General features: G+C 68.9%; 50 protein-coding genes and 1 pseudogene (1 of these 51 running past the window's edge). 30 read left to right on the forward strand and 21 right to left on the reverse strand.

Annotated elements, in window-relative coordinates; translation table 11 throughout:
• The 4 genes from BLW84_RS23525 to BLW84_RS23545 form a co-directional block, all read left to right on the forward strand.
• Nucleotides 1–330 (forward strand): transposase (locus BLW84_RS23525; RefSeq protein WP_143061066.1); only part of this gene is annotated, 330 nt, incomplete at its 5' end.
• Nucleotides 331–1,620: 1,290 nt separating this feature from the next.
• The gene (locus tag BLW84_RS23535; protein ID WP_093269023.1) at nt 1,621–1,839 is read left to right on the forward strand and encodes a hypothetical protein; all 219 of its coding nucleotides are present in this window, start codon (nt 1,621–1,623) and stop codon (nt 1,837–1,839) included.
• Nucleotides 1,840–2,061: 222 nt separating this feature from the next.
• Entirely contained in the window at nt 2,062–2,697 is a 636-nt protein-coding gene (locus BLW84_RS23540; protein WP_093268853.1) for a hypothetical protein, read from the forward strand.
• A gap of 236 nt (nt 2,698–2,933) precedes the next feature.
• Nucleotides 2,934–3,617, forward strand: a complete 684-nt coding sequence (locus BLW84_RS23545) for a hypothetical protein (protein ID WP_093268856.1) — start codon at nt 2,934–2,936, stop codon at nt 3,615–3,617.
• A gap of 38 nt (nt 3,618–3,655) precedes the next feature.
• Here the strand turns inward: BLW84_RS23545 and BLW84_RS23550 are convergent, their stop codons facing one another.
• Complete coding sequence (locus BLW84_RS23550; RefSeq protein ID WP_093269025.1) at nt 3,656–4,198, reverse strand: cysteine hydrolase family protein; 543 nt, start codon at nt 4,196–4,198, stop codon at nt 3,656–3,658.
• A gap of 217 nt (nt 4,199–4,415) precedes the next feature.
• Between BLW84_RS23550 and BLW84_RS23555 the strand changes: the two genes are divergently transcribed.
• Nucleotides 4,416–5,492 carry a hypothetical protein gene (locus BLW84_RS23555; protein WP_093268860.1) on the forward strand — a complete coding sequence of 359 codons (1,077 nt, stop codon included), beginning with the start codon at nt 4,416–4,418 and terminating at the stop codon, nt 5,490–5,492.
• Nucleotides 5,493–5,581: 89 nt separating this feature from the next.
• Here BLW84_RS23555 and BLW84_RS23560 read toward each other — a convergent pair whose 3' ends face one another.
• From BLW84_RS23560 to BLW84_RS23570, 3 genes are all read right to left on the reverse strand, one after another.
• Nucleotides 5,582–6,316 carry an SDR family oxidoreductase gene (locus BLW84_RS23560; RefSeq protein WP_093268864.1) on the reverse strand — a complete coding sequence of 245 codons (735 nt, stop codon included), beginning with the start codon at nt 6,314–6,316 and terminating at the stop codon, nt 5,582–5,584.
• A gap of 58 nt (nt 6,317–6,374) precedes the next feature.
• Nucleotides 6,375–6,812 (reverse strand): cupin domain-containing protein, encoded by a 438-nt coding sequence (locus BLW84_RS23565; RefSeq protein WP_093268867.1) that lies wholly within the window; start codon nt 6,810–6,812, stop codon nt 6,375–6,377.
• Between the two features lie 353 nt (nt 6,813–7,165).
• Nucleotides 7,166–8,116, reverse strand: a complete 951-nt coding sequence (locus BLW84_RS23570) for a helix-turn-helix transcriptional regulator (RefSeq protein ID WP_093268870.1) — start codon at nt 8,114–8,116, stop codon at nt 7,166–7,168.
• 63 nt (nt 8,117–8,179) lie between these two features.
• On the opposite strand from BLW84_RS23570, the gene BLW84_RS23575 reads away from it, so the two are divergent.
• Complete coding sequence (locus BLW84_RS23575) at nt 8,180–9,334, forward strand: epoxide hydrolase family protein (RefSeq protein WP_093268872.1); 1,155 nt, start codon at nt 8,180–8,182, stop codon at nt 9,332–9,334.
• 416 nt (nt 9,335–9,750) lie between these two features.
• Here BLW84_RS23575 and BLW84_RS49950 read toward each other — a convergent pair whose 3' ends face one another.
• On the reverse strand, nt 9,751–10,191 hold the full coding sequence (locus tag BLW84_RS49950; protein ID WP_281247437.1) for a helix-turn-helix transcriptional regulator: 441 nt from the start codon (nt 10,189–10,191) through the stop codon (nt 9,751–9,753).
• Nucleotides 10,192–10,403: 212 nt separating this feature from the next.
• Between BLW84_RS49950 and gad the strand changes: the two genes are divergently transcribed.
• Both gad and BLW84_RS23590 read left to right on the forward strand, forming a co-directional pair.
• A complete protein-coding gene (gad, locus tag BLW84_RS23585; protein ID WP_093268875.1) occupies nt 10,404–11,687 on the forward strand; it encodes a glutamate decarboxylase in 1,284 nt (427 codons plus the stop codon).
• A gap of 16 nt (nt 11,688–11,703) precedes the next feature.
• Complete coding sequence (locus BLW84_RS23590; RefSeq protein WP_093268878.1) at nt 11,704–12,636, forward strand: nitrilase-related carbon-nitrogen hydrolase; 933 nt, start codon at nt 11,704–11,706, stop codon at nt 12,634–12,636.
• A gap of 1 nt (nt 12,637) precedes the next feature.
• Here the strand turns inward: BLW84_RS23590 and BLW84_RS23595 are convergent, their stop codons facing one another.
• On the reverse strand, nt 12,638–13,408 hold the full coding sequence (locus BLW84_RS23595) for a LamB/YcsF family protein (RefSeq protein ID WP_093268881.1): 771 nt from the start codon (nt 13,406–13,408) through the stop codon (nt 12,638–12,640).
• A 176-nt stretch (nt 13,409–13,584) separates the two neighbouring features.
• Here BLW84_RS23595 and BLW84_RS23600 point away from each other — a divergent pair, with 176 nt between their 5' ends.
• From BLW84_RS23600 to BLW84_RS23615, 4 genes are read left to right on the forward strand one after another with little or no spacing between them, the layout of a single operon-like run.
• On the forward strand, nt 13,585–14,478 hold the full coding sequence (locus tag BLW84_RS23600) for a 5-oxoprolinase subunit B family protein (RefSeq protein ID WP_245761335.1): 894 nt from the start codon (nt 13,585–13,587) through the stop codon (nt 14,476–14,478).
• Nucleotides 14,475–15,455 (forward strand): 5-oxoprolinase subunit C family protein, encoded by a 981-nt coding sequence (locus tag BLW84_RS23605; RefSeq protein ID WP_093268886.1) that lies wholly within the window; start codon nt 14,475–14,477, stop codon nt 15,453–15,455. The genes BLW84_RS23600 and BLW84_RS23605 overlap by 4 nt, the downstream gene beginning before the upstream one ends.
• A 21-nt stretch (nt 15,456–15,476) precedes the next feature.
• Nucleotides 15,477–15,716 (forward strand): acetyl-CoA carboxylase, encoded by a 240-nt coding sequence (locus BLW84_RS23610; RefSeq protein ID WP_093268888.1) that lies wholly within the window; start codon nt 15,477–15,479, stop codon nt 15,714–15,716.
• Nucleotides 15,713–17,062, forward strand: a complete 1,350-nt coding sequence (locus BLW84_RS23615) for an acetyl-CoA carboxylase biotin carboxylase subunit (RefSeq protein WP_093268891.1) — start codon at nt 15,713–15,715, stop codon at nt 17,060–17,062. The genes BLW84_RS23610 and BLW84_RS23615 overlap by 4 nt, the downstream gene beginning before the upstream one ends.
• A 179-nt stretch (nt 17,063–17,241) precedes the next feature.
• Here BLW84_RS23615 and BLW84_RS23620 read toward each other — a convergent pair whose 3' ends face one another.
• Nucleotides 17,242–18,552 carry a cytosine permease gene (locus tag BLW84_RS23620; protein ID WP_093268895.1) on the reverse strand — a complete coding sequence of 437 codons (1,311 nt, stop codon included), beginning with the start codon at nt 18,550–18,552 and terminating at the stop codon, nt 17,242–17,244.
• A 10-nt stretch (nt 18,553–18,562) separates the two neighbouring features.
• Nucleotides 18,563–19,546 carry a YlbE family protein gene (locus tag BLW84_RS23625; protein ID WP_218157439.1) on the reverse strand — a complete coding sequence of 328 codons (984 nt, stop codon included), beginning with the start codon at nt 19,544–19,546 and terminating at the stop codon, nt 18,563–18,565.
• Between the two features lie 41 nt (nt 19,547–19,587).
• Between BLW84_RS23625 and BLW84_RS49255 the strand changes: the two genes are divergently transcribed.
• On the forward strand, nt 19,588–19,797 hold the full coding sequence (locus BLW84_RS49255; RefSeq protein ID WP_245761333.1) for a hypothetical protein: 210 nt from the start codon (nt 19,588–19,590) through the stop codon (nt 19,795–19,797).
• Between the two features lie 449 nt (nt 19,798–20,246).
• Here BLW84_RS49255 and tnpA read toward each other — a convergent pair whose 3' ends face one another.
• Together tnpA and BLW84_RS48450 are read right to left on the reverse strand one after the other, a co-directional pair.
• Entirely contained in the window at nt 20,247–20,675 is a 429-nt protein-coding gene (tnpA, locus tag BLW84_RS23635) for an IS200/IS605 family transposase (RefSeq protein ID WP_093268899.1), read from the reverse strand.
• A 250-nt stretch (nt 20,676–20,925) separates the two neighbouring features.
• Complete coding sequence (locus BLW84_RS48450) at nt 20,926–21,792, reverse strand: GntR family transcriptional regulator (protein WP_218157440.1); 867 nt, start codon at nt 21,790–21,792, stop codon at nt 20,926–20,928.
• A 199-nt stretch (nt 21,793–21,991) separates the two neighbouring features.
• On the opposite strand from BLW84_RS48450, the gene BLW84_RS23655 reads away from it, so the two are divergent.
• Together BLW84_RS23655 and BLW84_RS23660 are read left to right on the forward strand one after the other, a co-directional pair.
• The gene (locus BLW84_RS23655; protein ID WP_093268901.1) at nt 21,992–24,715 is read left to right on the forward strand and encodes an eIF2A-related protein; all 2,724 of its coding nucleotides are present in this window, start codon (nt 21,992–21,994) and stop codon (nt 24,713–24,715) included.
• Nucleotides 24,716–25,001: 286 nt separating this feature from the next.
• A complete protein-coding gene (locus tag BLW84_RS23660; RefSeq protein WP_093268905.1) occupies nt 25,002–25,586 on the forward strand; it encodes an O-methyltransferase in 585 nt (194 codons plus the stop codon).
• A gap of 339 nt (nt 25,587–25,925) precedes the next feature.
• Here BLW84_RS23660 and BLW84_RS23665 read toward each other — a convergent pair whose 3' ends face one another.
• Both BLW84_RS23665 and BLW84_RS23670 read right to left on the reverse strand, forming a co-directional pair.
• The gene (locus BLW84_RS23665; RefSeq protein WP_093268908.1) at nt 25,926–27,335 is read right to left on the reverse strand and encodes an endoglycoceramidase I; all 1,410 of its coding nucleotides are present in this window, start codon (nt 27,333–27,335) and stop codon (nt 25,926–25,928) included.
• A 162-nt stretch (nt 27,336–27,497) separates the two neighbouring features.
• The gene (locus tag BLW84_RS23670) at nt 27,498–28,004 is read right to left on the reverse strand and encodes an Lrp/AsnC family transcriptional regulator (protein WP_093269030.1); all 507 of its coding nucleotides are present in this window, start codon (nt 28,002–28,004) and stop codon (nt 27,498–27,500) included.
• 96 nt (nt 28,005–28,100) lie between these two features.
• Here BLW84_RS23670 and BLW84_RS23675 point away from each other — a divergent pair, with 96 nt between their 5' ends.
• The gene (locus BLW84_RS23675) at nt 28,101–29,330 is read left to right on the forward strand and encodes a trans-sulfuration enzyme family protein (RefSeq protein ID WP_177226651.1); all 1,230 of its coding nucleotides are present in this window, start codon (nt 28,101–28,103) and stop codon (nt 29,328–29,330) included.
• 132 nt (nt 29,331–29,462) lie between these two features.
• Here the strand turns inward: BLW84_RS23675 and BLW84_RS23680 are convergent, their stop codons facing one another.
• Together BLW84_RS23680 and BLW84_RS23685 are read right to left on the reverse strand one after the other, a co-directional pair.
• Nucleotides 29,463–30,623, reverse strand: a complete 1,161-nt coding sequence (locus BLW84_RS23680; protein WP_093268914.1) for an aminotransferase class I/II-fold pyridoxal phosphate-dependent enzyme — start codon at nt 30,621–30,623, stop codon at nt 29,463–29,465.
• Nucleotides 30,623–32,197 carry an APC family permease gene (locus tag BLW84_RS23685; protein WP_177226652.1) on the reverse strand — a complete coding sequence of 525 codons (1,575 nt, stop codon included), beginning with the start codon at nt 32,195–32,197 and terminating at the stop codon, nt 30,623–30,625. Before BLW84_RS23685 ends, BLW84_RS23680 begins: the two co-directional genes overlap by 1 nt.
• A 136-nt stretch (nt 32,198–32,333) precedes the next feature.
• On the opposite strand from BLW84_RS23685, the gene BLW84_RS46435 reads away from it, so the two are divergent.
• A complete protein-coding gene (locus tag BLW84_RS46435) occupies nt 32,334–33,275 on the forward strand; it encodes a LysR family transcriptional regulator (RefSeq protein ID WP_143061068.1) in 942 nt (313 codons plus the stop codon).
• 17 nt (nt 33,276–33,292) lie between these two features.
• Here the strand turns inward: BLW84_RS46435 and sigJ are convergent, their stop codons facing one another.
• Entirely contained in the window at nt 33,293–34,231 is a 939-nt protein-coding gene (gene sigJ / locus BLW84_RS23700) for an RNA polymerase sigma factor SigJ (RefSeq protein ID WP_093268923.1), read from the reverse strand.
• A 207-nt stretch (nt 34,232–34,438) separates the two neighbouring features.
• Here sigJ and BLW84_RS23705 point away from each other — a divergent pair, with 207 nt between their 5' ends.
• Together BLW84_RS23705 and BLW84_RS23710 are read left to right on the forward strand one after the other, a co-directional pair.
• Nucleotides 34,439–34,942 carry a carboxymuconolactone decarboxylase family protein gene (locus BLW84_RS23705; RefSeq protein WP_093268926.1) on the forward strand — a complete coding sequence of 168 codons (504 nt, stop codon included), beginning with the start codon at nt 34,439–34,441 and terminating at the stop codon, nt 34,940–34,942.
• A gap of 81 nt (nt 34,943–35,023) precedes the next feature.
• Nucleotides 35,024–35,464, forward strand: a complete 441-nt coding sequence (locus BLW84_RS23710; RefSeq protein ID WP_093268928.1) for an ester cyclase — start codon at nt 35,024–35,026, stop codon at nt 35,462–35,464.
• Between the two features lie 161 nt (nt 35,465–35,625).
• Here the strand turns inward: BLW84_RS23710 and BLW84_RS23715 are convergent, their stop codons facing one another.
• The 6 genes and pseudogenes from BLW84_RS23715 to BLW84_RS49265 all read right to left on the reverse strand — a co-directional run.
• Nucleotides 35,626–36,465 (reverse strand): urease accessory protein UreD, encoded by an 840-nt coding sequence (locus BLW84_RS23715; protein WP_218157441.1) that lies wholly within the window; start codon nt 36,463–36,465, stop codon nt 35,626–35,628.
• The gene (gene ureG / locus BLW84_RS23720) at nt 36,462–37,151 is read right to left on the reverse strand and encodes an urease accessory protein UreG (RefSeq protein ID WP_093268935.1); all 690 of its coding nucleotides are present in this window, start codon (nt 37,149–37,151) and stop codon (nt 36,462–36,464) included. Before ureG ends, BLW84_RS23715 begins: the two co-directional genes overlap by 4 nt.
• 25 nt (nt 37,152–37,176) lie before the next feature.
• Nucleotides 37,177–37,851, reverse strand: coding sequence for an urease accessory protein UreF (locus BLW84_RS23725; protein WP_093268937.1), 675 nt, complete (start codon nt 37,849–37,851; stop codon nt 37,177–37,179).
• A gap of 82 nt (nt 37,852–37,933) precedes the next feature.
• Nucleotides 37,934–40,165: an urease subunit alpha gene (locus BLW84_RS23730; protein ID WP_093268940.1), complete on the reverse strand. Its 2,232-nt coding sequence runs from the start codon at nt 40,163–40,165 to the stop codon at nt 37,934–37,936.
• A gap of 43 nt (nt 40,166–40,208) precedes the next feature.
• Complete coding sequence (locus tag BLW84_RS49260) at nt 40,209–40,676, reverse strand: urease subunit beta (RefSeq protein ID WP_245761336.1); 468 nt, start codon at nt 40,674–40,676, stop codon at nt 40,209–40,211.
• Nucleotides 40,653–40,949, reverse strand: a pseudogene (locus tag BLW84_RS49265) (urease subunit gamma); the annotation flags it as partial. The pseudogene BLW84_RS49265 and the gene BLW84_RS49260, both read right to left, overlap by 24 nt.
• Before the next feature lie 424 nt (nt 40,950–41,373).
• On the opposite strand from BLW84_RS49265, the gene BLW84_RS23740 reads away from it, so the two are divergent.
• The 11 genes from BLW84_RS23740 to BLW84_RS23805 form a co-directional block, all read left to right on the forward strand.
• Nucleotides 41,374–42,120, forward strand: a complete 747-nt coding sequence (locus BLW84_RS23740) for a FadR/GntR family transcriptional regulator (protein WP_093268946.1) — start codon at nt 41,374–41,376, stop codon at nt 42,118–42,120.
• A 575-nt stretch (nt 42,121–42,695) separates the two neighbouring features.
• On the forward strand, nt 42,696–43,049 hold the full coding sequence (locus BLW84_RS23750; protein WP_093268952.1) for a hypothetical protein: 354 nt from the start codon (nt 42,696–42,698) through the stop codon (nt 43,047–43,049).
• Between the two features lie 336 nt (nt 43,050–43,385).
• Complete coding sequence (locus BLW84_RS23755) at nt 43,386–44,624, forward strand: PLL family lectin (RefSeq protein ID WP_143061069.1); 1,239 nt, start codon at nt 43,386–43,388, stop codon at nt 44,622–44,624.
• Nucleotides 44,625–45,373: 749 nt separating this feature from the next.
• On the forward strand, nt 45,374–45,697 hold the full coding sequence (locus BLW84_RS23760) for a WXG100 family type VII secretion target (RefSeq protein ID WP_093268957.1): 324 nt from the start codon (nt 45,374–45,376) through the stop codon (nt 45,695–45,697).
• Nucleotides 45,698–45,730: 33 nt separating this feature from the next.
• Entirely contained in the window at nt 45,731–46,027 is a 297-nt protein-coding gene (locus BLW84_RS23765) for a WXG100 family type VII secretion target (RefSeq protein WP_093268960.1), read from the forward strand.
• 103 nt (nt 46,028–46,130) lie between these two features.
• Nucleotides 46,131–46,925, forward strand: a complete 795-nt coding sequence (locus tag BLW84_RS23770) for a hypothetical protein (protein WP_093268962.1) — start codon at nt 46,131–46,133, stop codon at nt 46,923–46,925.
• Nucleotides 46,926–47,010: 85 nt separating this feature from the next.
• Nucleotides 47,011–49,995 (forward strand): WXG100 family type VII secretion target, encoded by a 2,985-nt coding sequence (locus tag BLW84_RS46440; protein ID WP_143061070.1) that lies wholly within the window; start codon nt 47,011–47,013, stop codon nt 49,993–49,995.
• Between the two features lie 40 nt (nt 49,996–50,035).
• Nucleotides 50,036–54,031, forward strand: a complete 3,996-nt coding sequence (eccCa, locus tag BLW84_RS23790) for a type VII secretion protein EccCa (protein ID WP_093268970.1) — start codon at nt 50,036–50,038, stop codon at nt 54,029–54,031.
• Between the two features lie 86 nt (nt 54,032–54,117).
• A complete protein-coding gene (gene eccD, locus BLW84_RS23795; RefSeq protein ID WP_093268973.1) occupies nt 54,118–55,509 on the forward strand; it encodes a type VII secretion integral membrane protein EccD in 1,392 nt (463 codons plus the stop codon).
• 10 nt (nt 55,510–55,519) lie between these two features.
• Nucleotides 55,520–56,872: a type VII secretion protein EccB gene (gene eccB, locus BLW84_RS23800; protein WP_093268975.1), complete on the forward strand. Its 1,353-nt coding sequence runs from the start codon at nt 55,520–55,522 to the stop codon at nt 56,870–56,872.
• Between the two features lie 5 nt (nt 56,873–56,877).
• On the forward strand, nt 56,878–56,891 hold the 5' end (the start) of the coding sequence (locus tag BLW84_RS23805; protein WP_093269033.1) for a hypothetical protein. It continues 2,680 nt past the right edge of the window; the window shows 14 of its 2,694 coding nt (coding positions 1–14); its start codon is at nt 56,878–56,880; its stop codon lies off the right edge, out of view.

Genomic DNA, 56,891 nt, shown 5'->3' on the forward strand with positions numbered 1-56,891 from the left:
CCGCTTGTCGAAGCCCTGCCCACGATCCGCGGCAAACGCGGACGGCCCTGGCAGCGGCCGCGCTGGCTCTACGGCGACCGCGGCTACGACTACGACCACCACCGGAAAGCCCTGCGTGATCGGGGAATCGTCCCGCGTATCGCCCGCAAGAACACCGACCACGGCTCCGGACTCGGCACCGTCCGGTGGGTCGTAGAACGCACTTTCGCCTGGCTGCACCAGTTCAAACGACTCCGCACCCGCTACGAACGACGAGCCGACATCCATCTCGGACTCCTCCAACTCGGATGCGTCCTGATCTGCTACCGCCAACTACCAACGTCATTCTGAAACGAGCTGTAAGCGGGAACAGCGACGACGAGCTGCAGCAGGTGACCGTTGGCGAGTCGGAGCAGCACGACGACACCATCGTAGGGCGAGCGATGTGCTCGCACGAGGCCGTCACACCCTTATCGCTACCGGGCGTTGCGAACGGTTCCACTCACCCTGCACCTCATCCTCGTCGGTGGCCTCGTCGGATCCATCCCGGTCGCGCCGCAACCGCGAGTCCCAGGTGGACACGTCAGCGCAAATCCTCTTGAACCCGATGGAAAGCCGGCCGGCCAAGCGGCGGGCGACACGATGGTGCCGCCCATCCCGGTCGCCCCGATCCTGGCGGCGCGGCGCTCACGGCGTGCAGGTGAATCGCACCGAATGCCAGCCGGTTGCGCCGTCGGGCACGACCGGTTGGCGTTGCGGGATCCGCTGATGTCCCGCCCGGTCGGTGGCGCGGCACTCCACCACGTGCTCGCCGGGCGGTAGGTCCCGGGTGGCGCGCCACATCCGCCAGGTGTCGTGGCTGACGTCGGCGGCGAGCTCGGCGGGTTGCCAGGCGCCGCCGTCGGCGCGGACCTCGACCCGGTCGATGCCGGTGTGCTGCGCCCAGGGGATCCCGGTGATGGTGACCGGCCCGGCCGGCGCGGTGGTCGCCGCGCGCGGTCGGTCGATGCGGGACTCGGTCTTGATCGGTGCCTGCCGGACCCAGCCGCGCTGCTCCCAGTGGTGCTACGACTTCGACCGGCGCGACGACCTCGGCATCTTCTACGATTCCGCGGTTCGCAGCGCCCGAAGACGGACGTGCGGCACCGGCCTTCGGGACGGGCAGAGGAGTGCCGTACTTCATCTACGAGGCCGGGGACCGGCTGTTCGGCGTAATCGCCCTGGCCCGCAGTTGAGTTCCGGGCGAGCCGTGCCCGATGCCGCATCCCGGGCCCGTCTTCGTCGCCGTTCAGTGCGTTCGTATGGCCGTCGGCCGATCCGGGCGCGTGCGACGGTCGGTCGGCCGCACGAACGGGTCAAGAAGGATGGATGTTCGGGCAGGGCTCCGTGCTGCGAATGGCTTTCGTCCCGGTGCACGTGAAATTTTCACCGCCAGTTGCGGTCGCCGGGCAGTGCGGGCCTGCGCATCCGTCAAGCCATGGGGGAGTCGAAGCCGGTGCTGTTGCGTCATCGTCATCGGCACCGATCAATCCCAGTCGGCACAACGGTTGGTGCGGCGCTCCCGCTTTGCCCGATGAGAGCGCGTCGAACGTCTCGATTCGGCTGGAGCGCAACTGCATGATGGTCAACGGGAGGATTCTGGTGAAGAAGTTCGCAATCGGCGCCGTTCTCGGGCTCAGTGTGCTGGCGGCCACCGCAACGCCCGCAGCAGCGGAAGGTTGGACCTACACGGGGCATTGGTACTACACCGCGGCCCAGTGCGAGAAGGCCTGGGAAGACATGACCGGAGGGGGCCCGAACCTGCCGCACGAGTGCCGGCACAACAACGGCGTGTACGAGTTGTGGGCGTACAGCCTGTGACGACCCGGCAGTGATCGTGCGATTCGGCGAGGCCCTCTTCGACGACGAACCGAGGGACTCGCCGAATGCCGTCCACGTTGCTCGCGTTACCGCGCGGGTTCGCAGCGGACGGGGCCGCAGCATGCGCAGGGCGTCGACAACCACCGGGGGCCCGAGCGCGGCTGGCTCGGTCAGTGGGGTCACAAGCGCGGCAACGACCGCACCCCCGACGGATGGCTGGAAATGGGACGCGAGGGCTGGTTCGAGGAGACGATCTCCTTCTACGACCAGTACCTCAAGGGCACCGAACCGACGGTCGACTACCCGAACTTCGCCATCCAGGACAGCACCGGCACCTGGCGTGCCCAGGACACCTGGCCGGTCGTGGAGCGCTCGGCCACCATCTCGCTCGGCGGTGGTTCCTATGTGGACGACGGGGCCGAAGGCGGCCCCACGGCCGAGAACACGTTCACCGCGTGGTCCCAGCCGCTCGAACAGGACATCCGGCTCACCGGCACGCCGCGGATCTCCCTGAACGCCGTGGGGCGCGGCAACACCATGATCCAGCTCTACGACGTCGCCCCCGACGGCACCGCCGTCATGTTCGACGAGCACGCCGCCGTGCTGGGCTCGGGTACCACGGCCCTCGACCTCAAGTCGACCGACTGGACGCTGAAGGCCGGCCACCACCTGGCCGTCGGGATCGGCACCGTCCGGCCCAGCGGCGCCATCGCGCCCTTCCGGACTGGATCGACACGCCCTCCCGCGAAACGATCGAGGTCGATGGCGTCCAGCTCGAACTGGCCCTGGACGACCCGGCCGATGACACCGCCACCGACGGCGACCGGGCACCGTACCTGGACATCTACCTGCTGCTGAACACGAAGAAGCTGCCCATCGGTCGCCCGTCGTTCACGGTGCCGACCAGCAACCGCTGACCGGCACGCGCAGGCTTGCCCCGTCACTCCCGTCGAGTGGCGGGACAGTCCGACGCCTGCCCCGCGGGTACAGCTCGTTGCGCGGAAGGGCAAGACAGCCGGTTGCGATGGGTTGTTCGCGAGCCGTGCGCATAACGTGTCGTCGGGTTGTCCGACCGCAGGAACGGGGGAGCCGAAATGCCGCGGTTGCTGAGCCAGTTGGAAACGTTGGGTGCCCCGGTCACGTCACCGTCCGGTGTGTGGGCTCTGCGCTACGACGCCGAAGGCCGTGCGGTGATCCGCGATGACAACGGTGCGACGGCGTGGGCGGCGGGCGCCGTGGGCGCGCTCCGCCTCGAAGACAACGGGGCCTTCGCGGTGTACGACGGCGACCAGGTCGTCTGGCGCGGCGATCTGCCCAAGCTCGAGTACTCGTCGTTGAGCGTCACCGATGACGGGGACGGGATCATCCACGACCACGGGCTGCCCGTGCACAGCCTGCTGAACGGTCCGATCGAGCCGGTGTCGCTCGGCGACAAGGCGCCGGTGGCGGAGATCGTCGGCAACCGGTTCCTGGAATCGGACGACGGCAAGCGAACGGTCAACCGCACCCCCGACGGCGACGCCCTGGTGCACAAGTGGAAGCTCGGCATGGGCGCGTACACGGCGATCGTCGTGCAGCCCACGCATACCGCGGCGCTCGACGCGCCGGGCACCTGGCTGACGTGGCGGTTCCTCAGGCACGACGGGCTCGGCAACTGGGAGCTGGTGCTGGTCGACGACGAGGACGAGGTGCGCTGGGTGTTCGGCAGGGGCTACGTCGCGGCGTTCGAAGCGGAGCCGGTCGCCGCCGAGTCCACGACCGCCGACCCGGAAGCCTAGCCGCCCCGGCGGGTGGCTTCCCGGCCCAGAGCGGAGTTCTAGGACCAGTCGGCGCAGGGCACGACCTCGAATCCCCGGCTGGGGAAGACGGCGTCCATGAAGAAGTTGTGCATTGCCGGATCGCCGTCGGCGCAACCGTCCCGCAGCACGGTCACTTGGTAGCCGCGGTCCGCCGCGTCGTAGCACGTCGCAGCCACCATCGCGCTGGTCGCGACTCCGGCGATCGCGAGGGAGTCGACGCCGCCGGCGCGGAGCACGAGGTCCAGATCTGTGCCGGCGAAGGCGCTGGCGCGGCGTTTCAGCACGACGACGTCCTCGTCGGTGACCGGCAGATCGATCTCGGTGCCGGCCGATCCCTCGTGGAAGGTGTCCCCGGCTTCGTGGAACGTCCTGAACATCGCGTTGCCCGGCGGCAAATCGGCTCCGTTGCCGCGGACGGCGAAGCGCACGAACACGACGAGAGCACCGGCCGCGCGGGCGCGTGGGAGCAGTTCGGTGAGCGGCGGTAGGACTTGCCTGGCGAACGGGTAGTTGCTCGTGATGCCCTGCTGGAGGTCGCCGATGATCAGTGCGGTGGTCACGAAAGGCTCCCGTCCAGCCGCTGCGTCCGGCGCCCGCGGTGAACGGACAGCCGGCCCGGCGGCCGTGGTGATCGCGATGGCCAACAGTGCGTGGATGAAGCTACCGGTCGCGATGGTCCCGGCGAAGCAGGGGCCGCCGAGGCCGCCGGCAGCCGGGCTGCCCGCTCCGGCTCGCTCGACGTACCGGTCGCCCAGCGGCTCAGGTATAGATACCGGCATGCCTACAGATTCCGTCCGAGCGAGTGCTGGGCAGTACGCCGCTCGCCTCGTCGCCACCGTCGATGCTCCGCTGGATCCGGCGTCCGCGGACGCGCCAGAGGTGCGGCACTGGCCCGGGCGCGAACTGCTGGTGCAGCGCGGGGACGCCGAACTGGTCGTCCGCGACCTGGACGATCCGGCAGCAGTGGTTCGCTTCCCGGCACCGTGGCCGCGCCGTTTCGGCTCGGTGGCGGTCTCTCCCGAGGCCGATCTCGCCGTGTTCGCCGGGGTGCACGCGCTGCAAGCGGTGGATCCGACCGGCGCCGTGCGGTGGGAGCTTCGGCACGGCTGCTGGTCGGCCGCGGTGTGCACCGACGCTCACGCGTCGTTCGCCGAGTACGCCGACGACTACTACCACGGCCATGCCGACAGCGGATCGGCCGCCTTTTCCTCGGACGGCAAGCTCGTGTGGGCGCACGTCCGCAACTACGCGGGAGAGGACGTCGAGGAGGAGTGGCTGATCCTCGACCCCGCCGACGGCAGGGTGCTGGCCCGTGCCGAAACGATGACCGTGGGATCGGGCTCATTCCACTCCCCGCACCCGAATCCCGCGTACATGGGGCTGACCGTCGGTGAGGGCGACGAGGAGTCGCCCGTGCTGTGGGGACACTGGGACGGCGCGAAGTTCAGCATCCAGCGGTTCGTCGAGGAGGTCTTCCTCGCGGTGAGCCCATCCGGGGAGCATCTCGTCGCAACGGACCCGGGGCAGTGGTCCCTCTACTTGCGCCGCGCGGAGGATGGCGTGGAACTGCGGCGGCTCAACGCCGCGGACGCGGTGCCGCAGAGCGGCGACGACCGTCCCTGCTGGGACTACGAGGCGGCGTTCCCGGACGACGACACCATCGTGGCCGGGATCGAGAGCGCCGCGGATCCCCGCCATTGGCTCGTCGACGTGCGCACGATGACCGTGCGTGGCCGGATCGACTATCCCTTCGCCATCTCGGGTTCTCCCCGCTCGGCGGGCCGCGGCACCTGGTACACGGCGGCCGAGGACGGGACCGCACTTCACTTGTGGACCCTCCAGCACGACGGATGAGCTGACCGCCTCAGGCCGCAGGCAGGAGTGCGGCATTGACCACGACGCAGCTCACCGAGCCGTCGGCGGCCGCCGGAAAGATCACGGCGTCAGCGCGTGAGCCAGTCCCGGTAGGAGGTTTTGGTGATGACGGCGTCGTTCTTGGCGATGAGGGCGTCGCCCGGGGCGGCGGCGAACATGCCGGCGCTGTTGTCGGTGATGACGGTTCGGTGGTCACCACGGGCGGCGAGGGCGATCTTGCCCAGTTCGTCGAGCGTGAAGACCTCGGGCCCGGCGACGTCGCGGGTGCCCTGCAGCGGAGTGCCCACGGCGACGTCGGCCACGGCCCGGGCGACTTCGGCCGCGGCCATGGGCTGGACGCGCGTGGCGGGCAGGCGGACGGTCTTCTCGTCGGCGGTCCAGGACAGCACCGCGTCGATGAACTCGAAGAACTGCGTGGCGCGGACGATCGAGTAAGGCACGGAGCCGGCCTTGAGGATGTCCTCCTGCAGCACCTTGGCGCGGTAGTAGACCAGGCCCGGCACCTGGTCGGCGCCCACGATCGAGAGGACGACCGCGTGGCCGACGCCGGCTGCCTCGGCGGCCGCCAGCAGGTTGTCCATGGTCTTCTGGAAGAACTCGAGCGAGGCTTCGTCGAAGGTCGGCGAGTTCGTCAAGTTGACGACGACGTCGGCCTTGTCCAGCGCCTCGGGCAGGCCTTGCCCGCTCAGCAGGTCCAGACCGGTGGACGGCGAGTGCGGCACCGCCTCGTGCCCACTGGCGTTCAGGATCTTGACCACCTGCGAGCCGATGAGCCCGGTCCCGCCGATGACAGCGATCTTCATTTCGTCGACCTCCGTGTTCTCGGAGATGTCCGGGCCTTGAACACGACGGGTCTCGCGGTCAGCTCGTGCGCGGGGCCCGGCGGTTCTCGCGCCGGACGAGCTCTTCCTCGTCCACCAAGGTGAGCATCGGTTTGCCCGGTTCGCAGAGCATGGTGACGGTGAAGCGCACCGGGACGTCGTCGCGGTTGTTGCCGTCCTGGTAGTGGATGAGGTCGCCACCTGGCTCCCAGAACGCCTCGCCGGCCCGGACGACACGCGCCGGCTCGCCCTCGAGTTCGAACACCATCTCGCCGTCCAGCACGTAGCCGAAGGCCGGTCCGGGGTGCCGATGCGCAGGGGTGCCAGGGTCGCCCGGCGGGAACTCGACGACGACGGTCATCGCGTGCGCACCCTCCGGGATGAAGGGAGGCTCCGCCTCCTGCACCACGGTGAGCGCCGACTGCCACGCGTCCGATCGCGGCTTCTGCCCGGCGGTCGTCGACTCGATGTCCGACATGGAAAGACCTCCCCGATGGGATGTGGCGGGTCCGAGATCAGCGCCCGAGAACTCCCGGCCACACGACCGCGACACCAAGATCGCTCAGGTGGCCAAGACCGGGGCAGACCTCCAGATCCGCCCCGTGCGGCGTGTGCCATCGTCACGGCCTCCTGCGCAGTGAAGGTGTCGTGGTCGAAGTCCAGCACCGGGCCCGGCGGCGGCGGTAGAGGCGGAGGTCGTCGCGCGCCCTTCCAGCAGCGCCGGCGAGGGCCGGGCGCGTTTCGTCGGCGACGTCCCCGCCGCTACGCGCACGAACGGCATCCCGCGGGCGAAGCGGTGCTGCGCAACGGACACCAGCGCACCTGCCCCCGCTAATCCGTCGCGTTGGCGAGTCGGGCTGCCAGCCCCCTGACGTGCTCGACGAGTTCCGGGGGTTCGTGCACCTGGAAGTCGAATCCTTTGGACGCCACGTAGATCGCCAGTTCGTCCAGCGAGTTGGATCCGGTCCGCAGGGTGCAGCTGTGCTCGTCGATCGGCTCCAGCGCTCCGGTGGTGGGGGCGATTCGCTCCGCCGCGGTCTCGGCGCTGACGTGCAGGGTGAAGCGGGCTTGGTAGCGGTAGGCCGATGTGGAGATCGCTCGTGAGGTGTAGCCGCTGATGTCGGGATCTGGCGGGGTGCGCGGGGTGAACCGGGGACCGGTGGGCGTGCGCGGGCTGAGGCGGTCCACGCGGTAGGTGCGCCAGTCCTGGCGGTCGACGTCCCAGCCGATGAGGTACCAGCGCCGGCCCGTGTGCACCAGGCGGTGCGGCTCGGTGGTGCGGATGCTGCTGGTTCCGTCGTGGGTGCGGTAGTCGAAGCGCAGGCGCAGCGAATCGCGGCAGGCGGCGGCGATGGCGGTGAGGGTGTCCGGGTCGGCGGTGGGGCCGGTGTTGGCCATCGGCACCGTCACCGACTGCAGGGCGTTGATCCGGTGGCGAAGCCGTGACGGCAGCACCTGTTCGAGCTTGGCCAGGGCGCGTACCGAGGTCTCCTCGATGCCGGTGATCGAACCGCCGGCGGCCGTGCGCAGGCCCATCGCGACCGCGACCGCTTCGTCGTCGTCGAGCAGCAGCGGCGGCAGGTCCGCGCCGGCGCCCAGCCGGTATCCGGCGGTGCCCGCCGTGGCCAGCACGGGGTAGCCGAGGCCGCGCAGCCGGTCGATGTCGCGGCGCACGGTGCGTGGAGTGATCTCCAGTCGTGCGGCCAGTTCGGCGCCTGACCAGTCGCGTCGGGTCTGCAGGAGCGAGAGCAGTCGCAGCAGTCGTGCCGAGGTTTCCCACATGGCTCGAAGTCTGCCATCGTGCTAGGACCGAAGCTGACCTAGCTGGTTCCTAGAGTCATCGGCATGGAGCACAACAGCGAGATCCGGCCCTTCACCATCGACGTTCCCCAGGCCGACCTGGACGACCTGCGGGACCGGCTCGCCCGGACCAGGTGGACCGCGGACCTGCCCGATGTCGGCTGGAGCCGCGGGGTGCCGGCGAGCTACCTCAAGGGACTGGCCGAGTACTGGCGCGATGGCTACGACTGGCGCGCGTACGAGCGGCAGCTGAACGAGTACCCGCAGTTCACCACCGAGATCGACGGGCAGAACATCCACTTCCTGCACGTGCGCTCGCCCGAGCCGGACGCCCTGCCGCTGATCCTGACCCACGGCTGGCCCGGCTCGATCGTGGAGTTCCTGCACATCATCGGCCCGCTGACCGACCCGAGGGCGCACGGCGGCGACCCGGCGGACGCGTTCCACCTGGTGATCCCGTCGATCCCCGGCAGCGGGTTCTCCGGGCCGACCGGCGAGGCCGGCTGGGACACCAGCCGGGTGACCAGGGCGTTCGCCGAGCTAATGAGCCGGCTCGGCTACGACCGCTACGGCGCGCAGGGCGGCGACACCGGTGCGGTCATCTCCCCGGGGCTCGGCCGGCTCAACCCCGACAAGGTCGTCGGCGTGCACGCCAACGGGCTCTCCGCGTTCACCGAGGTCGACCCGGACCGGGTGGGGGAGCTGAGCGCGGCCGAGCAGGCGCGGCTGAAGCACCTGGAGTACATGAAGACCGAGCAGTCCGGCTACGCGATGATCCAGATCACCCGGCCGCAGACCCTGGCGCACGGGCTGCACGACTCCCCGGTCGGGCAGCTGGCCTGGATCGTGGAGAAGTTCAAGGAGTGGACCGATCCGGCAGCCGAGCTGCCCGAGGACGCGGTGGACCGGGACCTGTTGCTCACCAACGTGATGCTGTACTGGCTGACCGGCACCGCCGGGTCCTCGGCCAACTGCTACTACGAGACCGCGCATGCCGGAGCCTGGGGCGCGAGCGCGCGTTCCACGGTGCCGACCGGGGTCGCGGTGTTCCCCATGGACGTGTCGATCCGGAGCGCTCTCGAGCCGGAGCACACCATCGTGCACTGGTCCGAATTCAGCCGCGGCGGCCACTTCGCCGCGATGGAGGCTCCCGACCTGCTGATCGACGACGTCCGGGAGTTCTTCGCCAAGCTGCGCTGAAACCGCCGCGGCGCCGGCCTCGACCAGGTCGGCGCCGCGACTGAACCGCACCAGTTCGCCTTGCGCATCAAGGATTTCGCTGGTCGCTGTCTCTTGTGGACATGACCTCGGGCCAAAGGGCGCAGGCTCAAATCTCGTCAGCCCGGCGGCGAAGAGGATCTTCTCAGGCCAAAGCCTGTGAAGATCCTCTTTCTTGCCGTGCGGGCCCACAGCGTGCCGTGCAAGGCGCTCCGTTGTCCGATACCACGTGCACTGGGCGGTTGAAACAGCCACTACCCGATCCGGTGCGCCCTTTTCCCAGAATGCACCGCCGACAATTCCCGCCATTCGGTGCGTGCAGCGCCTCACCGAGTTCGTTGAGCTGCCGTGGTGCCGTCCGCCGGTCCGGCCCGGCGTCTGCGCAAGGGGCGTTGGGGCTAGTTCTTGCTGCCGAGAGCTTTCACGACCGCTGAAGTTCGATCGCCCACGCCCAGCTTGGTGAAGATGTTGCGGAGGTGGTTCTTGACCGTGCGCTCCGATATGCCCAGCGACCGTGCGATCTCCCTGTTGGAGTGGCCGCGAACGAGCTGGTCGAGCACCTCCCGTTCCCGCTTGGTCAGCGGGGACAGCACGTGGCTGTACGCAGCGACTTTGGGAAAACCGTCGTCGTTCTCGTCTGGTCGGGTCAGCTCGATCCGGAGCGCAGCAAGCTGGCCGACCTGGTGCAGGACCTGGCGCATCGCGCGTGAATGCTCAACGGCCTCGTGCAGCAGGGCGGTAATCGCCATGTCTAGCGCCCGGTCGTGGGAACGGGCCATCAAACGCCTCCACTCGGGCGGTTCGGCCGGGGTCGCCCGGTACGGTTCGTCGATCAGCACTTCCTATTTCGCCACGCGACCAGCGGGGATAACTGAAACGCCGATCAAATCGCTCGAATGCCGCAGGAGATACCCCAGACGGCCCAGCGCGGTCAGGTGGGTGCGGCACTAGTACGAAAGCGCTGGGCCGAATTGTTCATGGCGCTTTGCTCCTGATGGCTCGTAGCGTGGCCGATGTCGTCGCACACCACCAGCAACAGGAGTGTTCAAACATGGCTGCTCTGGCGAACGCGGCCGAGGAACCGTTATGTTCCTCGACGCACCTTCGGCGCGGGATCCCGGATTTCGGAATGGACGCGGATGCAGCGCTGAATGCCGTGGCGGGCAGGTTGCGCGGCGGCTGCCGTCCGGAGCGGAACCTCGCGACCTTCCTCACCACATCGATCGAACCGGAGGCCCAGCGGCTCTACCGCGCCTACCTGAACTACAACCTGGTCGACCGCGAGCAGTACCCGGCGATGGACGAGCTGCTGCGCGAATGCGTGCGGATGATCGGCGCGCTGTGGCAGGGGGATTCGCGACGAGTGGTCGGCAGCGCCACCACGGGGTCCAGCGAGGCCGCTCTGCTGGCTGGGGTCTCCTTGCTGCGGAGCTGGCAGGAACGCACCAGGGGTGAGCTGTCCCGCCCGAACCTCGTCATGGGAGCCGGCGCGCACGCCTGCTGGAAGAAGTTCTGCCGCCATTGGGGGGTCGAGGCCCGCATCGCGTCGGCCAGGGCTGGGCGGCTGGCCCTCGACGGCACTGCGGCCGCGGATCTGTGCGACGAAGGCACCATCGGCGTGATCGGCATCCTGGGTTCCACTTTGGATGGACGTTATGAGCCGATCGCCGAGATCGCGGCCGAGCTGGACAGGCTCGACCAACAGCGCGGGATCGACGTGCCCGTGCACGTCGACGCCGCATCCGGCGGGTTCATCGCACCGTTCCTGGACGCCGATCTCCGCTGGGACTTCCGCATCCCGCGGGTGGTTTCGATCAACGCCTCCGGCCACAAGTCGGGCATGGTCCCGCCGGGCTTGGGTTGGCTGCTGTGGCGCGACCGGGGCCGGCGCAGCCCCGAACTGGGGATTCGGATCAACTACCTCGGCGGCGACGACACCCACTACGAACTGAGCTTCTCCAGGTCGGCAGCGCCAGTTGTCCTTCAGTACTACAACTTCGTTCGCTTCGGATTCGCCGGTTTCCACGCAGTGCACGCGCGTTCCAGGTCGCTGGCGCGAGAGCTGGCCGTCCGTCTGCTCGGCACCGGGCGGTTCCGGCTGCTCGGTGACGGCAGCGAGCTGCCGGTGGTGGCACTGGCCGCGGAGCCGCCGATCAAGTTGCGGCGGTTGGCGATGCACCTGGCCGACCGCGGCTGGGCGGTGCCGGTCTACACGCTTCCACCGGAACTGGACGACGTCGAAGTGATGCGCGTCGTCGTCCGCAGCGATTTCACGCCAGAGGCGGTCGAGGATTTCACGGCCGCTGTTGAAGAGTTCGTCTCCACTGTGAATTGATCGGGAGAGGAGAGCCATGCGTCCCGTCAGAATCATCAGCAGGTTGGTCGACCGCGAACCACCACGGCCCGGTACCGGAATCCGGGTTTCGATCTTCCAGGGCGAGAACCCGGCGGGTTCACCGACCGCGAAGGCGGAGAACCTCTCAAGGATGGAGGAAGTTCTGGCCCTGGCGGCCGGCTACGAGAGCCAGCTCTGCGCGTTCCCCGAGTGCTTCAACACCGGCTACGCGCTCGGGCGCGAGCAGTGCGAACTGCTGGCGGAACCGTACGACGGCCAGTCCGTCCAACTTGCCCGGAAGCTGTCCAAACTGCATGAGGTCGCAGTCGTCCTGCCCTACGTGGAACGGGCGGAAAGCGGCGCCTTGCACGATTCGGTGGCCGTTGCCGCCGACGGCGAGCTCATCGCCAACTACCGGAAGACGCACCTGTATGGTGCCGCCGAACGCGTGAACTTCACCGCCGGCGAAGAGATTCCGCCGGTGGTCGAGGTGAACGGATTCCCGGTCGGCTTGCTCAACTGCTACGAGTGCGAGTTCCCGCCGCTCTACCAGAGCCTGGTCCGGCGCGGTGCGCGGTTGATCGTCGGTCCGACGGCTGCCGACCGGCACTTCACGCTGCAGGACGGGACTCCGACGCTGGTTCCCTATCCCGATGCCACCGAGCACATCATTCCCGCGATGGCGGCCGTGTGGCGGGTGTTCGTCGCCTACGCCAATCGGCGGGGTTGGGAGGTGTCGGAACGCGGGCAGTGGGAGTACCGCGGCAATTCCGGCATCTGGGCGCCGAACGGTACCGCGGTGGTGAGCGCCGGCCCCGAGGAGCGAGCGGTGGACTCGTTGCTGGTGGCCGACTGCGTGCCGTGCACCGTGCCGCCGTTCAGCCCGGAAGGAGATCACCTGGGCGATTCGCGCATCGAGTCCTCGGACCACCTGCTGCCGGCAGTCTGATTCAGGACCGCGCGTCCGCGACCTCGGCCATCGCAACCAGGCGAACCCCCTCGGAGGCGAACCGGTCGCGGATCGCCTCCGCGATCTCCACCGCGTTCGGTCGGTCGCCGTGCAAGCAGATCGTGTCGGCGTCGACCGCGATGGGCGTGCCCGCGACGGAGGTCACTTCGCCGCGGAGCACCGCCATCGCCTGGTCCGCGCAGCGCTGCGGGGACTTGGCCCGGGGATCCGGCTCGATGATGATGTGGCCGGATTCGTCGTAGTCCAGGTCGGCGAAGGCCTCCCGCACCACCGGGAATCCCCGCTCGGCGAGACGTTCGGCCACCGGCCCGGCCAGGAGCACGACCCGCACGCCGGGGGCCGCAGCGGCGAAGGCCTCCACCACGGCTTCGGCGACGGCGTCGTCTCTGACCGCCAGGCCGTAGAGCGCACCGTGCGGTTTGACGTGGGAGATCACGGCACCGTGGCGGGCGGCGATCGCCTGCAGGGCACCGAACTGGTACAGGCACGCCCGGGCGGCTTCCCCCGGGCTCATCGACAAGGCCCGCCTGCCGAAGCCGATGAGGTCGGGGAAACCCGGGTGCGCGCCGATCGATGTCCGGCCGTCACGCGCCAGTTCGACGGAGCGGCTCATCGTCGCCGGATCCCCGGCGTGCCAACCGCACGCGATGTTCACGGACGTCACGAGCGGGATGAGGCGGGCGTCATCACCGAGCCGCCACCGTCCGAAGCTCTCCCCGGCGTCAGCATTGAGATCGACGAGAGTGCGCAACTGGTCACCTCCAGGTCGGCCGCTGATGGTAGGTGCCGGGACCCCCGCACGCAGAGCGGTCACAACACCACCTCACCCGAAGGTGCCTCACCCACGCACGACCAAGCTGCGCGCAGCGGTCCCGCGGCGCATCCTCAACTCGCATTCGTTGGCGAGGGGGGTGGGCCGTGACCGCGATGGAGGTTCAGCTGCCGCCGGCGCGCTACGAGTTCGGTGGCGACGAGTTCGTCTTCGTCGAGCTCGACCGCGAGATGAGCCTGGAAGCCAACCTCAAGGCGATGGCGATCACCGATGCGCTGCGCCGCGAGAACATCGACGGAGTCATCGACATCTGCCCGTCCAACGCCTCGTACCTGGTGCGGTTGAACCCAGATCGCCTGCACCCGGCCGAACTGGTCGAAGAACTGCGCAGATTGGAGCACACGGCCGGCGAGCTGCCGGACGACCACGCGGTGCGCACCCGCATCGTCGACGTGCCGGTGCTCTTCGACGATCCGTGGACCCGCGAAACCCTGCTGAAGTTCCGCGACCGGCACCAGGATCCGGACGCCACGGACCTCGAATACGCCGCCCGCATCAACGGTTTCACCGATGTCCGGGCCTTGATCGAGGCGATCACCGCGGCGCCATTCCTGGTAACCATGCTCGGTTTCGTCCCGGGACTGCCGTTCTGCTACCAGATGGTGCCGCGCGACCGGCAGATCCAGGTGCCGAAATACGTGCGTCCGCGGACCGACACGCCGGAACGAGCATTCGGCTACGGCGGGGCTTTCGCCGTGGTCTACCCGGTGCGCGGGGCCGGTGGGTACCAGCTCTTCGGGATTGCTCCCGCTCCGGTGTTCGACCTCGCGCAGCGGCTGCCGGACTTCGCCGACGACATCGCGTTCCCGCGGCCCAGCGATGTCCTGCGGTACCGGGCGATCGATCGGGACGAATTCGACCGCACCCGCTCGGAAGTGGAGGTCGGGCACTTCCGCTACCGGATCCGCGACGTGGAGCTGGTCCCGGCGGAACTGCTCGCCGACCCGGACGCGGTGAACGGCCGGCTCTTGGAGGTGCTGTACCGGTGAGCTTCGTGATCGTGCGCTCGGGCGGCTTGTCCACGACCGTCCAGGACACCGGCCGAGACGGGCGGTACGCCATCGGAATGCCGCCGTCGGGCGCGATGGACCAGTACTCCTTCGCGGTGGCCAACCTGCTCGTCGGCAACCCCGACGGGGCTGCTGCCCTGGAAGCGACGTACCTCGGCCCCGAACTGGAATTCGCCGACTCGCGCACCGTCGCGGTGACCGGCGCGGACAGCGGCGTCACGATCAACGGGGAACCCGCCCCCGCCTGGCAGGCGCTGCGGGTGTCGGCAGGTGACGTGCTGGCGGTCCAGCAGGTCCGCACTGGTGCCCGACCGTACGTCGCGGTGGGCGGCGGTATCGACGTGCCTCCCTACCTGGGCTCGCGCTCGACCTACATGCTCACCGGTATCGGGGGTTTCCAGGGGCGTGCGCTGACCAGCGGCGACCAGCTACCGCTCGGTGAGCCCGGACCGGCCCCGGCGGCCGGCACCGAGGTACCCGAGGAGCTGCGCCCGGATTTCCCGGCGGCGACCGAACTCCGGTTCGTCATCGGGCTGTGCGCCTACCGGTTGACCGAGCGCGCGCTGGAATCGTTCCTCAGCACGGAGTGGAAGGTCACCAAGGACGCCGACCGGGTCGGGTACCGGCTGCGCGGCGGATCGCTGGATTTCATCGAACGGGAGCAGCCGTTCGGTGCGGGCAGCGACCAGGCCAACGTCGTCGACCTCGGCTACCCGGTCGGCTCGGTGCAGGTTCCCGGCGGCGACGAGCCGATCGTCCTGCTCAACGACGCGGTCACCGGCGGTGGGTACGCGACCATCGGCACGGTGATCTCGGTGGACCGGGACCGCATGGCGCAGACCAGGACCGGGGGTCGAGTGCATTTCGCGCCGGTGGACATCGAGGCGGCGATGGCCGCCCGACACGAGCGGCGTGCACGTCTGGAAAAGGCGCGGGCGGCGGTTGCGCCCGCTTAGCGCTGTTCAAGGGGGGAAGCGATGTCTACAGTGGATGCTCAGATGCCCGGGGTCTTCTACCGGCGCCCGTCGCCCGACGCGGACCCGTTCATCGAACCCGGTAGCGTTGTGCGACAGGGGCAGACGCTAGGGCTCATCGAGGTGATGAAGACCTTCAACGAGGTCAAGGCGGACCGGGCGTTCCGCGTCAGCAGGGTTCTGCTCGACGACGGCGACGAGGTGGACGTCGGCCAGACGATGTTCGAGGTCGACGAGTCATGACCGGGCTGCGGCGAGTGCTGGTGGCCAACCGCGGCGAGATCGCCGTTCGGATCATCCGCGCGTGTCACGCGGCGGACATCGAAGCGGTGGCGGTCTACTCCGATGCCGACGAGCACGCGCGGTGGGTGCAGATGGCCGATGATGCGGTGCACATCGGCCGGTCCGCCGCGCAGAAGTCCTATTTGGACCCGGATGTGCTGCTCAAGGCGGCGCGATCCACCGACGTGGACGCGGTGCACCCGGGCTACGGATTCCTGTCGGAAAATGCCGCCTTCGCCCAGGCGATCGATGAGGCAGGCCTGGTGTTCATCGGGCCGCCGCCGGCGGTCCTGGAGCAGATGGGCGACAAGGCGGCCGCGCGACGCGCCGCCGAGATCGCTGGCGTCCCAGTGGTGCCTGGTAGCGGCCCGATCACCGATCCGGCTGACGCGCCGCGGGTGGCCCGAGAACTCGGATTCCCGCTGCTGCTCAAAGCAGCCTCGGGCGGGGGCGGCCGGGGAATCCGGCCGGTCCGCGATGCCGAAGAACTGCTGGACCTGTTGCCAGGAGCCCAGGCGGAGGCGCGTTCGGCGTTCGGGGACGCGACGATCTATCTCGAGCGTGCGGTTCCCAATGCGCGGCACGTGGAGGTGCAGGTACTCGCCGACGAGCAAGGCAACGTGGTGCACCTCTTCGAAAGGGATTGCTCGGTGCAGCGGCGCCGGCAGAAGCTCCTCGAGGAGGCGCCCGCGCCGGCCCTGAGCGAGAAGACCCGGCAGGCCGTCACCTCGGCGGCGGTGCGACTGGCCGAGCGCGTCGGCTATCGGAACGCCGGCACGGTGGAGTTCTTGGTCGACAGCGACGAGAACTTCTACTTCATCGAGATGAACGCGCGCGTCCAGGTCGAGCACCCGATCACCGAGGCGATCACCGGCGTGGACGTCGTAGCCGAGCAGCTGCGAATCGCCGGTGGCGCCCCGCTCGCGCTGGATCAGGACTCGATCGAGTGCCGGGGTGCCGCCATCGAGCTGCGCATCAACGCCGAAGACCCGACGCGCGCCTTCGCCCCGACGCCGGGTGAGATCACCGCACTGCAGCTGCCCGGCGGCCCGGGTGTGCGTGTGGACACGGGTATTTCGCAAGGGGATCGGATCAGCCCGTTCTACGACTCGCTCATCGCGAAGCTCATCTGCTGGGGAAGGGACCGCCGGCAGGCCTACGCCAGAGCGCGGCAGGCGCTCGCCGAGTTCCACGTCGAAGGCATCGCGAGCACAGTGGCGCTGCACCGCCGACTGGCCAGCAACGCGGAACTCGGCGACGGCCCGGTCCACACCATGTGGCTGGAACAGGTTCTCGCCGACGACTGACCGCTTTGCGGAGCACGTCCAACGACCGAGCCGGAATCTTGAACGCCGCGACACGGGCCGGCCGGCGCCGAGAAGCGAACCCCGGAGGACCTCCTGCCGTCCTGTCGCCGCCTGCCGCATCGGCGCCGGGCCGTGCCGCCAGCCCGGAATGCAGAGAGGGCCCCGTCGGGGCCCTCTCCTCACACCTGCGGGCGTGCTTGCTTGCGCGGCAGTTCTATCGCCAGGTAGACCACGAGTCCCACCAGCAGGCCGACCACCGCGTCCGAGAACGACGGCGCCGCCACGTGCACGAGCAGGGCGACCGCCGCACCTGCCGCCCACGCGATGAACGCCGTCGGGCGGAACCTGGTCTCGGCGCGGCCCGCCAGGCGGCCGCGGAGGATGATCTGGTCCGCGATGAGCACCGCTCCCAGCGGCGGCACCAGGACGCCGAGGATCGACAGCCAGTTCACGAAGTAGTCCCAGGCGCCGAGCAGCGCCACGACCACGCCGATCACGCCGAGGATCAGGGTGAGCAGCCGCATCTTGGAGCGGACCAGGTGCGACCAGCCCAGCGCCCCGTTGTAGAGGCAGTGGGTGCAGACCGAACCGAGGTTGATCACCACGAACACGACGACGAGCACGTTGAGGATCGGGCTTCCCACACCGGTGAGGATGGGCGTGAAGTCACCACCGCCCGTTTCGGCCGAGGCGATCGCGCCGGCGGCGACGAGGACGCCGCCGCTGAGCTGCGCGAGGCTCGCCACCGGGAACGCCGTGGCCGTGGCCCACACGGCTTGGCGGCCGTTCTTCGACCACCGGGTGAAGTCGGCCGTCATGGTGCCGGAGTCCGCGAAGGTCGCCATGGTCGTGGTGACCGCCACGCCGAACGTCATGGCGCCGCCGCCGGCCCCGTGGAATTCGGTGATCCGCCCGAAGTCGCCGTTGCTCGCCGCGACGACCATGGCGGTGCCGGCCGCGATGATGAACAGCGGCGCCGCGATCGCCCCGAGCCAGGAGAGCGCCTTGATGCCGAGGTAGGTGACGGCGATGAAGACGATGCCGGCCGCCCCGGCCACGAGGGTCTCGTTCCAGCCGAACGCCTCGTTGAGGCTCGCCCCGGTCGCACCCGTGTTGAAGGCGAACCAGCCGACGACCACTGTGGACAGGAAGCCGGAGGCGATCGCGTACCCGGCGGTTCCGAACGTCTCGGTCGCCTGCAGCGAGAAGCTCTTGCCGGTCTGCCCGGCCCGGTAGCTGAGCAGGCTGACGTAGGCGAACATGATGATGTTGGCCACCAGGATCGCGGCCAGGCCTCGCCAGAAGCCGAGCAGGGCGACCACGAGGCCACCGGGCACGGCGTTGGTGAGGATCATGGGGAATCCGAACCAGACGGCCGAAACCGTCAGGAGCGACTTCCGGTGGGACGGTGGGACCGGGCTGTGCTCGAACTCGGACTCGAGTTCGATGCCGGCGTGCGCTTCTTGCGCCGTTCCCGATGGTTTTGTCATGTCCGCGGTATCAGTTTTCTGTGCGGGGGAACTGTGGGGCGAGCTTCTCGGCGAGCGCGATGATCGCCTTCTCGAAGACCTCGGCCGGCGGGTGGGTGATGCCGGCGCCGATCATGCCGATGCCGGCTTCCTTGTGCGCGATGGCGGTGTTGATGACCGGCAGGATCCCGGTGTCGAGCACCTTGCGGACGTCGATCCCGGTGGGCAGCCCTTGGAAGCCGAGCGACGGGATCGTCAGGTTCGGGTTCTCGGCCGTGGTGATCTGGCCCATGTCGCGGGTGTAGGCGACGGCCTCCTCGACGGTGCCGCCGACCAGGGCGACGATCGCCGGGGCCGCTGCCATCGCGAAGCCGCCGAAGCCGCACGTCTCGCTGATGGCGGAGTCACCGATGTCGAGGCCGGAGTCCTCGGGCTTGTACCCGGCGAACATCGGGCCGACGACCTTCTGCGCCGGGCCGGTGAGCCAGTGGTTGCCGGGCAGGCCGCTCACCCGCAGCCCGAACTCGACGCCGTTGCGCGCCATCGTGGTGACCACTGTGGAGCCTTCGATGCCGTGCGCGGCGTCCATCGCGGCCTTCGCCATCGCCAGCCAGGTCGGGCCGGAGAAGTAGTCGGAGCTGGCGATGAAGTCGAAGACCTCCTTCTTCTGCTCCGTGGTGAAGCTCGTGCGCAGCAGCGACGGCGCCAGCGCCTGGAACAGCAGCAGGGTTCCGGCGTTGTTGCGGTTGTGCGCCTCGTCGCCCATGTGCAGCGCCTGCGCCAGCAGCAGGCGCAGGTCGACCGGCCCGCCGATCTCCATCGCTTCCTTGAGCATCGGGCCGAGCACGTCGCGCATCCAGATCAGGCGCTCGACGACGCTTTCGTCGTTGGCGCCCGCCATCGAGCCGACGCAGTCGTGCTCGTGGCACGGCGAGAAGTCGATCTGCCCGGATGCGGCGACCCGCTCCGCCTCCGCCAGGTCCGCCGCGAGCCCCTCGAACACGAGCGCGCCCATCACGGCGCCCTTCAGTCCGCGGGTCCTGGGCGAGGGCGCGGATGCCGTCGATCATCATGATGCCGCCGACCTCGGCGGACAGGTCGCGGCCGCCGGTGCCGATGAGCTGCGAGATCCCGCCGCCGAGGGCGTGGATGCGCACGCTCACCTCCTGCGAACCGGTGCCGGAGGCGGCGACGATGCCGATCGTGCCGGGGCGGACCGCGTTGGCGAAGCAGAGCCCGACGTTGTTGATGATGGCCGTTCCGTAGTCGGGGCCCATCATCAGCAGGCCCTTCTGGTGGGCCAGGGTCTTCAGCTCGATCTCGTCCTCGACGCTGACGTTGTCGCTGAACATCATCACGTGCACGTCGTTCTCGAGCGCCGTGCGCGCCTCACGCGCCGCGTATGCGCCGTTCACCGCGAGGACCGCGAGGTTCGTGTTCGGCTCCCCGACCGCCGCCGAGGCGATCGTGCGGTAGGTGATCGCCGCCTGGCCGCCGGTCGGCGCCTTGCGGGTGAGCAGCTCTTCGATCTGGGCGATCACGTCGTCGGTGGCCACCCCGTCGGCGGTCACGGCGACGACCACGAGGTCGCCGTTGCCCGCGGCCGCCAGCTCCGGGGTGAACAGGTCGAGGTTCTTCAGCGGAGCTGTTCGGCGGAATCCCGGCCGTTCACGGCTGGGAGGTAGCCTATCTGTAGTGCTGTTGGTCTCCCCGTGCTAGTCGGGGCGTTTCTGGTTCTCGATGTACTCCTTGATGATCTCCAGGGGTGCGCCTGCGCAGGACGCGGCGAAGTACGAGGGGGACCAGAAGTGCTTGCCCCGGAGGTACTTGTGGATGTGGGTGGGGAACTCTTGGCGAAGCCGTCGCGCGGAGACGCCTTTGAGGGAGCCGACCAGACTGGACAGGGCGACTTTGGGTGGGTAGCGCACGAGTAGGTGGACGTGGCCGGTTTCGCCGTTGAACTCCCGTAACTCCGCTTCGAAGTCCGTGCACACATCCCGCATGATGGCTTCGCAGCGGGCAAGGATGGTGTCGGTGAACGGTCCGCGCCGGGATTTGGGTGTGAAGACCAAGTGTGCGTGGAGTGTGTGAACGACGCTTCTTCCGCTGCGTACGTCGGGGTTTGGTTCCCATCTGGGTGACATAGGTCAATGTTATGATCTTGGTTGTGAAGATCGTTGTGCAGGTCAAGCTCGTTCCGGATGCCACCCAGGCATCCGCGCTTGAGTCCACACTGCACACGGTCAATCAGGCCGCGAACTGGGTGTCGACCGTCGCGTTCGAGCACAGTGTCCCGCGTGAGTACGAGCTGCGGAAACACACCTACACGGAACTCAAATCGCAAGGCTTGGGAGCGCAGGCCGCCCAGCACGTCATCAAGAAAGTCCGCGACGCCTACACCACCCTGAAAGCCAACATCAAGGCCGGGAATCTGGGGAAAGAGGGCTCGAAACGGCGTCGTAAGATCGAGTCCGCACCAATCCGGTTCCGCTCCAACGCCGCCCAGCCGTGGCGGCCAGCGCGGCGCTCGCGAGGTCCTTGTCGACCACCGCCTGCATGCCCGTCTGGCGCCCCTTCTGGTCGGCCTTGACGGGCACCCCGCCGCCGCCGACGCACACCACGAGCCGGTCGTTCTCCAGGAGCAGCCGGACGACCGGCGCCTGCACGACGCGAACCGGGTTGGGCGACGGGACGACCCGCCGGAAGGCCGCGCCGTCGCGGGCGATCGTCCAGCGGTTCCTCGGCGACGCGCACCAGATCGTCGTGCTGGACCAGCAACCACCGGATCCGGCTGCGCATGGTCTGCCCCAGCTCGTTCAGCAGGTGGTTGCCCGCCAGCTCGGTGACGAGCTCGTGGAAGTCCGCCGCCGACCGACGCGCGGCGACCGCGTTGTCGACGCGTGCCGCCTCCAGCTCGGCATCCAGCGCGGCGCGAAGCCGGGCCAGGCCCTCGCGGGTGTGACGCTGCGCGGCGAGCCGGAACGTGAGCACCTCCAACGCGGAGCGAACCTCGTTGATGTCGGCGATATCGGTGGGCGTGAACTCCCGCACAACGGCCCAGGTCCGAGGCCTGGGAGTGACGAGGCCCTCGGCGACGAGCGTCTTCAACGCGTCCCGCACCGGCACCCGGCTCACGCCCAGCTCGTTGGCCAGGTCGCGTTCGACGAGCTTGCTGCCCGGCTTTCGGATGCCGTCGAGGATCTCGTCCCGGATGTGTCGAACGACGCGGGCCGATTCGGGCTCGTCACCTGCAACTGCCATGCCGGCATTCTTCCATCTCCGGGAGATGCCACCACGTTCGCCGCACCGGTCCCGGCAGTTCCCCTGCACCGCACCGGCATGTCGTCGGCAGTCATCGGCGGCCGGCGGCGATTTCGGTGGGTTGCCGTGAAAAAGCATCACGGGCACGCGTCGGCCGCGTAATGTGGATCATCCTACGCTTCAGGATGTTGGGAGTGTCGTGGCGAAACCCCCCGGTGAGTACGACGCGTTCATGTCCTACAGCCACGCCCTCGATGGGGAGCTGGCGCCCACCCTGCAACGCGAGCTGGAGAGATTCGCCAAGCCCTGGTACCGGATGCGGGCGCTGCGCGTGTTCCGCGACAACGCCAGCCTGTCGGCGAACCCCGGATTGTGGTCGTCGATCGAGAGCGCGCTCGAAGCCTCGCGGTGGTTCGTGCTGATGGCCTCCCCGGAGGCCGCGACGTCGCCGTGGGTTGCGCGTGAAGTGGCGTGGTGGCTGGATAACCGTTCCCCCGATCGCCTGCTCGTCGTCGTGACCAGCGGCGAATTCGCGTGGGATGAGGCGGCTCAGGACGTGGACCGGTTACGGAGCACGGCGGTGCCACCGACGCTGATCGGCGCGTTCCGGGAAGAGCCGCGGTGGGTGAATCTCCGATGGGTGCGCGCCCCTGAACACGCGGATCGGGCCGACCCGCGAATGCGGGAGTGCGTCGCCGACATAGCGGCCGCGATCCGCGGTATCCCGAAGGACCAGGTCATCGGCGAGCACGTCCGCCGGCATCGTTCGACCATGCGGATCGCACGTGCCGCGGTCACCACGATGGCGGTCTTGCTGGTCTTGGCGTTGGTCGCCGCTGGGATCGCAATGGTGCAACGCGATACCGCCATCGCGAACCAGCTCACCACCACCGCCAATCAGCTCCGCGACGCCGACCCGTCGCTGGCGGCGCAGCTCGACGTCTTGTCCAACGAGATGCACCCGACGCCGGACGGCTACGGCAACCTGATCAAGGGCCTGGACCTCCCCCTCGGGACCGCTCTACCCGGCGAAGCTCAGTGGGCTGGTGACTGGAGCTTCCACCGCGCGGTGTGGAGCCCGGACGGAAAGCTCCTGGCCACTGCCGGGTCCAACTGGCCCGGTGATGGGCCGGGGGAGCTCATGCCCGCCAGCGGCGGCTCCGTGCGGCTGTGGGATGTGGACGACCGCGCTCGTCCTGTCCTGTTGGCACCGCCGCTGCCCATGGTCAGCGTCCCGTCGATGGTGTGGAGTCCGGACGGGAACACCCTTGCTGCTCTTGAGCGAACGCCGGGTGCGTGGCTACTGCGGTTGTGGGATCTGTCTGATCCAACCCGCCCAACCGCACTGCCAAATCCTCTTCCCATTGTTGAAGCACCGTCTTCTGCGGCGTGGAGTCCGGACGGGAACATCTTGGTCACCCGCGAGGACCAGTCCTTTCGGCTGTGGGATGTGTCTGTTCCAGCCCAGCCAAGACCGTTGCGACTGGTCCAGCCGCCATCGGGCTTCATCATCCAGAGCGTCCACTCGGTGGTGCGGAATCAGAACAGGCTCATCCTGACCACTGTCGAGAGCCGGGCAGACTCCAGGCTCGCCGAAAGGGTGCGCTTGTGGGACATCTCCGATCCGGCCCGCCCGAGTCCGGTGGGCGAGCCGCTTGCCTTCACCGGGAGCGTCCGCTCGGCGGAGTGGAGCCCAGATGGAAACGTCCTGGCCACCGTCGAGGACGAGTCGTTACAGCTGTGGGACATGTCCGACCCGGCCCATCCGGTTGCACTGCCGCAGGCTCCGGAGTTCACCGACGGGATCGACTCGGTGTCGTGGAGTCCGAACGAACACGTCCTGGCCACCGGGGAAGAGCTCCAGGTGCGGTTGTGGGACGTGACGGATCGGGCGCGTCCGGTGCTGCTGAGCCGGCCTTTGCCCGCTCGGGCGTCCAACGCGGTGACGTGGAGCCCGGACGGTCGCACCTTGGCCACCGAAGGGTCCGCGGAAGGCTTTTCCACTGGTGGGGTGCGATTGTGGAACATGCCCGCCACCGTGTTCGCCGCGGGGGACGCCACCTCGGTGCAGTGGAGTTCCGATGGGAAAACCCTTGTCACTCGCAGCAGGTACGGGCAAGTGCGGTTGTGGGACGTGTCCGGCCGGTCTCTTCGCGTTCCGCGTGGCCAGCACCTGACCGACTCGGAAGTCGACTCGGTCGCGTGGAGCCCGAACAGGCCGCTACTCGCCACGGGCGAGAACGGGATTTGGCGGTTGTGGGATGTGTCCGACCCGGCTCGTCCGCTTCCGCTGGCGGAACGATCGCAGGGCTCCGGCGCGGCGAATTCGATGAAGTGGAGCCCGGATGGGAACACGCTTGCCCTCGCCGAGAGCAGGTCTGAAGAAGGGCTGCAGTTGTGGGATGTCTCCGATCCGGCCAATCCAGTTCCGTTGGCCCAGCCGGCGGCCTTCACCAGTGGCTTTCTCGATGTGGAGTGGAGCCCGGATGGAAACGCACTCGCCGTTGGCAATTCCAAGGCCGGGACGGTGCAATTGTGGGACGTGTCCAGTCCGGACCACCCAGTCCCCTCGGGCCTGATCAAGCCCAACCTCGGTATCTACGGGATGGCCTGGAGTCCGGAAGGGCAGACCCTGATCGTCAACGGCTACGACGAAGCCCATTCCTGGGACGTGTCCGACTGGTCTCGCCCGGTCCCGTTGAGCCAGCCGCTGGCGACCAAGGCCGAGCATGGCGCCATGGTGGCGTGGAGCCCGGACGGGCGCACCCTTGCTGTCAGCGGTCGTGACATGCTGGTTCGGTTGTGGGACACGGATGCCGAAACCGCCGTCCGCCGGATCTGCTCCGCCACGGGAAACATCCTCACCCCGGAACAGTGGCAGCGCTACGTCCCGCAGCTCTCCTACGATCCGCCGTGCCCCTGACAGCCGGCGACCGTGCGTCCACAAGGGACAACTTCCCTCCGGTTCACCGCTCGGACTCCGCTTCCGGACTGCGCTGTTCGCGCACGTTTTCGACGAGCGTGCGGTCGCCGAGGAAGGCGAGAGCACCGCATGCTCTGCCTCTGCCTTCCCGGTGAGCGCAGCCACGTATTCGCCTGCGCACGCGAGGGCCCGCCGGATGGCCGAGCTCGGTGAACTTCACCTCCTCGACCGAGGAATACTCGACCGGGAACTGGTGAGGTGCGGTGGAACGAGGAGAGGAAGCAACGTGGAAAAAGGGCTGACCGAGCTGCTGCGGGAGTTGGAGGAATTCGGTGAGATCAACGATGCGGCGACCGGCGACCGAAGCCGGAAGATGCTGAACATCACCCACGACACCGGCAAGTTCCTCGCGTTGCTCGTCAAGGTCGGCAAGTGCAGGAACGTGCTGGAGATCGGGACGTCGAACGGCTACTCGACGCTGTGGCTCGCCGACGCGGTGGGCGAGGACGGCACGGTCACGACAATTGAACGAGCGCCGCACAAGATCGCGATGGCCGAGCAGAACTTCCAGCGCGCCGGGCTCGGCTCCCGCATTCAGCAGATCGCGGACGACGCCAGCCGGTTCATCGCGTCACGCACTGCCGGCGAGTACGACTTCATCTTCCTGGACAGCGATCGTGGCCAGTACGCCGACTGGTGGCCTTCGTTGCAGCGGATCCTCGCGGACGGCTGCCTGCTCGTCGTCGACAACGCGATCTCCCACGCGCACCAGCTGGAAGACTTCAACCGACTGGTCGCGAACTCGGACGGCTACCTCAGCTCCCTGGCCCCGATCGGCAAAGGCGAGCTGCTGATCCTGAAGGACACGTGACCGAGCGGTGGTGGAATTCGCTCAGAACCACTGGCCCTCGGCGTTGGTGAAGCTGTCGATGTGCGAGCAGAAAGCCGCGCACGGGCGCTAGGCCTGGTGGCTGCCCAGCCGCACCTTGATGAGCGCCTGGATCGGCAGGCCGGGTGCGGCGAGGTCGAGCTGTGCGTGGAACCTCGCGATGACGCCGGCCTCCCGCAGCGCGCGCACTCGGTGGATGCAGGTCGATTCCGCAATGCCGACGCCGCGCAGCGAGCGCGGCGTCGGTCATGCGGCCGTCGGCCCGTAGTCGCCCGCTGGCGGGCATGCGTTCTCGCTGCGGAGCAGGCCGGCACCGGATCGCTACCGGATGTTCACCGTGACCGGTTCGCTGCCGGTTGCCCGCACGGTCACGATCGGTGCTCCGGGTGGGGAGGTGACTTCGCCACCGGTCGCCGAGACGGTGTAGCCGTCCGGGTAGTGCAGGTCGGACACGTAGATTTCGGTCTGGGCCGTGCTGTTGGGGCGGTAGGTGTAGCGGAAGGCGCCGTTGGCCGGGTCGAAGTTCATCGAGACCGGTGTGCCCGCGGTGGCCTGCGGATAGGTGCGCACGAGCTGGCGTCCGGCCTCGCCGAGAAACGGGTCCTCTTCGGGTTCCGGGCCGCTGATGCTCGCGTAGTGCCAGTACTGCCATCCGATGAAGCGCTCGTCGGCGCGCGACAGCGAGTTGCCGAGCACCGCGGGGTCGTTGTCGCCGAACTCTGTGAGCAGCGCCGGTGTTCCGGTGCGTTCGGTGAACTTGTCGGCGTTGCCCCAGGTGATGTCGTGCTGTAGCGGGCACATGCCGATCAGTTCCTTGGGCATTCCCAGGTAGATCGCCGACTGGCTGATGATGCAGTAGTCGTGGAAGGAGAACGCGACGTTCGGGTCGTCGATCGGTGGAGTCAGCGGCGGTTCGGCGAGGTGGGTCGGCATGGTCTGGTTCCAGGTGACGTTGGGTTCCCAGAACACCGGCAGGGTGGGGGAGACCTCGCGGATCCGCTCGGTCAGATCCTTGTGCACGGCTTGGTACTGGCGGTCGAACAACGGGCAGCCGAACGGGAAGCAGGTCGGGAAGGCCGTTCCGGGCCACGGTTCGTTCAGCAGCTCGATGCCGAGCATGTTCGGCTTGTCGGCGACCCGGGCGGCCAGGGCGGCCAGCGCGTCACCGAGGTGGTCGACCACGCCGTTCGTGTTGTGCCAGACCTCGTCCCAGCCCGCGTTCATGCTCGGCATCAGGTAGTAGAGGGGGAATCCCGGGTTCGACTCCCACGACTGCGGTCGCGCTTCGATGGCCCACTCCGGAAAACCGTTGCCGGTCCAGCTCTTGCTCAGTCCGTCCTGGTGGTTGTCCAGCAACACGTGGATCCCGGACGCCCCCAGCACGTCGATGACCCCGGCGAGGCGGTCGAGGTATGCCTCGTCGACGTCGCCTCGGGAAGGCATGAGTCCGTCGAAGGACACCCCGAGCCGAACGGTGTTGAACCCGTGCCGAGCCAGCAACCGTGCGTCGTCCGCGGTCAACGTGAAGCCGTCGCCGGGCTCGATGTACGGAGCCTCCTTGTCGACATTGTTCACGCCGTGCAGCAGCACCACGCGGTTCTGCTCGTCGACGAACCAGCGGCCGTCGATGCGCAGCGGGGGATCGGCGGGCGCGGCCTGTACCGGGGCCGCGGCGCCCACCATGGTCAATGTGAGCGCGAGGACGAGCAACAACCTGGGCAACCGCAACATGCTGCCTCCTGTCGAATCACCACCGAAACGGAAGTATATGAATAAGTCTCACGTTTGGCCAGGGTGTGTCTGCCTCGGTTTGCCGGGTTCCTGGTCCGGTGAGGCACCGGCAGTCTCCGCACAGGTGCGCCATGCGGTGTCATCCGGCCCGGAACGCTGTGCTCAAGGCCGGGCGGCGGCCAGTGGGCCGGTGCCGGGAAAGACGTTGAACACCAGCTGGGTCTCGGTCTGCCGGACGGCCCGGTGGACGTTGATGTGTTCCAAGACCAGGTCGCGCAGCACTTCCGGGGACGCGACGGCGACGTGCAGGAGGTAGTCGTCCTCGCCGGCGACGTGGAACGCGGTCAGCATGCCGGGGATCTTCGCGAGCTTGGCGTGGAATCTGAGCACCTCGTCGCGATTGTGGCTGCCCAACCGCACCTTGATGAGCGCCTGGATCGGCAGGCCGAGTGCGGCGAGGTCGAGCTGTGCGTGGAACCCCGCGATGACGCCGGCCTCCCGCAGCGCGCGCACTCGGTGGATGCAGGTCGATTCCGCGATGCCGACCCGCGCGGCCAGCGCGGCGTTGGTGATGCGGCCGTCGGCCGCGAGCTCCGCCAGGATCTCCAGATCGGTGGCGTCCAGCCCGGTCCGTTCCGGCGAATTCCTCGATCTGGCCACCTGCACCATGCCACCTTCCGCCATGATCTTCGGTGATCTCGCTGTTTACCGAAGTTCCTTCATCGATTGCGCTCCACACCGATGTTTTCTTGCATGCTACGGCGCATGACCAAGGGTGCTCGCTCCTTCGATTCGCTGGCCGTCCACGCGGGACGGGAAGACCTGACCCGGCTCGGCGTGCACGCCCCGCCGATCGACCTCTCATCGACCAACCCGCTGCCCGACTCCGAGGCCGGTGGCGCCTCCTACGAGTCCATGGCCGGTGGTGGCCGGCCGCTCGCCGAAGGCGGCGCCGTGTACGCGCGGTTGTGGAATCCGACGGTCGCCCGGTTCGAGTCGGCGTTGGCACAGCTGGAGCGGACGGAAGATGCTGTGGCGTTCTCCTCCGGAATGGCCGCCATGACGGCATCGGTACTGGCCGCCAAGGCCGAACGCGGCGGCCGCCACGTCGTGGCCGTGCGGCCGCTGTACGGGGGAACCGATCACCTCCTCGCATCGGGGCTCCTCGACGTCGAGGTCACCTACTGCGAACCGCACCAGGTCGCCGACGCGGTGACGGCGCACACCTGCCTGGTGGTGGTCGAGACACCCGCCAATCCCACCTTGGAGCTCACCGACATCAGTGCCGTGGTGACCGCGGCGGCGGGGCGTCCGGTGCTGGTGGACAACACCTTCGCCACCCCCGTGCTCCAGCAACCCGCCCTGCACGGCGCGGACCTGGTGCTGCACAGCGCCACGAAGTACCTCGGCGGGCATGGCGATGTGGTCGGGGGTGTGGTCGCGGCCGATGCGGGATGGTCGGCGGCGCTGCGGCGGGTCCGCGCGGTGACCGGAGCACTGCTGCACCCGTTGGCCGGGTACCTGCTGCACCGAGGTCTCGCCACGCTGCCGATCCGCGTCCGAACGCAGCAGGAGACGGCTGCGGAACTGGCCGACTGGCTGCGCTTCCGGCCCGGAGTCCGAGAGGTGTACTACCCAGGCCTGGACGGCAACGGCGCAGCTCTCCTCGGACGCCAGATGAGCGGGCCGGGCGCCATGATCTCCATCCGGCTCGCAGGTGGTCACGAGCACGCGATGCGGGTCACCGACCGCGTTCAGCTGTTCACCCACGCCGTCTCGCTGGGCGGAGTGGACTCGCTCATCGAGCATCCGGCGGCGCTGACCCACCGCCCGGTTCCGGAAGAGGCCCGCCCGGGCGCGGACATCCTGCGGCTGTCCATCGGCCTGGAGGGCGTCGAAGACCTGCGCGCCGACCTCGATCAGGCCCTCGCCGCCGCCTCGACCGGCGGGCTGGTGGAGGCCGCAAGCAGTGCAGCACCCGGTTCCGGGCGCTGAGCGGTTCTCTCGGCTCGGCGTTCGGCGCGGCACTGCGAGAAGACCGCATTCGCCGAGATGCCCTCCCGGCTCGGACGGACAGAGCCATCTTCCCAGCTCGGGAGGGCATCTCGGGCTTCTTGTTCCCGGCCGCTAGCCAGGACCGCCGGTGGATCTGGACTTGGTCAGGACGCGAACGATCCGGTCGAGGGCTTCCGCGAGCACGTCCGGCGCCGTCGCGAAGTTCAGCCGCGCGAAGCCCGCTCCGGCCGCGCCGTACAGCGCGCCCTCGCCGAGCGCCACGCCCGCTGTCTCGCGCAGTAGCTCCGCCGGCCTGTTTTCGTCCCATGCGCGCAGGTCCAGCCACGCCAGGTAGGTCGCGTCGGGCAGTTGCGCGATCTCGCCGAGCCCGTTGTCGGCCAGGGTTTCGACCACCTGGTGCCGGTGGTCGTCCAGATCGGCGAGCACCGCATCCAGCCACGGTTGCCCGTGATCGAAGGCCGCGGCGGTCGCGATCATCCCCAGTGGACTCGCTCCGCTGGTTTCCAGATGCCGCAGCCCATCCCACACCTCGACGTCCACGGGATTGGTCAGCGCCATCACCGCGGTGCGCAGCCCCGGGAAGTTCCACGCCTTGGTCGCACTCGTCACGGTCACCGCGTGCGCCCGGGCCGTGTCGTTCAACGCCGCGTAGGGCGTGAACGGGTGGCCGTAGCGGATCGGTGCGTGCACCTCGTCGGTGATCACTCGGCCGCCCCACCGATCCACCAGTTCGGCCAGGGCCGTCAGCTGGTCCGCGCCGAACACGACGGCGGCCGGGTTGACCGGGTGGCACAACAGCACGCTGCCCGCACCGGCGGCCAACGCGCGCTCGATGGCATCGAGGTCCAGGTCGCGGCCACCGACCAGCGGGACCTCGATGATTTCGCGCCCCGTCAGCGGAACCACCTCGATGAACCGCTGGTACGTCGGGGTCGGCACGATCACCGCCGAGCCCGGCCTGGTCAGGTTCCGGATCGCCACGGCGATGCCGCGCAGCGCATCGGGCACGATCCGCACCGCGTCGGCCGGGACGGCGAGCCCGAAGCCGGACAGCCAGCGGGATGTCGCTTCGGGCACCCCGCTGCGCGCATCCGGTACCGGATACCCGAACGCCTCCGCCGAAACCGCTCTTCGCACCGCGTCGAACACCGGTGGGCACGCCGAGACGTCCATCTCGGCGACGCCGAGGTCCAGCACGCCCGGTCCATGCGTGGACCACCGCTTGCCCATGCCGTTCACGCGCCACACCGGCTGCGCGTCCAGCGAGGTCATCAAGCCTCCTCGTGTTGTTGGGTTTTCCGCCAAGCAAGTCCGGATCGCCGACCGAACCAGACCCCGATGCCGCAGATGATCGCCACGAGCACGCTGTCCAGCGGGGCGGCCAGCGTGCCGGTGCCGCCGAAGCTGCCCACGGCGGAAACGCCGGTCAGGGCCACCAGCAGGACCACCAGCCACACCCCGTTGAACCCGGGCGCCCCGCCGCGCCGGGCACGCCACAGGTAGATGAGGAACCCGAGCAGCAGCAACGGCATCGCGACCCGGACCTTCTCCCAGCCGGACCAGTACAGGATCAGTCCGGAGAGGACGAACGAGGTCGCGCCCACCGCCGGGCTCCACCGGCCCAGCCAGCCGGACGACGGTTCGGCCGCGTGCCACACGCACACCGCGATCGACACCGCGGCGTAGCTCAGGCCGTAGTAGAAGCTCAGCGAGCTGGCGATGGACTTCCAGTCGCCGAACAGCAGGATGATCACCGCGCCGAGGCTGAGGTTGAGCAGCAGCGCCCGTCGCGGGATGCCGCTGCGTTCGTGCACACCGGCGAAGAACCGCGGCAGGATCCCGTTCTGCGCCGCGCCGTAGGTGTAGCGGCCCTTGACGCCCGCCGAGACCAGCATCGAGCCGGCCGGTGAGAACACCGCATCGGCGAGCAGCAGCCAGGACAGCCACACCAGGCCGATCAGGCTGGCCAGCTCGGCCAGCGGCGACTTGAAGTTGATCCCGTGCCAGCCGCCGGACAGCTGATCGGTCGGCATGGTGAACAGCATGGCCAGCTGGAGTCCGAAGTAGATGGCGAAAGCGAGGGCAAGCGCGATGAAGGTGGCCCGTGGCACGGTCTTGCGGGCGTCGGAAGCCTCACCGGAGAGCACCGCGGCCGCATTGATCCCGGTGAACGAGTAGACGAGGCCGCTGCCGACGACGGCGGTCAGCGCCGCGGACACGCCATAGGGCGCGAATCCGCCGCCCACGTCGTAGTTCGTCGTGTCGAATCCGCTGGCCAGCAACAGGACCACGGTGAGCAGCGGCACCGCGACCTTGACCACGGTCACCACGTTGTTGACCTTCGCGATGAACCGGACGCCGAACATGTTGACGTAGAAGAACATTCCGAGCACGGCGACCGCGAACAACCGCCCGAACAAGGTCAGCGTCTCGTTCTCGACCAGGCCCGGAATCCACTTGGCGGCGTACTGGGCCAGCGCGGTCGACTCGCTCGGCCCGGCGTAGACCGCCTGCAGGAAGACCGCCCAGCCGATGACCGCGCCGACCAACGGGCCCGAGGCGAGTTGCGGCCAGCGCACGTTGCCGCCGGAAAGCGGCCGGCGGAAGGCCAGGTCGATGAACACCAATGAGACCAGCAGCGTGGCGACGCCGGTGATCAGCCACGATAACAGCGCGGCCGGGCCGGCCACCTTGGCGGCGTTGTACGCGGCGAACAACCATCCCGATCCGATCACGCTGGATAACGTGATCGCGGACAGCGACGCCGTGCCCAGGCTGCGGTGCAGGCGGCGGTCGTCGTCCGGGGATACGCCTGCCCGGTCCGGGCGCGGAAGCGTTCCGGTCACGGTGCCCTCCTTTCCTTGCCCGCCCGCTGTGGTCACCCCGTTGTGACCGGCCCGGGCGGGCATGAGAGACACCCTGACTCTTGCCATCCATTTGCAGTAGTAGTCGTTTGCCTGGGACAGGACATAGCATCCGGCTATGTCCGGAACCAGCATCGACATCCTGGACCTCAGGGTGTTCCTGGCGGTCGCCAGAGCGGGGAGCTTTGGCCGCGCGGCCGTGGAATTGCAACTCGCACAGCCGTCGGTGAGCGCGCGGATGGCGGCCCTGGAGCGCAAGCTCGGCACCCGGCTGTTCGACCGAGGCCCGCGCGGCACCGTGCCGACGCGGGCCGGCGAGCGGTTGGGCGATTACGCGCGCCGTTGCCTGGCGCTGCTCGCCGAGACCGAGGCCGCCGTGCGCGCCGAGGGCGTCGAACGGCTGGTCGTGGCCGCGCCGGCGAGCATCGGCATGGCGGTGTTTCCCACCGTGCTCGCCGCGATGCCCGGGCACGTCGTGGACGTCGTGTGCCAGATCGAGCACAGCGACGAAGCTGTCGCCGCTCTGCTGGACGGCAGCACGCACGCGGCATACGTGTTGCGGCGGGTACTGCCGGCGGGGCTCGATTCGGTGGCGGTCGCCGACTCACCGGTGATCGCGGTGGCCGCACCCGACAACCCGGTCGTCGACCTGGCCGCGCCGCAACCGGACGACTTCGCGACCACGCCGGTGATCGTGCACAACTGGAGCGAGCAAGCCAAGGAGATCGTCGCGATGTTCGCGGGCCCGCAGCGCGGGCCGGACCATCCGATCCGCTTGGTCGGCACCCCGGACATCGCGGTCGACCTGGCCGCGAGCGCCGGGTACGTGGCGGTGGTCCCGTGGTACGCCGCGGCCAGGGCGTTGGCGGAGGGCCGCGTGCGCCGGCTTCCGCTGCCGGACCTCGGCGTGGTGATGCCGATCCGGCTGGTGTACCGCACGGAAATGGCGCAGCGCCCGGCGATCCAACTCCTGCTGGAGGTGAACCCGGAGCTGCACGACCGACTGGCATCGGCCACCGAACCACCGGACGTCAGTGCTTCGGCCACGAACCTGGATTGAACCCTCCCGGGTGCCTGTCAACGAGGGGGCTGCTGTGTCTCCGTCGTCCACGGTCGTAGCTTTTCGGGGTTTCGCATCGCCCAGATGTTCGTGATCTTTCCTCCTGCGATGCCGAACGCGTACACGGTCACGATGGCGCCGTGTTGTTGGGCGACCAGTCCTGGCTGGCCGTTGACCGTGCGTTCCAGGAACGTCACGTCGGGGACGTGAGCCGCGATTCGGACCAGGCCATGCGCGATCTGCTCGGCGCTTTCGACCGGGTGGCGGCTGGTGCTGGCGAGGCCGCCGCCGTCGCCGATCATCGCCGCGCGGGGGTCGAGGAGGCCGATGAGGGCTTCGATGTCCTTGGCTTCCCATGCCTGCTTGAAGTCCCGAATCACGTCGGCTCGCTGGGCCGCCGGGGTCGCGGGTGTCTGCGAAGCGCGGATGCGGCGGCGGGCCGAGGTGGCCAGTTGGCGGCAGGCCGCCGGGGTGCGGCCGACGATGTCGGCCACTTCGGGGAAGGGATAGCGGAAGACGTCGTGGAGGATGAACACGACGCGTTCGGCCGGGGTCATCGACTCGAGCACGACGAGGAAGGCCATGTTGATCGACTCGTCGAGGGCGACCCGGTCGGCCGGGTCGACGACGCCGCCGGTCCACTCCGCGGGTTCGGGTAGCGGCTCGGGGAGCCATTCGCCCACGTAGCGCTCCCGCCGGACGCGTGCCGATCCGAGCACGTTGAGGCAGATGCGGCTGGCCACCTTCGTCAGCCAGGCGCCGGGGGATGCGATGGCATCCTGCTCCTCGCGGGACAGGGTGTACCAGCGCGCGTAGGTCTCCTGGACGGCGTCCTCGGCATCGGCCAGGGAACCGAGGAGCCGATAGGCGAGATTGATCAGCTGACGCCGCTCGCCCATGATCGCGCCCAGGTTCGGGTCGGATCGGTCGTGCGCGGGCTCGGATCGCGTGGTCATGGTGTCGCCGGCTCCCTCGGTCGCAGCTGTCCTCACCAGTAGGACTGGACAGCGCGCCGAACTGTGACATCGCCACCTCACCTCACACTCCGGGGCGCGGCGTTGTCGAACTGGTGCGACGCGGTCCAGCGCGCCACCGCTTGCAGGTTCGCCACGGCTTCGGGAGAACCGCTAGCGGTGCGGCACCACCGAGAGGAACACCTGGCCATGTCCACGCCCACGACTCAGCGGGACGACATCAAGTCGCGTCTGCCCGACCCCACCGACCAGTTCCCCGAGCTGGTGAAGCTCTCCGCGGCCGTCCTCAACGCCACCCGGAACGGTTCTGTCCCGCAGAGCACCCTCGGCCTGGTGCGGCTCCGAGCCGGGCAGATCGTCGGCAGCACCTACCACGCCCTTCGCGCAACCGAAAACCTCCGCAAGGCAGGGGAGTCCGAGGAGCGCATCATCGCCGTGGCCACCTGGCAGGACGCGCCCTACTTCGCCGACGCCGAACGAGTCGCACTGGAACTCGTGGAGGCCGTCCTCACCCCGAACCCGTTCGGGGAGCGCGTCTCCGACGAACTGTTCGCCAGGGCCGCGGCCCACTACGACGACCAAGCGCTCTGGACGCTCACCATGGCGATCGGACATTTCTGCCTGTTCGTCCCGGTCGCTCTCATCGGCAAGCCGATCCCCGGCAGGCCGCCGGGGAAGAACTACAGCAAGTAACGCCAACCGTTCCGGGGTGAGGCGCCGTGCCTCACCCCGGACAAGGCCAGATCCCGGCTGTTCGACCTGAGGAGGAACCAGATGCCAACGGGCCAGGAAGTCAGCAACAAAGCGGTGTTCGGCCGCTTCCACGACGCCCTGAACACGCGTGATGCGGAGATCATCGCGAAGACGATCGACGAGCTCGTCGATCCGGACGTGCTGTTCCACACCCCGGTGCCGATGAAAATGGGCGGAGCGGAGGCCCTCAAGAAGGTGTGGGAGGTGCTCCTGCGCGCGTTCCCCGATGTTCACGTCGCGGTAGAGGACATGATCGCGGAGGGGGACAAGGTCGTGTACCGGAACACGGTGACCGGGACCCACCAGGGCGAGTACCGCGGCCTCCAGCCCACCGGCAGGACCGTCACGTACAACGAGATCTTCATCATCCGTTTCGACAGCGGCCGGATCGCCGAGATCTGGGGAGTCGTCGACGTCCTCGCGCAGCTGCGACAGCTCGGCGCGATTCCCGGGGAGTTCTAGAAGGTCGTTTCCGGATGGCGCCGCCCGGCCCATCCGGAAAGCGGCTGCCTGCGCGGTCGTGTACCCGAAGCGCTCGAAAGGCCCGACGGTGGTGATCAGCACGTCGCCCGCATCGACGAGTGCAGCGGTTGGTGAGGGAATGGGCGTGCCCGCAGAAGATCCTACTTTCTGCGGGCATGTGCGTGTGCCTCGTCGAGGAGTTCGCGTAGCACGGAGGCAGTCGGTGCCACGGCTGTGGCGAATAGCGCCGGTCCACCGGCCAACGGTGCGAGGACGGCACATCCGTCTCTGGAGCCCTCCCGCAGCAGAACGGGCTCGTGCCGGGCTTCCACCTCCGGATCTACGAGCAGAAGTTGGCCGACGGCTCGGTGTCCATTCAGGACGGCCGGGCCGTCCCAGCCGGGCTCCGGGCTCCCGTACGCCGTGTGCTGGTCGAGCAGTGTGCGTCCGGCGCGACGGACAAGGATCCGGTTGACGAGGTGGCCGGACTCCTCGTCGGCACGGCCCAGTAGCTGTTCCTCTCGCAGCACCAGTCGTGCGGTGGCGGCGAGTTCGACGGTGGTGGTCTGGCGCAGGTTGCTGCCGGCGGCGCTGATCAGTGGCTGCGGCAGCCAGCGCAGGCTGGCGTGCTCCCCGGCGGTGAGCCGTACGTCGTAGGTGGCCGCCTCGGTGGTGGGGCCGCGCAGGGCGAGTGTGGCGGCGGCCGTGGTGACTTCCAGTTCGGCCCGGTCCTCGGCGGTGATGTCGAGGGTCAGCCGGTCGCCGCCCAACGGGGCGCTCATCGCGCCGATGATCCCCACCTTGGCTGCGCTCCTGTCGGTGCGCACGCGCCGCAGGTGGAACGGGCCGTCGTTGCGCAGCTGCGGAAGTGTGGTGACGCGTCCGTTGTGCGCGGCGCGGATGCGGGCGGTGGCCCGCACCCCGTCCGGGTGTTCGTCCGGGATGTGGGCGCCGGGAGTGTTGGGAGGTTGGCGTTCGGCGAGCCGGGCGGTGCTGGTCACACGGCCGCCTTGGCGTGCCACTCGGCGAGCTGCGCGGTGACCCAGTCGGCGACCTCGCGAATACCGGCGTCCGCGGTGAGGCTGGTGAAGATCACGGGGAGGTCGCCGCGCTGCTTCTCGGCGTCGGCGGCCATGGTGTCCAGGTCCGCGCCGACGTGCGGGGCGAGGTCGGTCTTGTTGATGATGAGGAGGTCGGCGGTGGTGATGCCGGGGCCGCCTTTGCGGGGGATGTCGTCGCCGCTGGAGACGTCGATGACGAAGATCTGCACGTCGACGAGCCCCTTGGAGAAGGTGGCGGTGAGGTTGTCGCCGCCGGACTCGACGAGCACGAGGTCGAGGGGAGGCAGGGTCTCCTCCAGGTGCTCGATGGCCTCCAGGTTGGCGGATATGTCGTCGCGGATCGCGGTGTGCGGGCAGGCGCCGGTCTCGACGGCCGTGATCCGCTCGGCCGGCAGCACGGCCTCGCGGAGCAGGAACTCGGCGTCCTCGCGGGTGTAGATGTCGTTGGTCACGACGGCCAGGGAGTAGCGGTCGCGGAAGGCGCGGCAGAGCTCGGCGACGCTGGCGGTTTTGCCGGAACCCACCGGACCGCCCAGCCCGACGCGCAGTGCCCGGCGGCTGCCGTCGGGCCGGATGGCTGCGGCGCTGGAGAGGTGCTGGTCGAGCAGAGAATCGTGGTAGTGCATGGCAACTCCGTTCGAAGAAGGGTGTTCAGGAAGCGAAGAGCCGGACGGTCCAGGCAGCGTGCTGCTCCCCGGTGATGTCCAGCAGCGGCGAGGACGCCGACGGCAGTGCGTCGATTCCCGCGCTCGCCACGCGGGCCGCAGCATCGGCGGCCTGTTCGGCGACGTTGTCGGTCTCTGCGCCGAGACGAGCCAGCAGGCACGAGACGCTGAGGGGGTCGAGGCCCAGCAGCCGCACTGCAGCAGTGGCAGGGCCGCCGGCGCTTTCGTACGCGGCGGCATGGGCGGCGTCCACCGGGGCGAGCCCGGCGGCGCGGGCGGCGAGACCCAGAACGACGGGCTGGTGGGCGCCCCGGGGACGCTGGGCGGCGAGGTGTTCGAGCTCGGCTGAGGGGAAGGTGGCGCGGGCCGCGCGCATCATCTGCCGGCCGAGCTTGCGCGAAACTGCGCGCAGCGCGGGAACAGGGGTGCGAGCGTCAGCGGCGTCGTCCAGCAGCAGCGGGTCATGCCCGGCGGTGGCCGCGGCGGCCAGGCCGGCCGTGGTCAAGCCGGTGGTGTGCAGGCGTCCGCGGCAGAACGCCTCGAGGCTGTCGGTGTCGTGTACTGCTCCGTGCGCGACCGCGGCCTCGACACCGCCGGAATGGGCGTACCCACCAGCGGGGAAGCGGCCGTCGGCCAGCAGGAGCAGCGCTGCACGGCTCATGAGCGAGCGGCTGCCTTTCACAGGGGTCGGATGCTGCGCCGTGCCCGGCCGCGGTGACGTCGGCGGCCGGGCACGAGCCGGATCAGAAGAGGAAGTACCGCTGCGCCATGGGCAGATCTTCGACGTACGCGCGCGGAATCTTCACACCGTCCAGCGAGGCGGTGGAGTCCCCTGTGGTCGCACCGCCGATGGTGACCTGGAAGCTGTTGTGATCGACTTCGAGGCCCTCGGGCATCGCGGCGTTCAGCTTCATGTGCGTCTTCCGGATCTTCCGGGTGGTCTCGATCGGCATGAACTTCTTGCCGAGGCCGAGACCATCGTTCTTCTTCTGGATGGCCAGAGCATTCTGAACGAACGAAACGAAATCAGCAGCCAGGGTGTTCGGGGTGCTCGCAATGCCCAGGGCGTTCAAAATGCTTTGACCGACCGTGGATGCTTGTGCACTCCCGACTATTTGGCTGACCAGGTTGGTCCTGCCGCTCTGGCCGGCCACGTCCACTTCGCCGTTCAGCTTCTTCGCCACGGTGCCGTTGGCCACGAAGTTGTACGAGTTGCTTCCCGGGGAGCGGCCTGTGGAGCCCCAGACCGCCCGCGGCAGGTAGGGCTGCGGCGTCGTGATCGACGCGTTGGCGTCGCCGACCTGCGCGTAGGCGATCTGGCCACCCTTGATGACCATGTGGGGCTTGATGCCGAAGAATTTCGGCTCCCACAGCACGAGGTCGGCCAGCTTCTCCTGGTACTCCTGCGTCGACTCCTGCCCCTGGTCCTTCCCCTGCTCCTCTTTCTTCCTCACCTCAACAGAGCCGACGTATTGGTCAATACCGTGGGTGATCGCCGGGTTGATGGTGTACTTGGCGATGTAGCGGCGCGCCCGGTGGTTGTCATTCGGCGCCAATACATCTTTGTTGTACGAGTGTTGAAAGGCCTCGTCCTTGTGGAGCTTGCTTTTGTCCGCGTACTTTTCGCGCGCGCGGATCTGCGCGGTCAGGAGGTCCTCGTCGAGGTGGCCGTAGCGAACCTTCATGACGTGGGCGGTCTGCCAGGTTCGCATGATCATCTCTCCGATGCGGCCCATCGCCTGGGCGTCGGAGGACATCATCGAGATGGCGCCCATGTCGTGGAGGAGGTCCTCCGCGGCCATGGTGGACGGCCGGATGCGGGAGTCGGCGAAGGCCAGGTCCACGTCGATGTCCGGGTTGAGGTGGTGAGCGACCATCACCATGTCGATGTGCTCCGCGACGGTGTTCACCGTCAACGGGCGGGTCGGGTTGGTCGAAGCGGGAAGGATGTTCGGCTTCTTGACCAATTCGATCATATCCGGTGCGTGGCCACCGCCGGCACCCTCGACGTGGAAGATGTGGATGGACTCGTCTCCGATGGCCCCAGCTGTGTTTTCGAGAAAGCCGGACTCGTTCAACGAGTCCGCGTGCAAGGCCAGTTGAACGTCATTGTCCTTGCAGTAAGCCAGTGCGGTTTTGATCACCGCAGGTGTTGCGCCCCAGTCCTCGTGAATCTTGAAGCCGCAGACCCCGGCCTGCACCTGCTCCTCGAGCGCCTTCGGTTCCCTCGTGCTGCCCTTGCCGAGCAGGCCGATGTTGACCGGGTACTCGTCCAGCCCTTCGAATGTCCGGGTGATGTGCCACGCGCCCGGCGTCACCGTGGTGGCCGTGCTCCCCTCGGCGGGGCCGGTACCGCCGCCGATGAGCGTGGTCACGCCTGAAGCGAGGGCCTCGTGGATCTCTTCAGGGCAGATGAAGTGGACATGCGTGTCCACCCCGCCCGCGGTGAGGATCCGCCCGTTGCCGGAGATCACCTCGGTGCTCGGGCCGACCACGAAGCTCGTCGGCTCCGGAATCTCCTTCTTCCGCGGGGAGTTGTTGTCGACGCCGTCCGGCATCTCAAAAGCCGTAGTGTCGATCTTCTTCATCGTCTCGGGGTTGTATGCCTTGCCGACGGCCACGATCTTGCCGCCGAAGAGGCCGACGTCGGCCTTGACCACGCCCCACCAATCGAGGATCAACGCACCCGTGATCACCGTGTCAACGGGCTTCCTCTCGGGGTCGTACTCGTTGCTCGCCCCTGCTTGGGTCTTGTCGTCGTGCCTCAGCCACTTCGACATCCCCATCGACTCGCGGATCACCTTGCCGCCGCCGAAGATCATCTCGTTGCCGCTGTACTTCGGCCCACCGCTCCAGTCGGCCTCGATCTCGATGGTGAGCTCGGTGTCGGCGAGGCGGACGCGATCCTTGGTGGTCGGCCCGTACAAGGCGGTGTAATCCGCCCGCTTCAGCTTGTTCTTCGTAGAATTGCTCATTGGGCAGTCCCCTTGCGTGATGGCTGGACCTGGTTCTGACCGATCACTGCTTCGCCTCGATCTTCAGCAGTTCGACGCAGTGTTCGTCGCCCGGTTCGAAGCGCACGGACTTGCCCGCAGGGATGTTGAGCCGATGGTCCGCGTAAGTGTTCAGCCGCTCGGCGGGCGAAATTTTCGCCCAGGTACTGCCGTCGGACGCGCGCTTGCTCTCGACCATGAGGAACGCGTTGACCTCGGACAGGTTGTAGTGAGAGCCAACCTGGATGGGGCGGTCCGCTTCGTTCCGGACCTTGACCGCAACGAACTCCGTGTTCTTGTTGTACTCGATCGGCAGGTGCCAGGCATCCTCATCCGTGCACTTGTCGCAGTGCTGGGACGAGTTCTGGTCGTGCTCGCAGTCGACCGGGCAGTCCGGCTTGTGTGGCGGCTTGGGATGCTCGACCTTGCCCGGGTGGATCTCGATGTCTTCCTTTTTCGCCGCTTCCGGGATGGGGCTGTGGATGGTGACCAGCTTGGTGCCGTCCGGGAAGGTGGCCTCCACCTGGACGTCCTTGATCATCTCCGGGACGCCGGCCATCACGTCGACGCGGGTGAGCAACTGTCGGCCCGAATCCATGATGTCGCTGACCGACTTGCCGTCACGCGCCGACTCGAAGACGTAAGCGGTCAGCAGCGCCATCGTCTCGGGATAGTTGAGGCGCAGTCCCCGGTCGCGACGCTTCTGCGCCACATCGGCCGCAACGTGGATCAGCAAGCGCTCCTGCTCGTGTGGAGTCAAATGCACAATGAGCCGCTTTCTTTCGTCGGAACGGTGCGCGGCCAGGCATGCCGGAGAACGTGCTCCGGAAAACTCAGCGGGGACATGGCGAACCTGCCATCCAGCCTTGATCGCCGGGGCACGGTAGCCACTCCACGATCAGCGAGCTCATCATCGACACGCCGCCCGGCCCATCAATGACCCGTTCCGGTGATCGACCAGCAATGCGCTACGGAGAGCCGGAAGCCGCCTTCCGGTCGTCGCGGTCCCAGGCGTTCACAGGCGTGCTCGGCCATCTCGACCTCAAGTTCGGTCTCCGGCACGGTCTTGGCCGGCTGCTGCAGCGGTCAACGGATTGCAGCCCCGGGTTCCTCGGTCTCGATCGAGGCCTGCTACCAGCGGTTACACATCGCCGATTGACTTCGTATGATGATCGGACGATATTTCTCGCATGGCTCCATCGCAACCCTCCAATGCAGCCGGATGGTCAGGCGCGGCGCCGGAGAGGCCGCCGCGGCTGCCCGACGTGGTGGCCGAACGCCTGCAGCGCGACCTGTTGGAGCAGAGGTTGCGCCCAGGGGACCGGCTGCCCACCGAGCCCCAGCTCGTCGAGCGTTACGGGGTGAGCCGGACGGTGATCCGGGAGGCCGGGCGCATCCTCGAGCAGCGCGGGCTGGTCGACATCCGGCCCGGCCGCGGGATGACGGTGTCCACACCGGACGGTTCGGCGATCGCCCAGCACTACTCGCTGATGCTGGGGATGAACGCGATGACGTTCCAGCAGTTGATGGAGATCCGGCTGATCATCGAGGTCGAGGTGGCCGCCCTGGCCGCGGCGCGCCGCACGGAGGAGGACCTGGGCGACCTGCGCGCGTCGTTGGAGCGCGCGGAACGGCACGCGGACGATTACCAGGTGTGCCTGGAAGAGGACATGCGGTTCCACGAGATCGTCACGCGGGCCGGCGGGAACCCGTTCTTCTCGTGGTTCATGGACCCGGTGAACACGTGCCTGCGCGAGTCCTACAAGGATTCCGGCGCCTACCTGGCGAGCCTGCCGCAGACCTTCGCCGAGCACCGGGCGATCCTCGATGCGATCGCGGCAGGCGATGCAGACACGGCGCGGCGCCGCGCGCGGGAGCATCTGAACCGGGTCGTTTCGCAGCAGGACGACCTGGTTCCGGCGCGCGAACCGCGGTGACGGTCAGCTGCTTCGAAGGCGACGGTGCGGGTGACACCGGCTGCGGCGAATGGCGCGTCGTTGTGTCCTCGGATGCCGGAGCCGAGGGGCATGTCGACCATGTCCTCCTCCGCCAGTCGGGGCCCGTGCGGGACGATGGCGACGAGGTCGTCGTGGGCGAGCACGCGCCCGGCCAATCCGCGAGGGGAGTTCGTCCGGCGCAGGGCGTCGTCGGAGCACGGGTTTCGCCATTCCCTCAGTTCACGGCCCGTAGGAGCAGTATGCGGCTTGGCGCATTGCAGACGCTCTGGAGCTGAACGAGGTGACGATGCTCCGGACTTGGATGAGGGCGCGCCGCCGCGCCGGAACGGCCGGCTGGTCACATTGGACTCCGTGCCCGTTCGGCTTGGTGTCACCGGCGGAATCCTGGTCGTCCCAACGTGATACACGAACCACGTCCCCGCGAGGTTCACTCTCCCAGCGTGATCGGGCAGCGCATTTACCCGGATGTCATCGATGCGACGCATCTAGCGGCGAATCGGTCCCGTGCTTGCTTGACTTGTTCCGCAAGCGAAAACCGTTGAAAGGAACACTTGATGCAGCAGGCCACCAAGCGTTGGACGGGTCGTGGAGTCGCCCTCGCGGTCGCGGCGGGCGCCGCCCTCACCATGGGCACGATCGGCACCGCGCAGGCCGCCACCCCGGGTGTCTTCAAGCTGTGCTCCAAGGGGTCCTACGACTCCTACGCGACGTTCCCGGAGCGCGGCGGTTTCGCCACCTTCGTCGTCCGCAGTGGCACCTGCCAGGACTTCAACTACGGCGGTAACGGCCCCGAGCGGGTGGACATCGTCAACGCCGACAGCGACGGCGTCATCGGGTCGGTCACCTACGACGGCCGGGCCGGGCTGAACATCGCCACCGTCGACGGGCCGAGCTTCTACCCCTTCTGACGGGGCCGGCCGAAGGTCGAACTGCGCCGTTGCCGCGAACCGCGGCAGCGGCGCAGTCGTGTTCCGGCACCGATTCCGGATCCGCCGCCCCGGGCCGCGGATCCCCGAAAACATGTACGTCTGTACACCAAGTCGGCGTGCGGGGGTGCATGATGCCTCAAGTTCGTTCCCGATAGTGTTGGATTCAGCGAAGACCTCTTGACAGGGATGGGGTGCCAGGTGCGTTTGTTCTCGGCCGGCGGCCGATCGGATCACCCGTCCGGCAACCGCGGCTCGTCGAAACCTGGCGGATTCGGTGCGAATCCGGGGTTCTCCCAGGTCTACGACCAGCCGACCATGCCCATCAAGAGGGTGGACCAACGCAAGGACCAGAAGCTGCTGTTGCTGGCCGGTCTCGGCGGGCTGGTGCTGATCGCGGCCCCGGTCGTGGTGTTCAGCCAGGCCTTGGGCGAGCAGCGCCCGCCCTGGATCAACTCGGGCGACCCCGCAGGCATCCAGCTCCCTTTCGAGACGGGGACGTACGCGGCGCGGCCGACGCAGGTCTCGCCGCTGCCCGCGACATCGGCCCGCCTGGACAAGTTGGGGCGGCTGGTGGTGGTGGCGAAGGGGCAGAACCACGAGGTGCTGAGCAGCACCCAGTCCGCCCCGTCCTCGGGATCGGCCACCACCGGGTGGGTCAACTTGGGCGGAAGCGCCGCGGGGGACCCGGTCATCGCGACGAACGCGGATGGCGAGCTGGTGGCCTTCGTCATCGGTACCAACGGTGCCCTGCTGGAGAACTACCAGGTGACGCCGAGTACCGGCGGGGTGGCGAACTGGCGCGAGCTCGGCGGCGCGAACCTCGTGGGAACGCCAGCCGTGGCGCAGGACGCCGCGGGCAAGCTGGTCGTGGTGGCCCGGGCCGCCGACGGGTCGCTGTGGACGGCCCAGCAGACCCAGCCCGGGGACAGCACCTGGACCGAGTGGCGGAGCCTTCCGGTTCTGGCGGCACACGATCCCGCGCTCTTCCGGGATTCCAAAGGGAAGTTGCGCATCTTCGCGGCCGGACCGGACGGTCAGCTGCGGACGATCGCGCAGGCCGGGCTCGCCGTCGACGAGTGGAACGCCCCGCGGGGCCTGGGTGGCGCCACGGCCGGGCCTCCCGCGGTGGCCATGGACGACCAGGGCAGCCTGCGGGTCTTCTCGCTCACCGTGGACGGCTCGCTGCTCGACAACGTCGAGTTGAGCGCTGCGTCGGACACCTGGCGAGGCTGGCAGAGCCGGGGCGGCCAGCTGATGGGGCGACCGTTGGTCGTCGCAGATCCCAAGGGCTGCGTGGTCGTGCACGTGTTGACCGTCAACGGCACCGTGCAGGAGATCTTCCAGCTGCCGGATCGCAAGGCGTGGAGCGAGTGGCACGACCACGCCGGCAGCATCGCCAAGCTGGTGTCCTCGGCCCAGGATTCGCAGGGCAGGTTGGTCGTTTACGGGATCAGCAAGCGGGGCGGCATGGAGCAGACCTACCAGGCGATCCCCGCCAGCGGCCCGTGGGTGGGCTGGGAGAGCGACCTCGGCGGGGTCTTCCCCACGAAATGACGCGCCCCGCCGCGGGTACAACCCGCGAGCCTAATCAGCCTCATTTTGCGTGGCGGTGCGGGGGGCGGAACCTCAGAGGCTCCCTGGACTGTGGGTGCCCTGACTTGTGTATGTCCAATACACGGCGTCAGGGCCGTCCTCGCCCAGGAGTGCCCCAGGGCACGGGCACCGTGAACCCGCGGCGGTGCCGGTTGCGAGAGTGGGCTATGCGCCTGCGGTGCATGCGAACCTCACATCGACGAACGGCTCTGCGACCCGCGGCTGCGGGCCGACCAGGATGAAAGACGCTCAATCGGAACTGCACGCCGCGCGGCCCTGGTGAATCCGGCTCCGCGGAAATGTTGTGCGATACCGGAATGTCCTATTCGTAATTCTTCGCGCCGGCGTGTGTGTTCATCCGAAGACATGCGGTACCTGGCGATGATTTCGCGCGAAATCGGCACCCTGCGCGTCGTGCGGCAACGTCCCGCACGGGCTCGCGTCCGGGGCTGATACGACCCCGCAGAAGCGCGGGCTGCTCGTCGGATTGCCTTCGGAGGCCACGGGTTTTGCCCGTTCGCGGACTCGAGGTGATCTGGAAAACCCCGGCGTGCCGGAACGGGCAAGGCTGACTCCCTTTCGGGTAGGGGCGCACCGGATCGGCTGGGCGCGCGGCGAACCTGGCGGAAGACTTGCCAGGTGCCCGCGCCCGCGAGTCGGCCGGTCCGGCTTGTGCCCGCGGGTCCAGCAGAGACCGGAGGAGTTCTGAAATGGCAAACTTTCCGCAGGTGCAGACCTCGCAGCCGGGAATGCAGCAGGCTGCGCAGATCTTCAGCGACCGGGCCAGCGAGTTCACCCAGGAATTGGGGCGCGTCAACTCGATGATGGCGAGCCTGCAGGGCAGCTGGACCGGTACCGCGTCCAACAACTTCAACGCCGCCATGGACAACTGGGAGCGCTCATTCCAGGCGATCATCAACAAGCTGATCAACATGATGGACGTGATGGGCGTCAACACGAAGGACTACGTGGCGTCCGAGGACGACGCGGCCAACACCGCCCAGTCCTTCGCCACCGCCCTGCCCGGCGTCTGACGCACATTCCTCCCGAATCGTAAGGAGAAGAAGTTGTCCGACTACAGGTTCGACTTCAACGTCGCGGACATGACCCTCGACGAGATGAACGCGGTCAACGGCCGCGTCAAAAGCGCGCTGGCAGACATGGAAGCCCAGGTCGAGCGGACCCTCGCGGACTGGACCGGTGTCGCGCAGGAAGCCTACTGGGCGGCCAAAGCGGAATGGAACCAGCAGGCCGCGCAGATGCCGGTCTACCTGGAGTCGGGGCGCCAGACCCTGCTCTCCATCTCGGACAACTACGGCACCACCGAGCAGCGGGCCAAGCAGATCTGGGACAACAGCCGCTGACCTGCCGCGATCCGCGGTTCGGCCGCTGGGGAGGTTTCGCACTTCTCCGGCGGCCGTTCGTGGCTGAGATCCGCGGCAGGTCCTGAAGAAGGGGAGGTTCGCAATGGCCGAAGAACTGAAAGGTCTCGACTACTTCCTGGCGAGCGACGCCTGGAAGGGCACCAAGGTCGCCGACTGGTCGATGATCGACGCCTTCGTCGATCACGGCTGGCTCACGGATCAGGACCGGAAGTACCTGCACGCGTACGGGAGCATGGTCGCGCTCAGCCCGGACTCGTCGGGTGGGTTCTCGGAGACCGACGCGGCGTGGAAGAAGTACCTCGAAGTCAAAGACGAACACGAGGACGACCCGCAGTTCAACGACGACACCAAGGCGGAGGACATCCCGCCGCCGGACTGGGACGACGGCCCGCAGGACGGGAAGGACTACCACAAGGACACTCCGTTCGACGTTCCGGGAGACGAGAAGACCCCGGTCGGCGACGTGCCCAAGGTGCCGGGCGACGACGGCGAGAAGAAGGGCGGCAAGGGGGTTATCAGCGTCAACACCAAGGCCCTCGCGGTGTTCGCCGACAACGTGGAATCCCTGCGCGTCATGATCTCCAACGCGAAGAAGAAGACCGACCAGGTGAACGTCCTGCCCGGCGGGTTCAACCTCGCGTTCAAGCTGCGGGACAAGATCATGGGCACCGGTGACAAGGATCCCGGCCTGAAGACCAACGTGCGCAACTACATGGACGGGCTGGACATCGCGCTGGCGAACGTCCGGGACGAGGTTCGGAAGCTGATCGTCGACTACGACAGCACCGAAGAGCTGAACAAGCTCACCACCGACAAGCTCAACAAGGTGATGCGGGACTCGTTCAGCTTCATCGACTCGAGCTCGCGCTCGAAGTAGCGGGTTCGGTGCCGGTGGTGCCCGCCGGTGGCGCGCGGGCGATGAATGCTGATCTTGGTCTGGTCTTCTAGGGAGTTGAGGGTCGATGTCTGAGTCGGACAGTGAGGGCCGGCTGAAGTACGGCGATTACGACGAGAACGTCTTCCGCAAAGACGAGATCGACGAGCACGCGGTGTTCATCAACCACCAGGCGCCCTACAAAGACGGCCAGGACGCGGATTACAACAACTGGGACTGGAAGCAGATCAAGGCCGCGTTGTGGGGCGGTGCCGCCCTGTCGACCGACGCCTTGTGGGAACAGGCCTACCACGAGGTCGACCCCAACACGCTGTACTCGGCGGGCAACGCCTTCCTGCACATCCACGAGACCATGCATGCCGTTTCCAAGAACCTGGAACAGCAGGTGAACGCGGTCGCCGGCGAGCACGGCTCCTGGAAGGGCCAGGCCGCAGGGGTGTTCCTGGCCAAGATCCAGACCCTGGCCAACAACATTAAGGACAACGCCGACCGGCTGGGCGGCGCGGACACGGTGCACCCGGTCCCGTCGAAGCTCTACGACAACGGTCGCTGGCTGGCCTGGGCCCGAGACGCGGTGAACCAGATCGACAGCTACTACGCCCAGGTTGCGAGATGGCGCGGCGTGGCGGATGTGATGGACAACGGGCTGGTCAAGGTCAGTGACGACCAAGAAGTCGTCAAGGCCATGAACATCGAGATGCGCAAGCCCATCAAGAAGCTCGCGGAGAACTACGGCATCACCGTCGACGACGTCCGGACCACGACCCCGGTGTCGCCAGGGCCTGGCGGTGACAAGGGACCGCCGCCCGACAAGAAGGGCCCGCCCCCGCCACCTCCGCCGCCGAAGGCCCCACCGCCGCCTCCGCCGCCGAAGGCCCCACCGCCGCCGCCACCGCCGAAGAGTCCGCCACCGCCTCCGCAGAGCCCGCCTCCGCCGAAGAGTCCGCCGCCGCCTCCGCAGAGCCCGCCTCCGCCGAAGGGTTCGCCGCCTCCGGTCGGTCCGCCGCCGGGTTCTCCGCCGCCTCCGGGCTCCAAGCCGCCGCCGGGTTCTCCGCCGCCGGTGGGTCCGCCACCTCCGGTGGGCCCGCCGCCCGGCCAGAACCCGCCGAAGAACAACCAGAAGGGCGGACAGTTCAACGAAATTCCGCCACCGGACTCGGCGCCGCCGCCTCCGGGGTCGAAGCCGCCGCCGGGTTCTCCGCCGCCGGTGGGTCCGCCACCTCCGGTGGGCCCGCCGCCGGGCTCGGCGCCGCCTCCTGGTTCGCAACCACCTCCCGGCTCGAAGCCGCCGCCGGTGGGTCCGCCGCCGCCGGTGAGCCCGCCGCCCGGCCAGAACCCGCCGAAGGACAACCAGAACGGGGGCCCTGGCTCGAAGCCGCCGCCAGTGGGTCCGCCGCCGCCGGTGAGCCCGCCGCCGGGTTCGACGCCGCCGCCGCCGGTGGGGGCACCGCCTCCGGGTTCGGCGCCGCCGCCGGTGGGGTCACCGCCGCCCGGTTCGACGCCGCCGCCGGCATCGAACCCGCAGGAGTGGTCGCCGCCTCCCGGTGGCCAGGTTCCGCCGGGCGGGCAGCAGGATCGCGGCGGGATGCCGATGATGCCGCCGATGATGCCTCCGGGTGCCGGTGGTGGTCAGGGTTCGGGTGCGGAGCGCCCGGACGCCTCGGGTCTGCTGGACGGCGGCGAAAAGCCCTGGGGCGAGAACCAGCCGGGACCCGGGCTGCCGGAGGCGCCGCAGGGCGCCAATCCCGGCGGCGTCGGACTGGACGTTCCGCCGGGTGGCCAGCAGGGTCCTGGTGGGATGCCGATGATGCCGCCGATGATGCCTCCGGGTGCCGGTGGTCAGGGTTCCAACGCGGAGCGCCCGGATTCCTCGGGCCTGTTGGACGCCGGTGAGAAGCCGTGGGAGAGCGCCGGTCCGAACTTGGGCGAGCCAGAGGCGCCGCCCGAAGGCGTTCCGCCGGTGGCGGGTCCGCAGGACTGGTCGCCGGGTCAGGGCTTGCCGCAGAACGGGCAGCAGCAGGTCCCTGGCGGGATGCCGATGGTTCCGCCGATGGTGCCTCCGGGTGCCGGTGGTCAGGGTTCCAACGCGGAGCGCCCGGATTCCTCGGGCCTGTTGGACGCCGGTGAGAAGCCTTGGGAGAGCACCGGCCCGAACGCTGGTGAACCGGAAGCGCCGGGTGGCGCCGCTCCGGGCGGCCCGGGCCTCGGCGTGCCATCGACCAATGTGGAGACCCCGGGACTCCTGCTCGACGCGGGAATGCCGCTCGAAGGCGTTCCGAGGGCGGCGGGTCCGCAGGAATGGACGCCGGGCGAAAGCACGCCGCCGGGTGAGCAGCAGGTTCCTGTCGGGATGCCGATGGTTCCGCCGGTGGTGCCTCCGGGTGCCGGTGGTCAGGGCTCCAGCGCGGAGCGCCCGGACGCCTCGGGCTTGCTGGACGCCGGCGAAAAACCGTGGGAGAGCACCGGATCCGACGGCGGCGAATCCGAGGCGCCGAAGGAGACACCTGCCGATCCGGCCGAGTCGGTCGGACAGCCCGGCGAGGACGCGGCCGGTCCCGGGAACCCCGCGGAAACTCCGGAGGACCACGTGCCGGTCGTCCGGCGCGACTCGGCGGAGCAGGACACCAGCGCGTGGGACGTGCCCAGCGACGGCCTGCCGTGGCTGGTTCCGTTCCCGGTGGCCGCGCGCCCCGAGGAATCGGAACGCGACCGGCCCGCACCGGACCACGCGCTGCGGGACAGCAGGCCGTGGACCGGCGCGCCGTCGGCCGACAACGGCTACGCCACCTGGCGAAGCGCGAAGTGGGCCGAGGGAAACGGGAAACCGGTCGAGGACGAGCAACCGCTGATGTGCGGCGGCCCGACGCTGACCGAGGAGGAAGTCGCCGCCATGCAGGCCGAGAAGCAGGCCCAGGCCGAAGCGGAGGCCGCGGCGGCGGAAGCCGAGGAGGAGGACGAGAAGAAGGAGCGGTCCAGCGCAGACCTGCTCGTGAGGGATAACTCTGCCTGGGGCGCAGGACCGGCCACGCCGCCCTCCGGAGTGATCGGATAGGGGAGATTCCGCACTCGCCGACCGCAAATGAGGCACACCCATGAGCACCATCACGGTGAAGCGGCCGCCACGGGTCGCCGGGCCGGAGATGCCCGAAGGCGAGGTCGAGCTGCAGGAGCCGCCGGTGATGGCGGAGCCTGCAGCGCTCGACTTCCGCTCGGCGGCAATGTTCCTGCCGATGGGCATCGGCTCGGCGGCGATGGTCATGATGTTCGCGTCGTCCAGCCGGTCGCCTGCGATGTACATGATGGGCGGCATCATGGGCGTGGGCATGGTGATCATGGGCCTGAGCCAGATCGGGCGCGCCGGTGCGGAGCGCAAGCGCAAGATGGCTTCCGAGCGCCGCGACTTCCTGCGCTACATCGCGCAACTGCGCGAGAAGGCGCGGGAAGCCGCGGACCAGCAGCGGCGGGCGGTCGCGTGGAACCATCCCGAGCCGTCCTGGCTCTGGTCGGTGGCGAGCGGGTCGAGGCTGTGGGAGCGCCGGGCGAACGACACCGACTTTGGCCGGGCCCGGATCGGGTTGGGCACCCTGGCCGCGGCGGTGGAGTACACGGCGCCGTCGACGAAGCCGATCGAGGACCTCGAACCGCTCGCCGCGGTCTCGCTGCGCCGCTTCCGGGAGGCGTACCGGACGGTGTCGGGCATCCCCATCTCGGTCGGCCTGCGCAGCTTCACCAGCGTGGAGTTCGCCGGTTCCCAGGAATCGGCGGTGGCCCTGGCCCGCGCCATCCTCGGCCAGCTGGTCACCTTCCACTCGCCGGACGAGCTCCGGGTGGCCGTGCTGACCGACGAGACGGGGCAGCCGGAGTGGGACTGGGTCAAGTGGTTGCCGCACAACGCGCACCCGGCGATGCAGGACCCGGCGGGCCCGCTGCGGCTGTTCGCCTGCGACCACGACGAGCTGCTGGACGTGCTCGGCCCCGACATCACCGACCGACCCGACCACGATCCGGGCAGCCGGCCGGGCGTCGTCGAGCCGTTCGTCGTCGTGGTGGCGCACCAGGCGGAAATCCCCGAGTCGTCCCGGTTGCTCGACGGCGGACTGCGCAACGTGGTGCTGCTGGACCTCACCGGCAAGATGCCGGGCGGGCCGAAAGTGCTCCGCCTGACGGCGGAAGGCGACGCGGTGGAGTTCCCGGCCGGGGATGCCACCGGATCCGCGCAGCGCGACGAGCTGAGCCTGGAACAGATCGAGGCGCTGGCCCGGCTGCTCGCGCCGAAGCGGACGAGCGGCTCGGTCGACGTCGTCGACCAGCCGCTGGAGAGCGACTTCGAGCTGACCAGCCTGCTGGGCATCCGCGACCCGCGCACGTTCGACGTGCCCGCGCTGTGGCGGCCCCGCGCCGCGCAGCGGGCCCGGCTGCAGGTGCCCATCGGCGTCACCGAGGACGGCGAGGTCGTCGACCTCGACCTGAAGGAACCCGCGCAGGGCGGGATGGGGCCGCACGGCATGCTGATCGGCGCCACCGGCTCCGGCAAGAGCGAGCTGCTGCGCACCCTCGTGACTGGCCTCGCCGCGACGCACTCGTCCGAGATCCTGAACCTGGTGCTGGTCGACTTCAAGGGCGGCGCGACGTTCCTCGGGATGGACCGCCTGCCGCACACCTCGGCGATGATCACCAACCTCGCCGACGAGCTGCCGCTGGTCGACCGGATGCAGGACGCGCTCAACGGCGAGCTCGTGCGGCGGCAGGAACTGCTGCGGGCGAGCGGCTTCTCCTCCTCGTTCGAGTACGAGAAGGCCCGTGGCAGCGGCGCGCAGCTGGTGCCGTTCCCGGACCTGCTGATCGTCGTCGACGAGTTCTCCGAGCTGCTGGCCAACAAGTCCGAGTTCATGGACCTGTTCGTGTCCATCGGGCGGCTCGGCCGAAGCCTCGGGGTGCACCTGCTGCTCGCGTCGCAGCGCCTCGAGGAAGGCCGGATCCACCGCGTCGAAGGTCACCTGTCGTACCGGATCGCGCTGCGCACCTTCTCCTCGATGGAGTCGCGGGCGGTCATCGGCGCGGCGAAGGCGTACGAGCTGCCGTCCGATCCGGGCAACGGCTACCTGAAGATCGACACCACTACTCTGGTCCGCTTCAAGGGCGCCTACGTCTCCGGGCCGTGCCCGCCGAGCGACGGCCCGGTCGCCGCCCCGGAGAACCGGGCGTTCTCCGAGGTCGTCTCGTTCCGCACGCAGCCGTACCCGAGCCTGCACGCGCTCCGGCCCGTCGACGAGGAACCGGAGTCCGCCGAGGAGCCGGCGGAGCAGCCCGCCGTGGAGTCCAATGAGGACGTTCCCTCGCTGGTCGACGTCATCATCGGGCGCTTGGCGGGCAGCGGCCCGCCGGCCCGCCAGGTCTGGTTGCCGCCGCTGTCCGAGGCGCCGAGCCTGGACACGCTGCTGCCCACCGTGGTGCCGGACCCCGCCCGCGGGATGACCGTCGACGATCCCGGCAGCCGGGGCGTGCTGCGGGTCCCGGTCGGCGTCGTCGACCGGCCCTTCGAGCAGCTGCGGGACCTGCTGGTCGCCGACCTCGGCGGGGCCGACGGGCACGTCGGCGTCGCGGGCGCGCCGCAGAGCGGGAAGTCGACGCTGCTGCGGACCCTCGTGCTGGGGCTGGCGCTGACCAACACGCCGGAAGAGGTCCAGTTCTACTGCCTGGACTTCGGCGGCGGCGGCATCATGTCGGTGTCCGGCCTGCCGCACGTCGGTTCGGTGGCGACCAGGATGGAGCACGACCGGGTGGTGCGGACCATCGCGGAGCTGACCCAGCTGCTGGAACGCCGCGAGGCCCTGTTCGCCGAGCACGGGTTCGAGTCGATCTCGGCGTACCTGCGGGCCCGCGCGCGGGGCGAGATCGACGACCCGTTCGGTCACGTCTTCCTCGTCGTGGACGGCTGGTTCACGGTCAAGCAGGACTTCGCCGACGTGGAGACGAAGATCGGCGAACTGGCCTCCCGCGGGCTCTCGTTCGGCATCCACGTGGTGCTCAGCGCGACCCGCTGGTCGGAGATCCGTCCGTGGCTGCGGGACCTGCTGGGCACCAAGTTCGAGCTCCGCCTCGGCGACTCGATGGAATCCGAGATCGGTTCCCGCAAGGCGGCCACCGTGCCGAACCAGGCGGGGCGCGGGATGACGGCGAAGGGATTCCACTTCATCTCGGCGCTGCCGCGCCTGGACGGCACCTCCGGGGCCGACGACCTGGCCGACGCGACCAAGGGCGTCGCGGAGGAGATGCGGGCGTTCTGGCCCGGCCGCGGCGCGCCGCCGGTGCGGATGCTGCCGACCCACCTGCCCGCGGCGGAACTCCCGTCGCCGGAACGGGAATTCCGGATGTGCCTCGGCTACGACGAGCAGCGCCTGGAACCGGTGTGGCACGACTTCTTCGTCCACCCGCACCTGATGGTCTTCGGCGACAGCGCGACCGGCAAGACCAACCTGCTGCGCCTGGCGCTGCGTTCGATCCGGCAGCGATACGGCCCGGACGAGGCCAAGATCGTGCTGGGCGACGTTCGCCGGGACCTCGACCAGGAGGTGCCCGCCGAGTACGGCGTCGGCTTCGGCTTCAGCTCCGACACGCTCTTCCAGCTCGCCGAGCAGGCGCTCGGGTCGATGACCAAGCGGGTGCCCGGCCAGGACATCTCCTCGGAGCGGCTGCGCAAGCGCGACTGGTGGGAAGGCCCGGAGCTGTTCCTCGTCGTGGACGACTACGAACTGCTCGGCCGGGGCGGCGTCAGCTCGGCGCTGGAACCGCTGCTGCCGATGATCCCGCAGGGTGTCCACATCGGACTCCACCTGATCATCGCCCGGAGCACCTCGGGCGCGGTGCGCTCGATGATGGACCCGGTGCTGCGCAGGCTCTGGGAGCTCGGCACGCCCGGCGTGCTGCTGTCCTACCCCAAGGAGGAGGGGAAGTTCCTCGGCGAGGCCGCGCCGCGCAAGCTGCCGCCGGGGCGCGCTCAACTGGTCACCCGCCGGGGCGTCGGCCTCATCCAGACCGGTCTCGTGACCGCTGACTCCACCACCACCGCCTCACCGGCCGGCTTGTAGGTGCCCCTCGCGGGGTTCCCCGCCGCGCGCGACGACCGCCGCGCGAGCCGAGTCGACGAAAGCTTTCATCCCAGGAGGAATGGCTCATGACCAGAGCTGCCGAGCTCTGCAGGATCACGGTGTTCGGGCCTGACGGCAAGGCCGATCTCGCCGTGCCCGTCTCGACCACCGTGGCCGATCTCCTGCCGGTGCTGCTCAGCCACACCCGGAAGCAGCCGCAGGGCGGCGAACAGGGTTCCTGGGTGTTGCAGCGCATCGGCGGGGCACCGCTGGACCAGTCGGGCACCCCGGAGACGCTGGACTGGCTGGAAGGCGAGCAGCTGCACCTGCGGCCGACCGACGATCCGCTGCCCGAGCTCGACTTCGACGACCTGGCCGACGGCATCGCGACCTCCGTCGGGCAGCGCAAGGACCGCTGGAAGCACGAATACGGCCGCGTCCTGTTCACCACCCTGTCGGCCGCGGTGGCCGCGGTGATCGGGTTGGTCCTGCTCGGTCCGGGGCCGACGGAGCTTCACGCCGGCTTCGCGCTCGGGCTGGGCGTGGTCTTCGTGGCCGCCGCCGCACCGGTCGCGAAGAAGCTGGACGATCTCGGGCTGATCAGGCTGACCGGGCTGGTGGGCTGCGCGTTCGCGGGACTCGCCGGGCTGATCGCGGCGGACGGAGTGCCGGACGCAGCGGCACTGACGCCCTCGGGAATCGTGGCCGGCGCGGCGGGAGCGGCCGTCGGCGCAGCCATCCTGCTGGTGCTGCGGCGGTTCGTCGCCGACGGGATCCCGTACGCGCCGTTCATCACGATGCTGCTGGTGGCGGCGGCGGTGATCGGCGGCGTCTGGCTGGGTGCGGGATTCGGCCTGGCAGTCGGCCAGGTCGCCGGGGTGCTGGCCACCGTGTTGTTCGGCGTGGTCGTCTTCGTGCCGAAGCTGACCATCCGGGCCGCTTACCTGCGCGGGCCGCAGCTGCCGCGCAACGCCGACGACCTCCAGCAGGACATCGACCCCGCGCCCGCCGACGACGTGTTCGCCAGGACGGCGGCGGCGGACCGGTACATCAGCGTGGCGATGGTCGTCGCCGCCACCGTCTTCGTCGGGGCGTTCCCGTTCATCCTGGCGGAGCCGGGCTGGATCTCGTGGGCCATGGTGAGCCTGCTGGCCTGCGCGGTGCTGCTGCGCTCCCGCAACTTCCTCGGTGCCTGGCAACGGGTTTCGCTGGCCGCGGCGGGTACGTTCGGCCTGGGCCTGGTGGCCCTCCACTTCGCGCAGGAGTTCTCTCCCGGATGGCGCACCGTCCTGCTGATCGGGCTGCTCCTGGTGCTGTTCGCCTTGGTCAAGGCCACCCTGCGGCCCGAGACGCGGCGGATGCTGCCGATCTGGGGACACCTGGCGAACATCTTCGACACCTGCACCGCGCTCGCGGTGGTTCCGTTGCTGCTCCAGCTGCTCGGCGTGTACGCCTGGGCGCGCGGACTGGCCGGGTGAGGGGCGGACCATGCAGACCCAGCGAGACCACGTGCACGCCTACCAGTTCCTGATGGGCCGGATGAGTTCCGCCCTGGTGCTCGGCGATCCGGCCAGCGCCGAGGTGCCCGCCCGGCGGGCCGCGGTCGGCATCTACATCGGACTGGTGCTGGCGTTGCTGATCGCCGTCGGCTTCGGCATCTTCGGCTGGCTCGTCCCCGGCGGCAACAACTCCTGGCAGGCGCAGGGCGCGATCGTCGTCGAGAAGGAGACCGGCACCCGCTACGTCAACGTGGGCGGCGTGCTGCACCCGACGCTGAACTACGCCTCGGCGAAGCTGCTGCAGGGACCGAACGCCAGCGCCAAGGTGACGTTGCTTTCCCAGGCATCCCTGGCGGACGCGCCGCGCGGCGCGCCGCTGGGCATCCCGAACGCGCCGCAGATCTTGCCGTCAGCGCAGGATCTGGTCGGTGCGCACTGGCTGACCTGCCTGCCAGGCTCGGCCGGCGATGCCGCGCCCGGCTCGGCGGAGCTGAGCCTGAACTTCGATCCCGGCGCTCCCGCCGCGCCGCTGCCGCCGGACCGGTACGTGCTCGTGCAGTCGCCGGAGGGCACGCAGTACGTGCTCTGGGGCGGCGCGAAGCACCGGGTGGCCGAGCCGACCGTGCCCATCGCGTTGGGCATGGCGGCCGCGCGGCCCGTACCGGCGCCGCAGCCGTGGCTCGATGCGCTGCCAGATGGTCCGGTGCTCGCGTCGGCCGAGATCGCTGGCAGCGGCACCACGGGGCCATCCATCGGCGGCAAGGCGTACCCGGTGGGCCAGCTCTTCGAGCAGCGCTCCGCGAACGGCGACGTGCAGACGTTCGTGCTCCGCCGCGAGGGCCTCGCACCGATCAGCCGGACCGAGTTCATGCTGCTGGAAGTCGCTCCCGGCACGCCGGAACCGGCCCGGATCGAGGCGGCGGCCGTCGCCTCGGCGCCGCGCTCGGCCGACCGGTCGCTCCTCGGGAGGCTCCCCGACCTCAGCGGAGCGCGGTGGCAGGACCACGGCCCGGCCGCGCTCTGCCTCCGGCAGGTTCCCGCCGGGCCGCGGATCGCCAGCGAGGTGGTCTTCACGGAGCCGGGCGCCGCCGCGGGCGGTGTCCACTTGCGACCGGGAACCGGCGTGGTGGTGGCGGCGATGCCGATCCCGCCCGGCCGGCGCGTTCCCGACCGCTACCTCATCACCGGCGACAGCAAGTACCTGCTGCCGGACGACGACTCGATGCGGGCGCTGGGTTACGCCGGGGTGCCGGTGCAGCCCCTCTCGAACGATCTGCTCGCCACCGTGCCGAGCGGCCCGGCGTTGAGCCAGGCCGCGGTCGGCGCGACCAGGAAGGGATGAAAGTGATGGCCACACGGTC

Origin of the sequence: Saccharopolyspora shandongensis (genome assembly GCF_900106995.1) — a bacterium.
GTDB lineage: Bacteria > Actinomycetota > Actinomycetes > Mycobacteriales > Pseudonocardiaceae > Saccharopolyspora > Saccharopolyspora shandongensis.

What these genes read in the sequence shown, in the direction of transcription:
- BLW84_RS23540 (WP_093268853.1), top strand. Translation starts at nt 2,062, where the DNA reads ATGGGACGCGAGGGCTGGTTCGAGGAGACGATCTCCTTCTACGACCAG.
- BLW84_RS23545 (WP_093268856.1), top strand. Translation starts at nt 2,934, where the DNA reads ATGCCGCGGTTGCTGAGCCAGTTGGAAACGTTGGGTGCCCCGGTCACG.
- BLW84_RS23555 (WP_093268860.1), top strand. Translation starts at nt 4,416, where the DNA reads ATGCCTACAGATTCCGTCCGAGCGAGTGCTGGGCAGTACGCCGCTCGC.
- BLW84_RS23560 (WP_093268864.1), bottom strand. Translation starts at nt 6,316, where the DNA reads ATGAAGATCGCTGTCATCGGCGGGACCGGGCTCATCGGCTCGCAGGTG.
- BLW84_RS23565 (WP_093268867.1), bottom strand. Translation starts at nt 6,812, where the DNA reads ATGTCGGACATCGAGTCGACGACCGCCGGGCAGAAGCCGCGATCGGAC.
- BLW84_RS23570 (WP_093268870.1), bottom strand. Translation starts at nt 8,116, where the DNA reads ATGTGGGAAACCTCGGCACGACTGCTGCGACTGCTCTCGCTCCTGCAG.
- BLW84_RS23575 (WP_093268872.1), top strand. Translation starts at nt 8,180, where the DNA reads ATGGAGCACAACAGCGAGATCCGGCCCTTCACCATCGACGTTCCCCAG.
- gad (WP_093268875.1), top strand. Translation starts at nt 10,404, where the DNA reads ATGGCTGCTCTGGCGAACGCGGCCGAGGAACCGTTATGTTCCTCGACG.
- BLW84_RS23590 (WP_093268878.1), top strand. Translation starts at nt 11,704, where the DNA reads ATGCGTCCCGTCAGAATCATCAGCAGGTTGGTCGACCGCGAACCACCA.
- BLW84_RS23600 (WP_245761335.1), top strand. Translation starts at nt 13,585, where the DNA reads ATGGAGGTTCAGCTGCCGCCGGCGCGCTACGAGTTCGGTGGCGACGAG.
- BLW84_RS23610 (WP_093268888.1), top strand. Translation starts at nt 15,477, where the DNA reads ATGTCTACAGTGGATGCTCAGATGCCCGGGGTCTTCTACCGGCGCCCG.
- BLW84_RS23615 (WP_093268891.1), top strand. Translation starts at nt 15,713, where the DNA reads ATGACCGGGCTGCGGCGAGTGCTGGTGGCCAACCGCGGCGAGATCGCC.
- BLW84_RS23620 (WP_093268895.1), bottom strand. Translation starts at nt 18,552, where the DNA reads ATGACAAAACCATCGGGAACGGCGCAAGAAGCGCACGCCGGCATCGAA.
- BLW84_RS23625 (WP_218157439.1), bottom strand. Translation starts at nt 19,546, where the DNA reads ATGGGCGCGCTCGTGTTCGAGGGGCTCGCGGCGGACCTGGCGGAGGCG.
- BLW84_RS49255 (WP_245761333.1), top strand. Translation starts at nt 19,588, where the DNA reads ATGCCGTCGATCATCATGATGCCGCCGACCTCGGCGGACAGGTCGCGG.
- tnpA (WP_093268899.1), bottom strand. Translation starts at nt 20,675, where the DNA reads ATGTCACCCAGATGGGAACCAAACCCCGACGTACGCAGCGGAAGAAGC.
- BLW84_RS48450 (WP_218157440.1), bottom strand. Translation starts at nt 21,792, where the DNA reads ATGGCAGTTGCAGGTGACGAGCCCGAATCGGCCCGCGTCGTTCGACAC.
- BLW84_RS23665 (WP_093268908.1), bottom strand. Translation starts at nt 27,335, where the DNA reads ATGTTGCGGTTGCCCAGGTTGTTGCTCGTCCTCGCGCTCACATTGACC.
- BLW84_RS23670 (WP_093269030.1), bottom strand. Translation starts at nt 28,004, where the DNA reads ATGGTGCAGGTGGCCAGATCGAGGAATTCGCCGGAACGGACCGGGCTG.
- BLW84_RS23675 (WP_177226651.1), top strand. Translation starts at nt 28,101, where the DNA reads ATGACCAAGGGTGCTCGCTCCTTCGATTCGCTGGCCGTCCACGCGGGA.
- BLW84_RS23680 (WP_093268914.1), bottom strand. Translation starts at nt 30,623, where the DNA reads ATGACCTCGCTGGACGCGCAGCCGGTGTGGCGCGTGAACGGCATGGGC.
- BLW84_RS46435 (WP_143061068.1), top strand. Translation starts at nt 32,334, where the DNA reads ATGTCCGGAACCAGCATCGACATCCTGGACCTCAGGGTGTTCCTGGCG.
- sigJ (WP_093268923.1), bottom strand. Translation starts at nt 34,231, where the DNA reads ATGACCACGCGATCCGAGCCCGCGCACGACCGATCCGACCCGAACCTG.
- BLW84_RS23705 (WP_093268926.1), top strand. Translation starts at nt 34,439, where the DNA reads ATGTCCACGCCCACGACTCAGCGGGACGACATCAAGTCGCGTCTGCCC.
- BLW84_RS23710 (WP_093268928.1), top strand. Translation starts at nt 35,024, where the DNA reads ATGCCAACGGGCCAGGAAGTCAGCAACAAAGCGGTGTTCGGCCGCTTC.
- ureG (WP_093268935.1), bottom strand. Translation starts at nt 37,151, where the DNA reads ATGCACTACCACGATTCTCTGCTCGACCAGCACCTCTCCAGCGCCGCA.
- BLW84_RS23725 (WP_093268937.1), bottom strand. Translation starts at nt 37,851, where the DNA reads ATGAGCCGTGCAGCGCTGCTCCTGCTGGCCGACGGCCGCTTCCCCGCT.
- BLW84_RS23730 (WP_093268940.1), bottom strand. Translation starts at nt 40,165, where the DNA reads ATGAGCAATTCTACGAAGAACAAGCTGAAGCGGGCGGATTACACCGCC.
- BLW84_RS23740 (WP_093268946.1), top strand. Translation starts at nt 41,374, where the DNA reads ATGGCTCCATCGCAACCCTCCAATGCAGCCGGATGGTCAGGCGCGGCG.
- BLW84_RS23750 (WP_093268952.1), top strand. Translation starts at nt 42,696, where the DNA reads ATGCAGCAGGCCACCAAGCGTTGGACGGGTCGTGGAGTCGCCCTCGCG.
- BLW84_RS23755 (WP_143061069.1), top strand. Translation starts at nt 43,386, where the DNA reads ATGCCCATCAAGAGGGTGGACCAACGCAAGGACCAGAAGCTGCTGTTG.
- BLW84_RS23760 (WP_093268957.1), top strand. Translation starts at nt 45,374, where the DNA reads ATGGCAAACTTTCCGCAGGTGCAGACCTCGCAGCCGGGAATGCAGCAG.
- BLW84_RS23770 (WP_093268962.1), top strand. Translation starts at nt 46,131, where the DNA reads ATGGCCGAAGAACTGAAAGGTCTCGACTACTTCCTGGCGAGCGACGCC.
- BLW84_RS46440 (WP_143061070.1), top strand. Translation starts at nt 47,011, where the DNA reads ATGTCTGAGTCGGACAGTGAGGGCCGGCTGAAGTACGGCGATTACGAC.
- eccCa (WP_093268970.1), top strand. Translation starts at nt 50,036, where the DNA reads ATGAGCACCATCACGGTGAAGCGGCCGCCACGGGTCGCCGGGCCGGAG.
- eccD (WP_093268973.1), top strand. Translation starts at nt 54,118, where the DNA reads ATGACCAGAGCTGCCGAGCTCTGCAGGATCACGGTGTTCGGGCCTGAC.
- eccB (WP_093268975.1), top strand. Translation starts at nt 55,520, where the DNA reads ATGCAGACCCAGCGAGACCACGTGCACGCCTACCAGTTCCTGATGGGC.